We start from the raw sequence: 57,671 nt of genomic DNA, 5'->3' as shown, positions 1-57,671 counted from the left end.
ATAACGACAGTTGAATCAGTTGGGTCTTTTTCCAGTAAAACCGATAAATCAGCCCCATCCAATATTTGTTGATTTTGTTTTTTAGCACCAGTCCAACTTAGTATTGTGGGATAAAAATCCACGCCATTTACCATGACATCGGTTTCAACATTTCCCGCGATATTTGGTCCTGTTATGATTAGCGGAACTCGAACGCCACCTTCTTTTGCATTTATTTTCCCTTTATCTAGCGGATAGTTATCGGTAATAATTTCTTTAGTGTGTCTTTCCATACCACCGTTATCTGAGGTAAAAATAACATAAGTGTTGTCGATTAGTTTGTGACCTGGCCATCTTGGATCATCAGTTTCTTCAAGATACTTAATAAGCAAACCCGTGTAATAATCTATCATTTCTACCATGGCTGCATAATAGGCATTCTTTTGGCCAGCTTCGTCCCAAACGTCTCCTTTTTTAGGATATTCTACGCCTAATTTTTGATAATATTTACGCAGTAAATCTTCACTTCTGGTTTGTATCGGAGTATGCACTAATCGAGACGAATAGAATAGAAAGAACGGGGTGTCTTTGTACTGGTTCATGAAATCAAGCCCGTCTTGGGTGATGTCATCAAACGGAAAGCCTTCTTCGTCTAAATAGAAGGGAGTGGAAGGATCGGACGTCGAAAACTCTTTGGTACGATCTTTCATTTTTCTGTGCGCGCCAAAACCATGTTTTGAGAAATCAAATCCTTGCGCCGTGGGTAAAGGTATATCTGTTCCAGCAATACCTACGTGCCACTTTCCTGTGTGGCCAGTTTTATAGCCATTCATTTGTAACGATTCTGCAATCGTCATTTCATCAGAAGCCAAAGCGCCTGCTTGCCACGGGCTAACCAAAAGCGAGCTTTTGTTGTAAGGCATTGGAGGGTGCCCGCCTCTAACGGCAGTTCGTTCTAAACGAACGGGATGTTTACCCGATAAAATAGCGCCACGTGAAGGTGAGCAAGTGGTTGCTGGCGAGTACGCCTGCCAAAAGAGCACCCCCTTCGAGGCCAATTTGTCGATATTTGGCGTTTCAAATGGAGAAGGTTCGTCAATATCGTAGCGCTTTACGTCTTGCCAACCTAAATCATCAGTTAGAATTAACAGTACATTGGGTTTTTCTGGTCTCTCACTTGCCATAGCATATGACAAATTAAGACAACAAAGAACGGAGAACCAAATTATTTTAGACATAGTATTTACCTAATATAACCTTAGAATAATATTTGTTAACTAGCGCAAAGTTTTTTTGATGCATCCGTGCACCTTAATAAAATGTAATTTACAACGATTTATACTTATCGCTGGTCACTAAAAAGTTGTTTTCATCAATTAATACGAACACATAAGCATCGCGATCTTTAGGGACATACCCAGTTACTGTCATATCGTCTGAATTAATTGTTACCGGTAACTTTTCATAGGTTATTACCAGCTTGCCGCGTGATTCTCGCTTATTACTGCCTTTGGTTTTAGCAATTTCTGCCAGTAAATAAGCTTCTTTTACGGCGGTTTTACCGTCCACTAAGCTTATTTGAGCTTCTCGTTTAGCCTTATTAAATTTATTCGACGACACTTCAGGGACTAAAGTTCTGGCTGCCATGTTGTCTTTATTCTCAGGGTTTAAACGAGGATAAATAGCATTATTTTCTGCTAGAAGTTGTTCTAAATTAGCCGATAACGTTTTTACGACACCTGCGTACTCAGGTTCTGCGGCTAAATCATTGGTTTCTTCTAGATCATAACGTTTATCGTCTTCATACAAGCGATATAGCGAGTAGCTGTTGTCAACGTAATGTTTATAAAGTTTAAAGTCACCTTCACGAATCGCGCCACGCATAGAAGGATCTTCGTTATGGGGAAAATGCCAAAACAAGTTTTTTCTCACCTCGCCATTATCATAGGACGCTTTTTGATTTTCATTTTGAAGCACTGTCGATAAATTTAAGCCGCTGAGTTTATCTTTATACTGCTCAGGAATTGTTGAATCCGTTAACGCTAAGATGGTGGGATAATAATCTAGCTGATTTACCATACCGTGGTGAGTAACGTTGGATTTAACGCCAGGTCCAGCCACTAACATTGGCACTCTAATTCCGCCCTCTTCCGTGTGCTTCTTACCTTTATCTAGTGGGAAATTGTCGGTAATTATTTCTGTACCTTTGCGCTCTGCGCCACCATTGTCTGAAGAAAAGAAAATGTAAGTTGTGTCGATTAACTTTTTACCAGGATTACGGGGGTCATCGGTTTGCTCGAGTAACGACACCAAGCGACCTAAACTCCAATCAACCGTTGTTACCATTGCGCCATAATAAGGATTGGTTTGGCCTGGCGTAGTAATGGGATCTGTTGATTGTGGAAATGGGATGCCTAGTTTGTCGGTGTAATGTTCTAATAAAGCTTTGTTTTTAGTAATAATAGGAACATGTACCATCCAATGTGCTAAATAAAGAAAAAATGGTTCGTCTTTGTTTTTTTGTACAAAACCTAGCGCATTCTCAGTTACTAAATCCAGAGGATAGGAAATACCATTTGGATTCTTTTCACTATAGGGTGGATACTTTTCTTTGCTTAAAGGAAATTCTTTATTGTCGAAGTCTTTATGACGTTGTTTTGATCCTTTATGTGCGCCGCGTTTATCGAATGAAAAATCGAAACCATAAGCTTTAGGATAATTACTCGCGTAATTGCCTAAATGCCACTTACCAACATGCCCCGTTTTATAGCCGTTTGCTTTTAATGCTTCTGCTAACGTGAGGGTTTCAGGAGAAAGATGATCATTAAAATAAGGTGCGATTAATTGATTATGGTTATTCAGTGCCGCTGGAATTTGCGCCCCAAGAACATGGGTAAAATTAGTTTTAGCTGGATGTTGTCCAGATAACAAACCACCTCTCGAAGGAGCACATGTGGGCGCAGGAGAATAAGCTTGGGTAAAATTCATACCTCGTTTAGCAAGTGCCAACATATTCGGCGTTTCCCAAGGCGTTGGTTTATCAATATCGTTTAATTGAGTGTCTTGCCAACCTAAATCGTCAACATAAAAGATAATAATATTGGGTTTTTCAAGCTTTCCAATGGCGGTATTAGCTTGAGCGCTTTGGCTCAACAGTACAATGGCAATAAGCCCTAAAAGTTTGTACATAAAATATCCTTGATAAAATAACTTGCGGTTAAAAATTAATTTGGACGCTTTATTATAAACGCACCGAGTTAATTAACTTTCAGCTGCCTGCAGGTCTAATTGAGAATCGACCTATCCAAACGACCTCGTATAAACATCACCATCACTAACAAGGTCACCTAAACACTCATTTATTGCTTAATATACTTTCTTGATACAAGTGCTATCTGATACTTCATTGACTAACCGATTCGCATTTACATCAAATTGTTATGCAGTCCCATTGCTATCTTTATAATAATTCAACAAGATCCGCTGCTGACTCAGGTTTGGTTTATAGGATAGCTGTGGTATAAAAGGTTGCGTTTTGTCACTGCACTGGGTAATAAATAGGTCATATTGAATAACACTATCCGTGAATTCACCTACCCCACAATTTTCTGATGTAAACGAATGACTCCCATCAGTCCCTATCCAAATCAAATCAAATCAAATCAACCACATTATATACAACACAACGTTTCATATTCGAATTGTTATTCTATATCGAAAATAATGTAAATCACAAGTAAAATATTATTTTATATTTAAAACAATGGCGTGAGGATAAGTGTTTTTTGAGCACATCAACATGAATAGGGACTCCTTTCGATGCCATACCAATTCACACTAATGCCAGTAAAATAATATTGACGACAATGACTACTTAAAGTCGTTTCACAACCAGTCTGTACTCGCCAACATTTATTGGTTAGAAATACCGCAATCTTGAACGAGAGCGGCACCCAATCAGTAAATAACAGCTCAACAACAAAAACGACGTTTGCGCTAGTGGCAACTCACTATGCTTTAGTAATTGAGGCTTGCTCCTTTTCTCGGTGGGTTTGTTTCATTTTCCCACCATTGATTTGGTCCATCTGTTTTAATATCTTCCCAGGTTTCCAATAGCTTTGCTTTCATTGTGTTTAATTTTTCTGGCATTTTAGACGCAAGATTGTTCTTCTCTTGCCAATCTTTTTGCACGTTAAACAGCATGAATTCAGTGAGGGTATCGTTACCCACTATTTTCCAATCGCCAATTCGCATAGCCACTCGGTCTTCTGCTGGAGAAACGTGAGTTCGCCAAAATAAAGGTGTGCTGCGCTTAAGTACTTTGCCTTCTAGCGCGGGTAAAAAGTTAACGCCATCAATTTTGCGATCGCGAGGTGCTTCAATACCACCTACGGCTAAAACAGTACTGAAAATATCTGAGCCAATTATAGGCGTGTCATTCACCGAACCGGCTTCGATATGCCCTGGCCAACGCACAACAAATGGCACTCGAATCCCCCCCTCAAAATCATTTCGTTTGAGCCCTCTTAGACCGCCACTATTGCCGCCCACACCGACCACAGGACCATTATCTGACAAAAACATTAATAACGTATTGTCGCTAAGACCTTGCTCGTCGAGCACGTCCATTATTTTCCCCAATGCAAAATCCATTTGAGTAATGTTGCCAAAATACTTTTTATTTAGCGCACTTTCATTTGGGTACAGTTCTGAAAATTTAATATCTGTGGCAATGGGCTTATGTGGTTCATGAAACCAAACTGACATAATAAACGGCTTGCTTGCATCCCGTCCTTGCTCAATCCAGCTAATGGCTTCGTCAGCAACTAATGGCGCAGAATATCCTTTTAATTCACCTACAGGTTGATGGTTACGAATAAAGTTAGTTGGATTCTTATGACTTGGTTCTGCATTATTTTGAGTCGCAAACCAGTAGTCGAATCCATGTTCGTCAGGATGAGGATATCCTTCTTTGTGAAATTGTTGTTTGGATAACAAGTGCCATTTACCAAAGTGTCCCGTGGTATAACCGGCTTGCTTAAATAAGCTAGGATAGGTAATTTCACTGGAGCGTAGATGAGCTTCATGGGAGCCAGATAGGTGGCGCCAGACGCCATTACGATAAGGAGTTCTGCCGGTTAAAATTGATGAGCGTGCAGGCGAGCAAACACCTGCCGATGAGTATCCTTGTGTGAATTTAACACCTTGCGCTGCTAATTTATCTAAGTTTGGCGTTTTTATCGTTTTGTGGCCGTAAGTCGCTGAGTCTCCCCAGCCCATATCATCAGCCATCACCACAATAATATTCGGTTTTGATGCTACAGAGGCATTGGTGCTAGCTAGAGTTATAAAAGGAAATACCGACAAGATAACCGCGACTAAATATTTTGTTCTCATATTCATTCCTTAAGCCCCTATGCTGTTTCAATTTACTAAATATTAGACAAAATAAAACCCATGTTTTATATTTGGAATAGCATTCTATATTGAAAACAGGCTATACTACAACAAAAATGCATCTTCTTATTAACAATTATTTAAATTGCTAGTCGCAAGGAACAATATGTCTCGGTCACCGATATATTTGAAAATTAATCACATTTTTGTGACTGTCATTTTCGGACTAAATTTAATTTATAGTGTTAATTCTCAAGCATCCGCTAAAACCAATGTATTGTTTATTTTAACCGATGACCAATCCTACAATACCGTGCACGCTCTAGGTAACAAACGAATTGCCACACCCAATATTGATAGCTTGGCGCAACAAGGGACTGCTTTTACTCACGTATTCAATCAAGGCAGTTGGTCTGGTGCAGTTTGCGCTCCTAGTCGTCGGATGATAAATACAGGACGACATTTGTATCAAACCGGTCGAGGTCCCGAGAAATTACCCGCAGAAACGCAAAATGAAATTAAACTCATGGGAGAAACCTTTAAAGATCACGGCTATCAATCGTTTATGACGGGTAAGTGGCATCTGTCTAAAGAAGACTGGCAAACTAGTTTTGCACAAGGTAAAGCGATTTTTATGGGCGGTATGGCTAGGCTTAAACACGGCGGTCAATTTAATGCGAACTTTGTAGACTATCATCCTACAGCAGCAGCGAACGCCAAATTTTCAACATATAAAGCCGACAAACACATAAGTGAAGTAATCGCAGATGCCGCTGTTGAATTTTTAGCCGAAAAACATGACAAACCTTTTATGATGTATGTCGGATTTTTAGCCCCACATGACCCTCGCCAAGCACCACAATCGTATGTGGGCAAATATCCTGCAGATAGTATCGCGTTGGCTGATAATTTTTTAACCACTCACCCATTTAATCAAGGCGATTTTTACATAAGAGATGAAATATTAGCTAATAATCCTCGGAATCCCAGCGTTATTAAGCAATTTATCGGTGATTATTATGCAATGATTGAGCATACCGATGCACAAATTGGTCGAATTCTAGCTGCCTTAAAAGCTTCCGGCCAATCAAACAATACTTTAATTGTATTTACCTCTGATCATGGATTAGCAGTGGGCAGCCATGGCTTATTGGGGAAACAGAATCAGTATGATCATAGTGTCCGCGCTCCATTCATCGTCAAGGGCCCAAATATACCTAAAGGTAAATCTATGCCTGGCATGTTTTACCTTAATAGTGTTTTTCCTAGCGTAGTCGAATTAGTCGGTTTAGATATTCCGAAAAGTGTTCAAGCAGCAAGTATAGCGCCACTTATTCGTGGTGAAAAAACCCAGCTTTATCAAAGTATTTATGGTAGTTACCGGCATTTTCAACGGATGTTAAGAACCCAAGACTACAAACTAATTTACTATCCTGTATTAAGGAAGACGCAACTGTTTGACTTAATCAATGATCCCTACGAGACGGAAAACTTAGCCGATTTAGCAGAACACCAATCACGCATAAAACAAATGATGCTTGAGTTAGAGAAATGGAAAAAAATCGTAAATGATCCATTAGACAATAACGATCCCATTGCCAGCTTTGGTCGTTTGGTAAACACGGAAGACTCAGATAAGCGACCTGATGACTGGCCTAAGATTTAAGCGGAATTTTTCTATGCAAATAAACAAAAATTCTCCCCCCAATAAACATGATGTAGCAACAAGATTATTTTCGGTGGTAAATGCATCTTATAGAAAATATGATTACAACGAATTAGGTAAACGAACTATGAAAAGTATGAATATTGCTCGAATTGATTTGTTCAAAAACAACATTTTGAGTACAAAGACCTATCAACAAGGTTTAAACAAATTAAAAAAAACGGCAGCGACAGGTGTCTCTAAAACCCTATGCGCGTTGCTTGTTACATCTAGTTTTGTATTCATCCCAGCACATGCACATTCAAATGAAAGCAAGCCAAACATCATATTTATAATGAGCGATGATCAGGGTTACGGTGATGTCTCTGCATTTAATCCAAATAGTAAAATTGCGACACCAGCAATTGACCGTTTGGCGGAAGAAGGCATGATGTTTACCGACGCGCATAGTGCCTCTGCGGTCTGCACACCTACCAGATATGGAGTACTAACAGGCCGCTATCCGTGGCGAACTCGTCTGCAAAAAGGCGTATTAAGTGGCGAAACTAGCGTGTTACCCGATGGAACCATTAGCGTTGGTGATGAGCCTTTAATCGATGAAAAAACACTAACAGTCGCGCAATTTTTGAAAAGCCAAGGCTACGATACAGCGATGACCGGTAAATGGCATCTCGGCTTCAAGTATTTATTACCAAAAGGTACTGAGATAGACAAAAGTCGAGGTAAATTTTACGATGCTGTTCCTATAGGTACTAAAATCATCGGTGGTCCAATTGAAAGAGGATTTGATAAATACTGGGGATTCCATCATGCTCGCCAGATGGGCACATGGATTGAACAAGACCAAGTAACTTACAACTTAGAAAATACCGATGAAATGTTAAATCGTATCACCGAAAAAGCGGTAGATTATGTATCCGATCCAGCAAGGAAAAATACTCCCTTCTTCCTTTATGTGCCATTTAGTGCGCCCCATAGCCCTGTAGTGCCCAGTAAAAATTGGATTGGTAAAAGCGGAATTAACAAATATGCTGATTTTGTGATGGAAACCAATAATTCGGTTGAACGTATATTGCAGGCCTTAGACAAGGCTAAACTCACCGACAACACTATTGTGATTTTCACGACAGATAATGGTACATCACCAAGTGCTAAATTCGAGCAATTAATCGCTGCTGGTCATCACCCAACGGCAGACTTGCGCGGCGTCAAAGCCGACATTTGGGAAGGTGGCCATCGAGTGCCTTATATTGTTCGTTGGCCTGGTCACGTAAAAGCGGGCTCTACATATAGTAAACCTGTAGTTCATAATAGTTTGTTTGCTACCAGCGCAGACATATTAAAAGTGACCTTGCCAAATGATGTTGCAGTTGACAGCTTTTCTATATTGCCTGCATTAAAAGGCTCCGAAGAAGAAACCCACCCTGTGGCTATTCACGCCTCTGTATCAGGTCACTTTGCTGTGCGTGTAGGTGATTGGAAGTTAGCTGCCTGCAAAGGCTCCTGTGGCTGGAGTGAAGGCGGCGATAACAACACTGAAATGCAGTTGTATAATATGAAAACAGACCGTGCAGAAACAACGAATTTATACAAGCAAAAACCTGAAATAGTGGCACAGCTTAAAAAACAGTTAGAGCAAGCAGTCAATAATGGTTACAGCGTTGAAGGGAAAACAGGCCGTAACGACGTGCCTGTGAATATATACAAAAGCAGCAAAGTAAAAAATAAAAATAAAAGGAAAGATCATTAAAGAAATAAGGTAGATTTTGATTAATTTTGGCTAAAACACGGCGTTTAAAAAGCCGTGTCAACGCAATTAAGTAATTATCCTGTTCCTCACCCAAGTGACAATTAAAGTGGCGTTAAAGTGCCTTTAACATGAATAACCAATTGGTCACACAGAAGCATTGTGAATGCACATGATTCGCCTCTGTGTGACATTTAACATAGTAACAAAGCCTTTCCACTTAGGCGTTTATACTTGCATAGGCGGATTTGATTTTAGTTAACTTTTAAAGTGCCTTTTGTTCGGCTCTAACTGCATTGTTAAAACCATTTACTTCACAAATATACTGAGAGTATTTGGACAAGTTACTGAGCGGAGCTCCCTCGCCTTTTTCCTCACCACTGGAGCCTGCCTCTGAGAATAAGATCTTGCCATCAAACTTCTCATTCAACAAAACTGAGCTTCTTTGCATTATGTTTAAACTAAATGAATCAAGGCATAACATCACTGCCGGAGCTTTTGTTTAATCCCATTGAGGAGCGTCTTTAGTAGTTCCTAAGCACGACTTATAGTTTTGAGCAACAAAGCAGGTGGTAAGAGAAAACAGTTTGCAGAGGGAAAATGACCAGTAAAATATTAAGCTTAAGGACGATTAACAATCAATGTGTTTGTCAAAATAGATAATTGGCGAACACTCGAAATTTCTGATGAATATGTCAGCCAGCGTAAAGGCCTAGTGAGGTTTAAAATAGTTGAAGAGATCTAAACCTTGGCAAGTGTTTTGCCGTCTAAGGAGAAATAAGCATATCGCAATCATAAAGGTGACGCACTTTTATTAGCGTGCGTCACCTTCATTAAGCGCGAACCAAATTACACTTACAATGATTCGTATCTTTCACTACGAACCATGAAGTTATTTTCATCAATCAATATGAAAACATAAGCATCATTTTGTTCTGGAACCATCCCTGTAACCGTCAAGTCCTGATGATTAATTGTTACTGGTATCTTTTTATAAGTAACAACGAGTTTTCCACGCTTTTCACGTTTATCGCTGCCTTTAGTTTTTGCTATCTCTGCTAGCAAATATGCTTCTTTAAGCTTAGTTTTTCCTTCCATTAATTTGATTTGAGCAACACGAGCTTTTTTATCAAACGTATTCGATGCTACTTTAGGCACTAACAGTCTAGTGGGTCCATTAGCCGCATTGTCAGGGTTTAACTTTGGTAAGATCGCATTATTTTCTACTAATAATTGCTCCAAATTTTTCGATAGTTTGTCCACCACACCGGCATATTCAGGCAATTTAGCTAGATCATTTTTCTCTTCAATATCAAAGCGTTTACCGTCTTTATATAATCGATACAACGAATAGCTATTATCTATATAGTGCTTAGTGAGCTTGAAGTCACCTTCACGAATAGCACTTTGCATAGAGTCATCGCTGTTATGTGGGAAATGCCAAAACAGATTTTGTCGCACTTCGCCATTAGCATAAGTCGCTTTTTTATTTTCGTCTTCAAGTACCGGCGACAAGTTTACTCCACTGAGCTTGTCTTCGTAAGATTTAGGTATTGTTGAGTTGGTTAATGCTAAAATTGTAGGGTAATAATCTAGTTGGTTTACAAACCCGTGATGGGTAACGTTTTTATTAACCGTTGGGCCAGTCACTACCATTGGCACTCTTATCCCACCTTCTTCAGTATGTTTTTTACCCAAATCTAGGGGGAAGTTGTCGGTTATTATTTCTGGGCCAGATCTCTCAGCACCGCCGTTGTCCGACGACAAGAAAATATAAGTAGTTTCTATTAATTTTTTACCAGGGTTACGTGGATCATCGGTTTGCTCAAGTAGCGACACCAAACGACCTAAACTCCAGTCAACGGTTGTCACCATTGCACCATAATACGGATTAGTTTGACCTGCTGTTGTTACCGGATCTGGAGTAGTTGGAAATGGTATCCCCAGTTTGTCAGTGTAGTACTCAAGCAAAGCTTTATTCTTGGTAACAATTGGTGTGTGCACCATCCAATGCGCTAAATAAAGAAAAAACGGCTCATCTTTATTTTCTTGGACAAAGTTCAATGCGTTTTCTGTCACTAAATCCAGTGGGTAAGAAATACCGTCAGGATGCTTTTCGCTGTAAGGAGGATATTTCTCTTCGCTAAGCGGAAATTGTGCATTATCAAAATCTTTATGACGCTGTTTACTGTTGGAGTGCACGCCTCTTTTGTCAAATGAAAAATCAAAGCCCGCTGTTGTAGGTGCATTACTCGCATAATGCCCTAAGTGCCACTTGCCTACATGGCCTGTTTTATAACCGTTTGCTTTTAACGCATCCGCCAATGTTAAAACATCATCCGCAAGGTGATCGTTAAAATAAGGTTCGATCAGTTGACTGCGTCTATTTTGAGGTGTTGGAATTCCTGCACCTGAAACGTGAGTAAGGTTGGTTTTTGCAGGATGCTGACCGGATAACAAACCTCCTCTAGACGGTGCACAAGTTGGTGCCGAAGAATAGGCTTGCGTAAAATTCATACCTTTTTTCGCTAGCGCCAACATATTGGGTGTCTCCCAAGGCGTTGGTTCATCGATATCATTGAGCTGGCTATCTTGCCAACCCAAATCATCCACGTAAAAAACAATAATATTGGGTTTTATCAGCTCAGATTTCTCATCAATAGCCGTTTCCACTGAAGAACACGACGATAAACTCATCAGCATTGAAAAACCAAAAGAAGCAAGAATGATTTTTTTCATTATGAAGCCTTATTCTACAATTGGAGTTAAATGAATAGCTCGAAGGTTAATGCCACCACCAATAACCTTACCTTTAGGTGTAACAGTAATTGATTGTTTACCTTGTTGAAGCGTTACTACGCCCACTTCGTCCGTGCGGTAGCGATATAATGTTTTGCCTTTTCCTTGACGTTTAGAGTTTTTACGCTCACCAGTATCAAGTGCTTGCATCATCAAAATTTCACCGTTAAATGAAAATACCCATTCACTAAAATCAACTACGTCATCGGCTGAATACTCAACCTCTATAAAGTAATCGCCCGGCTCAGCCACATCAACTTTCCACTCACCTTTGCCATTATCTGTCCAATTCAATAAGTTGTTTGCATAATTCCAATCACCAAACTTCTGCATCCAGCGAATTTCTTTTTTCACACAACCTTCACAGTTAGCAAAAACCGAATTAATAGTGGTTTTGATGCTTGGATCGATACCAATAGTGGTATCGACTTCAGGTTCACCGTCTAATTCAACAACAATAACAGGAACGAGAGAATCCGGTTTATCCATTGCTAATGTGAAGCTTGTCCAACCATTATCCTGCTTAGAATAGGTTACCTCACCTTCATCGCTACCGAATAAGCCTGCCATAAATCCAAGTTCTTCAGCATTTAATAAGCGAGCCGAAGTAATTTGGTTTTTTAATCCAGCTAAGTGGATTTGATCATTTTCAGGCCAGTCAAAAACATGCAAATATAGCTTGTTGCCTTTAACTGTAATATCTCCCCAAGCTTGTGCTCTGCCCCACGGAGAACCTTTAGCGCCATAAATCGTTTCACCACTATGCTCCAACCATTTTCCTGCTCTACGTAGGCCTTTAGCTGCCATTTCTGGTACTTCGCCATTACCTTTAGGCCCAATATTCAACATGTAATTACCACCACGGGCGACTGTTGAAATTAAGCGGTGTAAAATTTCTGTACCCGACTTCCAGTTTTTGTCGTACCAAGCATCCCCCCAACTGTTGTTAGTTGTATCAATGGTTTCCCAAAGACCAGGGTGATTTACCTGAGACAAACTGTGATCACCTAGCGTAGAAAAGTCGCCTACACCATTACCTATGCGGCTGTTTATCATTGCCTTGGGTTGCAAACTGCGCGTTAAATCAACTAGTTTTTGCGATTGCTCCTTCGTCATATCGCCAGGGGTGTCGAACCAAACTGTGCGAATGGGACCGTATTCAGTCAATAATTCAGTTACTTGAGGAATGACTTTACGCTCAAAATACTCTGTGAAATCGCCTTCTTGCTTTTCCGATGACCAAGGAATACTCGCGCTACCTTGTTCGTACCAATCCTGCATTTGCGAATAATAAAAGCCCAAACCTATACCTGCTTCTGCACAAGCGTCAGCCAATTCTTTTAAAGGATCGCGTTTATACGGACTTGCATCTTCAATATCATAAGTGCTGCTTTTAGAGTGATACATTGCAAAGCCTTCATGGTGCTTAGCGGTAATCACAATGTTTTTCATGCCAGCATCAACTGCAAGCTGGACAATCGCTTTTGCGTCGAACTCAGTGGGATTAAATTGTTTTGCTAATTCTTTATATTCTTCTTTAGGAATATCAGCAACTCGGCCCGACATAAGCCATTCAGAAATTCCATAGTAGGTTTTTCCTTTCCACTCACCCGCTGGAATTGAAAATAATCCCCAGTGAATAAACATAGAATATTTGTCTTGTGCGAACCATTCACCGCGCTCAGCATTGGCATGTTTAGCCTTGTCGATTGCACTGTCGCCCCACAATTCATCCATGGATTGATTAGCTTCAACGTTGTTGTCTTGTGCATAAACTGAGACCGACATCACGCTAGAAAGAAGTAATGCGCTGGCGATTGAAACTGCGAGCTTTTGTCTAATTAATTTCATTGCGATTCCTATAATTTATATATTTGTTACTTGCTGTTTCTTAGGTTCCTAAACTATTTTTACCTGAACTAAAAGTTATGAGTTTAGTTTTGTCCTACTGGTTCGAAACAACCGATTTAATTGCGAATAATTTACTGTCTTAGTGCCGAGAATGTCGACGGATTAGGCGATACTGGCAATGTTTCATTCCACGCTATTGCCAGGCCTTTTAATTTTTTAACGATTTCCGGATATTGATTTGCAACATTCATCGTTTCAGCGCGATCTCTCATAACATTGTATAATTCGACGCGGCTTTCATGTTGAAAATAGAATAACTTCCAAGGACCTTCACGCACCGCTAGCATTGGTTTTTTGCCTGATTTTTTGCCATATTGCCACTGCCAGTACAAAGGTTTTTTACGGGTCAAGGTAGCACCTTTTAGAAGTGGCAGAATGCTCTGTCCATCGGGTTGGTAACCTCGAGGTAATTTTGCACCGGCAACTTCTGCAAAAGTGGGCAATAAGTCAACAGCAGTTACGACAGTTTCAGTATCGACTCGCCCTGCGGGCACGTTAGCGGGCCAGCGTACTAAGAATGGTACGCGTAAACCGCCTTCATAAGTGTCGCGCTTTTGTCCGCGCAAACCTGCGGTTTTACCAACACTGAAATAGGTGCCTAAGGGATCAATACCTTCTACTTTTCCGTCGGGATCTATATGGTGAAAGTGCTTACTCTTCGACCCAGTAACTTCTGGGCCATTATCACTAGAAAATACTATTAATGTATTTTCTGCTAAATCTAATTCGTCTAACAAGTTCAGTATTTTTCCAATCCGCTGGTCAGCGCCATCAACGACAGCTGCATAAACTTGATCTTGCTCGTTCAAATGGGTGTATTTTGCCATTGAATCATGTGGCGGATAATGAGGCGTATGTGTTTCATGGATCCATAAATTAATAAAGAAAGGTACGTCTTTATTGCGCTTAATGAAATCCGTCGCATCATCATATAATTTAAAAGTATCGGTTTGTGGGCCTGGACCATTAAATACGGCTGCTTCGTCGTATCCATACTCAGTAGGTAGTGGTGCATCTTTAATATTACGATTGGTCAAATGCCACTTACCGAAGTGCGCAGTTTTATAGCCCGCCTGTTGCAGAACTCTAGGCATAGTGACTACGCTTTTATCAAGCCAATCAGGCATCGCAAAATTATCGTGGTGTTCGAAGGTAGCAAAGTGACGATGTACGCTGTTTCTTGCAGGATATTGACCGGTTAAAACCGCGGCTCGACTAGGAGAACAGACAGGATTAGACACACTAAATTGATAAAACTCAGAACCTTCATTGGCTAATCGATCGATATTTGGTGTACGAATGTCTGGATGCCCATGTTTGCTGATATCCCCCCAACCTAGATCATCTGCGAAAATAAAAATAATATTTGGTTTTTCGGCCTGAGTCGCCGATTCCATGCTATTAGCAGCAAAAGATGCTGATGCGATACAGGTCCCAACAACCGCAACTAAGAGTTTTATTTTATTAAATATCACTAATTATTCCCCTACACCACTTTAGCTAGATGAGTTGTTAAAATAAGGCCATTGATTTCAACAATGGCCTTATTTATTCAGATACCGCTATTTACTACTTATTTTTATTCTTTTTCTTCGATTGCGCTGCAAACTCTTCTGAGCTTAGGAACCCATCTTCATCAATGTCTAATCGCGCAAAACGCTTAGGTCCATTTTTAGGTTTCTTGATATTCGCCGAGTACTCTTCTACTGACAATTTACCGTCAGAATTAGCATCGATCTTACTAAACCTACTTTTCTTAGCGTGTGACTCTGTAGAAATAGCAAATAATAGTGCCGTTACAAGTACGCTTGATAACGCTGTTCTTAAAACATTTTTCATGGTGACATCCTCTTTAATTAACTTTTTAGTGGAACCTTCAAATTGGTGACAATTCACCTGTCACCATATAACTTCTTAAGTACATCTAAACTGCCAAGCTCAATGTAGATTCAAAGGTCAAATATGCGAATATATAAATTCTTATATTTCACTTTCGACTTCTCTTGCAACAACTTCTTGCATTAAAGCTAGAAAAGTTTTGATAACATTAGATTAACACAATAAAATCTCGCATGTAAAAACTTATTTTATATATAAATACAATAAAGATATTGAAGTTTTAGGTAGAACGCTCAGATTCAACCAGTATTTATTAGGAATAACGTATTTTTATCCTATTCATAAATTGATAATCTGGGGAGATTTGTAGCTGTTGAATCTTTGTTAAAAACAACTAAAGATGCTATCTTTTTGTTCATCAATAAAATTTACATTTAAATATAAATTTAAATGTAAACATGCAGGACTCTCTTAATATGATTTTTAAATGCAAGAATAGGAAAGTACATGGGCGGTTTGTAGTGAAGGTACTACTCATGCTCGCTGTCGCATTAACCACAGCATGCTCACAGAGTAACAGTACAATCGAGAAAAAGCCTGTTGCTAAGCAATTACCCAATATTGTTATTTTATATGCAGATGATCTGGGCGCCGGCGATTTGGGCAGTTTTAGTTCAAGATCTAAAATACCCACACCTAATTTAGATAAATTAGCTTCGCAGGGGCTAAGTTTTACTGATGCTCATTCCTCATCAGGTATATGTTCTCCTTCTCGATATGCATTGCTTACAGGACAATACCATTGGCGTAAATTCCACGATATTGTAAAGGCATTTGGAGATTCAGTTTTTGAAGCGGAACAACTTACTCTGCCAGAAATGCTGCAACAAAAAGGATATACAACAGCCGCAATAGGAAAATGGCATCTAGGTTGGGATTGGGACTCTATAAGAAAACAAGATGCGCCGTCGGGCGCAGTGGGACCTAACGACTTTGATTGGAATAAAGCTATCGAGAATGGGCCAACAGCTCATGGTTTCGACTATTATTTTGGTGACAACGTTATTAACTTTCCGCCTTATGTTTGGATCGAAAATGATCGCGTAACACAAATACCCGACACTATGGTGGATGGTACGCTATGGAAAAATAAAGAAGGCACAATGCGTTATCGAGAAGGTCCGATGGTGACAGGGTGGAATCCTTACGAGAACATCCCCACGACGACCCAAAAAGGCATCGATTTTATTACTCAAAAATCTAAACAGGAACAACCCTTCTTTTTATACTTTGCATACCCTTCTCCCCATGCGCCGATCATTCCTAATGACGAATTTGATAATACTTCAAAGGCGGGACCTTACGGTGATCTAATAGTAGAAACAGATGACTCAATTGGTAAACTTCTCGCTGCAATTGACCAGGCTGGTATTGCGGACAACACCATCATCATTTTTAGCTCCGACAACGGACCTGAAAATTATGCTTACCTTAGAGACCAAAAGTTTGATCACTGGTCCTCCTACCCTTTTCGCGGTCTCAAACGAGATACTTATGAAGGCGGACATAGAGTACCTATGATTGTGCGCTGGCCAAACCATGTGCAGGCAAACAGTCAAACCGATGAGTTAGTGTCGCAAATTGATTTAATGGCAACCATTGCTGAAATAATCGAATTTAAATTACCAAATGATGCTGCACACGACTCTTTCAACCTATTGGAACTTTGGACGGGTGAATCTTCAAACAGCCCTCGCCGTGCTATGGTTCACAACACAACTGCTGGTAAATTTGCTATTCGTAGCGATGATTGGACTTTAATTGATGCTCCTTCGGGCAATCAAAATGGTAATTTGACAAGGTTCAATTATGCAGATTGGCAAAACAGACATGGTTATCAAACTGATGACAACCAAAAGGGTCAATTATTCGATATGAAAAATGACCGTGAGCAACGTTTCAACTTGATTGAAAAACACCCAGAAAAAGCCCGTCAGATGCGACAGCTTTTAGAACAAATAAAAAGCCAAGGCTGGTCTGCCCCGCGCCTGAATAAATAAACCAGTGACTCCACTATCTCACAACACTTTACTCTTAGGTGCTTGTGAGATAGTCATTATAAGCGAATTTAAGGTTCAAAGTGATCGGTACGAAAAGGTTGAGCAGGCAGACCCGCAGCGTTAATCAAATTAACCTGAGGAAAGCCTGAAAATGCGTAACGAACATAAAGCGGGTTTTGGAGACTTGGGCTGCTCAGAAGCACGGTATTTTGACGGATTTTAGCATCATCCTTTACCCACTTTTGGCTATCGTCTGCCAACCAAAATTCAGCCGGAGCCTTTGAATTTACGGTGCGCAACCCTTCTACGTGTTCGAAAAACAATCTAACATTTGAGCCAGAAATCACAGCCTTTGCCAAAACTGGTCCTTGTGCCTCAACGGTTTGATGCAAGGTGTTTCGCGCCGCTGCATTTGCTAAACGCTGGCCTATGGGTAATTTGTCCAGTGGATGAATATTCGTGGGATGCCCAAGATCAATTGTATTAATAACCGCCACATTTTTCATACTTTGCGCCGCTAATTGGGCTTCTCGCATCCACGCCCATGAGTGTGCATTTGGATGTCTAGCCTCTTTAGTGGGGCTAGTGTTCAGCAAAGCATTAAATCGAGGCAACATGACCAGCATAAAATGCATGTCGCTATTATCCCATTGTTGACGATAGCGTTTTATCCAAGCTTGTAAGGCGTCTTTATATTTCAACATACCAGAATTGTTTTTATACCAAGGGTCTTTTACCAAACCGTGCATGCTTTGAGTGTTTCGTTCACCTTGATACCAGACGAGACCTCGTACCGTATAGGGCACAAGAGGATTCATCATTGCATTAAACAATATGTTGGGTTGACGACGTAAATAAACATCATTTATTCGTGTCCAAGGTAATGGTCCCGATAATATTCGGTTAATTTTCGCGATGCGGTCTGCATCGGCATCAAACTCCTGCATAATCGTGTTGAAATATGCTAATTCCTTGGTTAGATCACGAGGCATCCAAGCTTCTATAGATGAACTGCCCCATGCACTTAAAATAATGCCTACCGGAACATCTGCACGCTGCTGCAAATAATAAGCAAAAGAAAATGCGACAGCACTATCAGGTAAGCTTGTTTGCCAGTTAGCCTGCATACTTTTCTGTTCAGTTAAGGCGACGTTGTGAGCAACGGTCAAACTACGAATGTGCTTCGCCTATTTGGAGAGAACTTGTATATCCTTAACCCTCCCAATGGCCATATCCATATTAGATTGGCCTGCACAAATCCATACCTCACCTACCAAAATATCAGCAAGCACTATTTTCTGGTTATTACTCGACAAAATCGTCATATTCTCAGGCGAGTAGCTGCCTTTAAGGGGGGCAAGTTGTAGGCTCCAGCTCCCCTGTTCGTTGGTAATAGTGGTTTGGATTTGATTTGCAAAAGATACCGTTATTTGACTACCGGCTGTTTCTTGCCCCCAGATTGTTACAGGTAAATCGCGCTGTAATACCATATGAGGTTGGAAAATTGACCCAACTTGCAAGCTTTCTTGAAACGCTTGTTGAGCGAAAGTGCATGTATATGGAAAGCAGAATGTAAGAAAGGTTAACCTTTGAATAAGCTTGTTAAACACCATGGTTTCCTAGCCCTCAACATCGCTTAAATTCAAAGATTACAATTACCGTTAAATTGCTCCAATTCATGGTGAACTGAAGCAATTTAACGTCTCAACTATAGAATTTCGATATAGGCGTAGAAAGCAGGTACGTGACTTTCGAGATCGTCTTTGCCATCAGCAAACCAGCCTTCAATAGCTTTAGGACCTTTTTCTAAAGGTAGTGTGAACTGAGCACCTGCAGCTCCTTTATCCAATTCGGTCTCATAAACTACACCATCTAATTTCAAAAATGCTTTTTTCCGATTTACCGGCTGTTGAGCAGGTTTGTCATGAAAGTACAAAGAGATTTGATAAGTACCTGTATTATCTACCTCAACGTGCCAAGGTAAACTTTTGAATTTTTCAACTTGGGTAATCCAACCTTCTTTCTTTTCTTTTAAGAACAAGGTTTTAAAGCCAGGATACCATGCAATAACGTTAGTAGACTCAGCTTCCATCCAATCGTTGGCATTAAGCCTTACCGGGTTTTCGATTGGGTTACCAACAATGGGTCTTACTCTTGGGCCTACATCTTTTGATACATCTTGCCACCAATCCCGTAAAGCTTGACGAAGCTCTTCAGCTTTTTGCGGGTTATCATTAATTAAATTCACTTGCTGAGACGGATCAGATGCTAAGTCATATAACTCTTCAGTGTTTTTATCTAGCTCTGAAACAAAACGCCAATTACCATCCATGACCACAGACGGACGTCCGATTCTAGGTTGATCAACCCGTTGGTTGGTTACTACTATTTTACGTGATTCAAGTGCTCCATCATCTACTAGCACGGGAACCAGACTTACACCGTCAATGTCAGATGCTTCTGAGGCATCAATACCGGCCAGCTCCATAAGGGTTGGCATCAAGTCGAAATGCGCGGCTAGCGTATCAACTTTTCGAGCTTCATCAATTCCGCCATTGGGATAATGAATGTAAAATGGGACTTTGTGACCGCCTTCATAAACCTCAGACTTATAACCGCGTAAACCACCATTGAATACCCATTCTTGACCAACTTGCTGACTAATTTCATCGGTTAGAGCATGGATGGTTTTATTATTCTTGCCGATACGAGCTGGCGTGAACGAACTTCCGTTGTCGGTCATAAAAATAAAAATAGTATTGTCTGTAATGTTTAGCTCATCTAATAGGTTTCTAATTTTACCTACGCCGGTATCGATAACCGAAATCATTGCGTAGAAACGAGCTATTTCTTCCGGTAAACCTAAGTCTCTGTAAACTTGAATATCTTTGTCTTTGGCTCTGTAAGGAGAGTGCGGTGCATTGGTCGCTATGTAAGCAAAGAAAGGCTTGTCTGACTGGCTGCTTTGACGAATAAACTGTTCTGCTTCGTCAAACCAAATATCAGTGGCATAACCATCGAATTTTTCAACTTTACCATTGCGTAAATAGAAATCATCGAATTGGGTATTGCCCCAATAATCTCCCGATTGGCCTACGCCGCCTCCACCGTGGATTAAGCTTGTTTGAAAGCCTTGGTCTTGTGGTCTAAAAGGATAGCTATCACCTAAATGCCACTTGCCAAACAACGCGGTATCATAACCGTTATCAGCCAGTATCTCTGCAATCGTTACATGTTCTGATGCTAAAAATGAACGTCCCATCACGGTATGCCAAACACCAGCTCTCATCGAGTGTTTGCCAGTCAGCAATGCGGAGCGAGTTGGGGAACAGGTTGGGTCAACATGAAAGTTTTCAAAACTAACAGACTGATTAGCCAAAGTTTGAATATTCGGGGTTTGTATCACTGGGTTGTGATTAAGACTCAAATCGCCAAAACCTTGATCATCTGTCATCATCAGCACAATGTTGGGTGCTTTTGATTGTTGCTCAGCAGCAGTCTGATCATTGCTTGATTCTGACATCGGAGTTTTGTCAGCGCCACATGCTTGTAACCCAACACCGATTGCCAGAAAAAACAGACCTTTTGTAAAATATCGAATGTTCATTAAAGAGACTCACTTTTAAAAAGGTTAGGAACACTTCGTTGTGTTCCTAACAAAACTATATTTAGAATTTGTAGGTTGCAGTTAATGAATAAGAGCGCCCTGCAGCATACACACTTAAGAATGTTGATTCAGCACCGACATAATCCCTTCTCACATCATCAGTTAGATTTGACGCGTTAAATGCGAAAGATAAATTAGCAGTAGGACGTACATTAAAATTGAAACTTAAATCTTCAGTTGTTCCAGTAAAACGTGCCGTTGCGGTCTGTGAACCAGCGCCAGCAAGAGTTCGGAAAAATTCTGAACGAGTGACATAAGACAATCGAGCGGTAAACAAGCTTGTTTCGTAAAATGCCATAAAGTTATAGTTATTCTTCGATGAACCTGGGAAACCAAAACCGGCGTCTCCCACATCTTTATCAAAAGAACTATCAACGTAAGTGTAATTAGCCGATACGCCAAACCCTTCTAGTTCGGGTAGTAGCTCCTCTAAAGGCAAATAAAAGCCAAGTTCCAGACCTTTGACTTCACCATCTGAGAAGTTAATAGGTATAGTGGAGTTAAATAAAGCATCGCCTTGACCCGGTATGGTTTGTCCAAGAACCACTTGATCAATGATGAAATCTCTAACGTCTTTATAAAATATACTGGCTATAAATGCGCCTTTTTTACCGGTATATTTTTCCAATGTAATATCATAATTCCACGCAGTCATAGGATCGAGATCTGGGTTTCCCGCTACCGCATTACCAGGCACCGTTGGATCTTCTGGTACTGTAATCGCCATTATTGGCGCAATTTCTTCGTAATCAGGTCTTGAAAGGGTTTTTGACACACCGAAGCGCAAGGCCAAATCACTTTGCAAAGAAAAGTTAAGGTTTAAACTAGGTAATACTTCCCAATAGTCACCACCTGTAGTTATTGGTACTAAACTAACATTACCGTCTGTATCAACCACTCTTGCTTCCGCACTAGCGGTATTTTCAGTGAAAACAGCACGAACCCCAAAGTTACCGTTAACCGGAACATCCGCCAATTCTGAATCGAGGTTAATTTGTGTGTATAAAGCTGTTATTGTTTCTTCGCTGTCATGTGACGCAGCGGGGTCGATACCAAGCTCATTTACGCCAGTTGTTAATACACGACCGTCAATTGCCGCCACAGCTGAGAAATCCGAAATCTGATAAGTTCTTGGTGCAATCATTGCTGAGGTAAGTAATTCATCAGATAATATTTGCCCCGTTACCCCTGCGTCAGCAATCTCTGCAGCCGGATTGGGTGACAATGCAGAAGGAACAAACTGCACAGCTGCGGTGCGAATAGACAAAATAGAAGTCTTATCATAGTTAACCCCAAATTCCACTGCTGAAAAATGCTCAGTATCGAGATCATAACTGAAATCTAGACTAACGCCATGATTGTCAGCATCAAGTTCGATTTCTCGCACAATACTAAAAATGTAAGTCGCAGCATCTGGGCTTAATAATTCAGAACCAAACCCAATATTAGGTAAACCACTTCTCATATCAAATGAAACTAAAGATTCATCAGCACCGATTTGAAATATGGGAAACCTAAGGTCTTGTTTATAATCAACAGATGACATAAACACATCGAAAGAAGAAGTTAGCTTACCCGTCACCCACTCTAGGTTTAGCCCAGTAACTAAATTCTCAGTGACATTGTTAAACGTCTGATCTTGCATTCTGTAGTTAATAGCACCTGCAAGTTGTGCTTGGCCAAAATCTGCAGATTGCAGCACATTATTTTCGTCAATCTCTATTCCTGACTCATCAAATACAGTGTTGGCCCACATTCCGCCGAACAAAAACTGCCCGTTGTGTCTTTGCGATTTGTTATCAAATTCCGCATATGTGAGATCCCAAACAACCTCTATATTGTCAGATGGCAGCCATTGAATGCCAGTCGAAATTGCAGTTCTATCAGCAGCACTTCTGTTTGGCACGTAAGTTACGGCATTAGGAACGGAAACCCCAGTTATAAGCTCATCTTCACCGGCTACGTTATCATTGTTGACTCTAATATTACTGGTAACGTAGTTCAGATTGACTTGATCTCTAGAAGTATTACTTTCACCTGTAACAAGGGAAATAAAAGCGCCTAAGTCACTCTGTTCATTTCTCCAAGCACCAAATAGATTTACTTTATTGCCAGTCTCACCGGCTAAATCATTATAATCACCAGAGACTGAAACAAGTCCAAAGGTATCTTTGGCATTTAATTGTTTCATATCTAAGGGTCTTAATGTCAGCAGGTTGACCTGTCCAGCTAAGCCACTCTCAGGCCGCGCAGCAGTCTGGCCCTTAGCTACCCTGACGCCACTTAAGATGTTGGATGGAAATACATTAAAATTCATTTTACGCAAGCCACGGGCTTCATTACCTGACGATAAAATTCGGCGACCGTTGATCGTCGAGTTAACAAATTCAGGACCTAACCCGCGGATAGAAACTCTATCTCCATCAGTTCCCGCATCATCGCGCTCTATTTGAATACCCGGCATACGCTGCAACGCGCCAGCAATACTGTCATCAGAAAACTGACCAATATCTTCTGCGGTAATTGCTTCGACTACGGTATTAGAAACCCGTTTTATTTGTTGTGCAGCTTCAAGGCTCGAACGAACACCTACGACGCTAATAACTTCAGTATCGTCATTCTGCTCATCTACTGGGGCTGTTTGCGCAATGGCCACATTGGCACAAGGTAACAGTAATAAAGAAGCGGCAATATTGTACAAACGATTTCGGAAAACCGAGGTTATTTTATTTGTCGCGAAGGTTTTTGAATGTGTGTGAGTGTTCATTTTATGTGCCTATGTTTGCAAATGCGTAAATATAAAAGGTATTTTTTACTAAGAAAAAAACCTTTTACCAACAAAACTTAAAAAATAATCACACAAATAATTAACATACTCAAGAAATTTTTACATATACAATTAGATTTCATATGTAAGAATGATGTACAATTAAGCAAATGTTATAAGCTTTTCGCCAAACTCGTGAAATACAAGGCGCTTAGCGGCATATAGATAAAGGTATAAGTAAAATTGCAGAGACAAACATTTTGCTGCCAATAAATACCTATATTCAAAAAGTCACCTAAAGATTTTGACGAGCTAAACATTATGTCTGGATTAAATTTGTTAACAAATGATTGACATTAGTATCAGTCGCGATTAGTATTTTACCAATAAACTATTATTTCATATTTAAAACAAGAGGAAGTTATGAGCGAAATCAACTTATCTGCTAATACTATAATATCGTTAAAAACCCACGATATTCGTTTCCCGACCTCTGAATCATTAGACGGTTCTGATGCGATTAATAAAGATCCAGATTATTCTGCTGCTTACTTAACAATCAGCACTGACAAAGGTAATAAAGGACACGGATTAATTTTCACAATCGGCCGTGGAAACGACATTTGCTGTAAAGCTATAGAAGCTCTAGAGCATTTGGTAGTTGGTAAAGACTTTAATAAAATCATTCAAAATATTGGTGAGTTTTATGACACTCTACGTTCTGACAGTCAGTTGCGCTGGTTAGGCCCCGAAAAAGGCGTTATTCATATGGCCATTGGTGGGGTAATGAATGCGATTTGGGATATGTGGGCAAAACATGCCAACAAACCTTTGTGGCGTTTATTGGCTGACATGAGCCCAGAAGAGTTTATTAATTGTATCGATTTCAGATATCTTTCAGACGCTCTGACTCGAGATGAAGCCCTGGATATAGTGCGTGCAAATGCAGACTCAAAAGCTGAACGAATTCAGTATTTAGAAGAAAATGGTTATCCTTCTTATACCACTTCAGCTGGATGGCTTGGCTACAGTGACGAAAAATTAAAAAGACTATGTCAAGAAGCTTTGGACCAAGGTTTTAAACACATAAAACTAAAAGTTGGACAAGATTTAAATAGCGATATTAGACGCTGTCAAATCGCCCGTGATGTAATAGGCGAAGACGTTAAGTTAATGATTGACGCTAACCAAATATGGGAAGTTGATCAAGCCATTGACTGGGTAAATGAATTAGCCCATGTATCCCCTTGGTTTATTGAAGAGCCTACTAGTCCAGACGATGTTTTTGGTCACAAGAAAATCAAAGAAAATATCGGTCATGTTCAAGTAGCTACAGGTGAACATTGCCACAATCGAATTATGTTCAAACAATTTATAGCAAATGACGCTATTGATATAGTGCAAATTGACTCCTGTCGCTTAGCAAGTGTTAATGAGATTCTGGCAGTTTATTTATTAGCAGCGAAATATGGCAAGCCAGTGTGTCCACACGCAGGTGGTGTTGGCTTATGTGAATATGTTCAACATTTATCTATGATTGATTATGTACATATTTCTGCAGATTTAACTGATAGAGTTGTGGAATTTGTTGATCATTTACATGAGCACTTTATTGATCCATGTGTGATTAAAAATGGAGCCTATGTTGCACCAACTGCACCAGGATATAGTATCGAAATGTTTCAGCAAAGCATTGATGACTACACCTACCCTACAGGCGCACAGTGGCAGAAACGTTTAAACAAAAAGACCATTAAACAGGCTTCGTAATGAACGACTATTTTGATCCTACTTTGCCTGATGTCTCAACTTTGAAAGCACGTGCAAAGACTCGAATACCCAAATTTGCTTTTGATTATCTTGAAGGCGGTTGCCACGAAGAATTTGGCTTACAACGCAACCGTAGCGATATTCAAGCTGTGCAATTGCGCAGCCGATTGTTGCAAAAATTTGATAAATCAGACATGTCGGTTGAGCTTTTTGGCCACAAATACGATGCACCATTTGGTATTGCGCCCATTGGTTTGCAAGGGTTAATGTGGCCCAAAGCGCCAGAAATTCTGGCCAAGGCTGCGGCTGACTTAAATGTACCTTACATATTAAGTACAGTATCCTCAGCTAGCCTAGAAAGCATCGCTGAAATTTCCGAAGGCAAAGCATGGTACCAACTTTATAATCCCACGGATAAGAAAATTCGTGAGGATTTATTAAGTAGAATCAAACAAGCTGGTTACAAAGTGTTAGTGGTAACAGTGGATGTGCCGACCTTTGGTTATAGACCACGGGATATGAAAAATGGTTTAGCCATGCCGCCCAAAATGACCTTGTCCAATATTGTGCAAATGTTATCTTGCCCAAGTTGGTTAATGGCAACTGCTTTGGCCGGCAAACCAGAGATGCAAACGCTTAAACCTTATATGCCCAAAAATATGCCAACCGACCAATTGGCGGCATTTATGAACAAAACAGTAATGGGCAGAGTCGATATCGAAGGGCTTAAACCGATTCGAGATTTTTGGCAAGGTCCGCTAGTGATTAAAGGTTTAATTAATCAAGATGATGTAGCAGCTGCCATCGAGCTTGGCGCAGATGCTGTAGTGATGTCTAATCACGGTGCTCGTCAACTAGATGTGGGTGAATCTCCCGTAACTCCGTTACAAAAAGCAGCGGCGAAATATGCTAAAAACATCAAAATATTTATGGACAGCGGTTTGCGTTCAGGTACCAATATAGCGTCTGCTTTAGCATGTGGAGCTGATTTTACCTTTTTAGGACGGCCTTTTGTGTATGGTGTTGGCGCCATTGGTAACAAGGGCGGAGTACACACCATCAACTGTCTTAAAATTCAACTTGAACAAGTGATGAATCAACTGGGCTGCGCTAATGTCGCAGATCTTTCGAAGTTTTTAGTGAAGGACTAAGCGGATGAGTACAATGCACAATTCCCCTGTTATACCCAAAAGACAAATTGGCAACACTGATCTCGAGGTAGATACATTAGGTTTCGGCTGTGCTCCTATGGGCAATCTGTATCAGCCAATTAGTGATGATGACTCTAAAGCGGTATTAACTGCCGCTTGGCAGGCAGGCTTCCGTCACTATGACACTGCACCTCATTATGGCCAAGGTCTGAGTGAAAGACGCACAGGTGATCTTTTACGTCCCTTGCAAGGCAAAGACTACGTACTTTCTACTAAAGTTGGGCGTTTGCTCAAGCCAGCAGGCTACGCTAAAGAACGACATGGCTTTATGTCTCCCATGCCTTTCGATATTCAATATGATTACAGCTATGACGGCATAATGCGGTCATTTGAAGACAGCCTACAGCGTTTGGGTTTAGACAGAATTGATATTCTGTATATGCATGATATTGGTCGTGACACCCATGGTGATGAAAACGACAAACATTTTCCGATCGCAATGCAAGGTGGCTATAAAGCCATGGATCAGTTACGCAGCGAAGGGCTGGTAAAAGCAATAGGCTTGGGTGTGAATGAATACCAGGTCTGCGAACAAGCAATGGATCACGGTGACTGGGATTGTTTTTTACTTGCTGGGCGTTACAGTCTACTTGAACAGCAGTCGTTGCAGACATTTTTGCCTAAATGTCAGGCACGAAACACCTCAATTATTATTGGTGGCCCTTACAACTCAGGAATTTTAGCGACTGGAGTTAAAGGTAACAGGACTGCATATTATAATTACGCCCCTGCCCCAGCAGAAATAGTTGAACGGGTCAGCAAAATAGAAGAATTGTGCGAACAATACAATGTAACCTTGGCTGCTGCGGCTCTGCAGTTTCCACTGGCACATCCAAGTGTCGTCTCTGTCATTCCAGGGCTTGGCAACATCAACAGAATAGATAAGACAATAAGTTTATTCAAACAAACCATACCCAGCGAGTTTTGGCAGAGCTTGAAGGCGAACGGTTTGTTAGATAAGCAAGCTCCTGTGCCTACAAATCAAACAACGGATGTTGCTTCTCATGCGAATTGATAGCCATCAACACTTTTGGCAGCGTGAGCTGGGGCATTACAACTGGTTGACTGAAGATTTGGGTGCTATTTATCGAGATTTCTTACCTGAAGATCTGCGTCCACATCTGAAAAAATCAGGTATTGATAAGACAGTGTTGATACAAGCTGCACCAGATATGGACGAAACGAAATACATGTTATCTCTGGCCCACAGTACCGATTTTATAGCAGGCGTTGTTGGCTGGGTTGATATGCAACATGTAGATGCGCCATACCATATCGCCAGACTATCGAAAGATCCCTATTTTAAAGGGATAAGACCTATGATCCAAGATATTGTCGATGATGATTGGATGCTCAAACCCGAACTCAATCCGGCCTTTGTTGCGCTGATGAAACTAAACTTGAGTTTTGATGCGTTAGTCAAACCAAGACACTTAAAGCAATTATTAACCTTGGTCGATCGTTATCCCAATTTAAAAATCGCCATTGATCATGCCGCGAAGCCGAATATTGCCGAAGCACAATTTTCACAATGGGCAGCGGACATTAAAGAATTAGCGAAAAGACCAAATGTATATTGCAAATTATCTGGTTTAGTGACCGAAGCGGGAAACAACCCAAATTTTGATATTTTGGTTCCATACATGCGCCACCTATTCGAGTGTTTTGGTGCTTCACGATTGATGTGGGGTAGTGATTGGCCGGTGCTGAATCTAGCCACAGACTATACCGAATGGGTAGCTTTAACAGAAGCCTTTTTGGCCACGCTGACGAACGAACAGCAAGTACAAATTTGGTCAAAAACGGCCAGTAAATTTTATCGTTTGCAATATCTAGATTAGGTACTGCTGACACTATTGAGATGGTAAAGGGCAAAACTATGAACAAGAATTTATCCGGTAAAACAGCATTGGTGACTGGCGGTGGAAGCGGCATAGGTAGAAGTGTGTGTCTACGATTAGCTGCCGCTGGCGCGCATATATTTGTACTCGACTTAGACGAACAAGCAGCCCAAGAAACCGTCAACCTAATCGAAACGGAAAATGGTTTTGCAAGTGCACACAAATGCAACGTTGCTGATCATGCCGACGTACAACAAGTGATTAGCGATATCCTAGATAAGCAATCTATCGATATTTTGATCAACAACGCAGGCATTGCTCATGTAGGCAATCTTGAAAACACCAGTGAAGCAGACTTAGACAGACTATATCAAGTTAACGTTAAAGGTGTTTACAACGCTATGTCGGCTACGGTTCCCGCTATGAAAGCCAGAAAATATGGCGTGATCATCAATTTAGCATCGGTAGCATCGTCCGTTGGGATCGCAGATAGATTTGCGTATTCGATGACGAAAGGCGCGGTTTTAACGATGACGTATTCCGTAGCTAAGGATTACATTAATGATGGAATCCGTTGTAACTGTATAGCCCCAGGACGAGTACACACACCATTTGTGGATAATTTCTTAGATAAAAACTATCCCGATAATCGCGATGAAATGTTCGAAAAACTATCTAAGAGCCAACCTATTGGACGTATGGGTAATGCAGAAGAAATTGCAGGTTTGATTAATTATTTATGCTCTGATGAAGCGGCGTTTATCACCGGCTCTAATTTCCCCATCGATGGTGGTTTCGTAACCTTAAATAATTAAACAGAAATTGTGCGAAGAAAGAATTTAAACAAGTTAAATATGAATTGGAGTAACAAATGAAATTAGTACGCTTCGGCAAAAATGGGCATGAAAAGCCAGGAATTGTAGACTCAAACGATCAAATTCGAAGCCTTGAAGGCATAGTAGAAGACATTGATGGACACTCTCTCAGCGCTGCAAGTTTAGATAAACTAAGAGATCTAGACCTTAGCACCCTACCCTTAGCCCCTGAAAACGTTCGTATCGGCCCCTGTGTAGGCAAAGTTGGCAAGTTTATATGTATTGGTCTCAACTATAGTGACCATGCTGCTGAATCAGGCATGGCATTGCCGGTAGAACCTGAAGTATTTACAAAAGCCACCAGCGCTATTTGTGGTCCTGATGATAACATCATCAAACCTAAAAATAGCACCAAGCTGGATTGGGAAGTAGAATTAGCGTTAGTCATTGGCAAAGAGGCAAGCTACGTTACTGAAGAAGAAGCACCATCGCATATAGCTGGCTACTGTGTATGTAATGACGTATCTGAGCGAAGCTTCCAACTAGAACGTGGAAACCAATGGGACAAAGGAAAAGGCTGTGACACTTTCGGTCCAATAGGCCCTTGGTTGGTAACCAGTGATGAAGTTGGAAACCCCAACGAGTTAGATATGTGGCTAGAAGTAAATGGCCATCGCTACCAAAACGGCAACAGCCGTACCATGGTATTTAAACCTGCATTTATTGTAAGTTATTTAAGTCAATTTATGAGTTTACAACCTGGCGATATCATTTCTACTGGCACACCACCGGGCGTTGGTTTAGGCCAAAAACCACCGGTATATTTAAACGCTGGTGATAAAATCTCGCTAGGCATTGAACGTCTTGGTACACAAGAGCAGCTTGTAGTTGATTACAAGCAGCCTTAAACCTACCTAATAAACTTATCATTAGCCAACGACTTATATTCGTCTACACAGTGAGATTTAAGTCGTTGGATTCATCTTCTATCCGCAATCACCAACGCTGTTTTTTAGAATTGTATCTAACCTTCTCGGTTTCACTGCTCCTTCACTTAACTAGCAAACAAATCTATTGCCGAATACCTTGCCCTGTAGTCAGTAAACTAAAAAGTAGTGCCTGAGACACTGCTCTATGCAGTATAAATTTAAACAAGCTAGACAAATGCGCTGCAAGACCAAAAAACAAAGCCAGAACGAGGTATGAAAAGATGAAGGTTAAAACGTGGAATAGCGGTAAAAAGCCAGCAGTTTCTAGCAATATTGAAGAGGTAATTTTATAACGTTTTACATCGAAAACGGAAAAGTTAGAGCCTGAGTAGAAGGTTCTATAAAAGTAGAATGTTTAAAAGCGTCTAATTTCGAGTATTTTCAATATCAGTAGAAGTGGTTTGAGAGCTTGCGGGAGTGCTAACAACGGCTAAAACAACTAGGAAAAGTACAGTGGCAAAAACACCCGTTAAACCAAACCCTTTTGACGAACGATTCATTTTATTTCTCTTATTATTATTTTAAAATAGTAATTGTTGTCGGTAAGTTTATGCAAGTCCATTTGGTAAAAATATCATCTCTGATAACTATACCTAGATTAGACTTTAGTCTAAACCCGTTTTTCCCAATTGACAAGGGATTATTTAATTAAATCAACGATCTAACGTACAACTATAATTCATTAAAAAAGCGCCTAAAAAATTAGGCGCTTTTAGATTTTTTAGATTCGCAATTGTAGTAAATCGCTTTCTTTGTGGTTAGCCAGCAAAGACTCGTGCATTTCTAAACATTCTCATCCAAGGGCCATCTTCTTGCCACTCGTCTGCTTGCCACGAATTTGCCACGGCTCTAAACACTCGCTCAGGATGCGGCATCATAATAGTGGCACGACCATCACTGGAGGTGAGTCCTGAAATCCCGTCCGGAGAACCATTCGGGTTGGCTGGATACTGTTCTGTGACATTTCCCCAATTATCCACATATTTCAACGCAACATGTTGATTATTTTGAACTTGTCGAAGATGACCAGTATGTTTAAATTCTGCTCTTCCCTCGCCATGTGAAACAGCTATGGGTAAACGTGAACCCTGCATGCCAGCAAAGAATATTGATTTACTCTCTTGAACTTCCAACATCGACACTCGCGCTTCAAATCGTTCCGATTGGTTCGTTACAAAATGCGGCCATAAATCAGCACCAGGAATCAGAGATTTCAAATTTGAAAGCATTTGACAACCATTACATACGCCTAAGCTAAACGAATCTTGCCGATGGAAGAACTGTTCAAATTGATCGCGGGCATAGTTATTAAACAAAATGGACTTAGCCCATCCTTCCCCTGCTCCCAGCACATCACCATATGAGAAACCACCACAGGCAACCAAACCAGCAAACTGATCTAACGCGACGTTCTGACTAATAACATCACTCATATGCACATCAATTGCGTTAAAACCTGCGCGATTGAATGCAGCGGCCATTTCGTTTTGAGAGTTAACACCTTGCTCACGTAAAATAGCGATTTTAGGTTTAATACCTTTCGAAATATAAGGTGCAGCAACATCTTCATTGATGTCGTAGCTTAGCTCACAATGTAAACCTGGATCCTGCGCATTCCCTTTGGCTTGCCACTCTTGGTCCACACATTCAGGATTATCTCTTAAGCGTTGCATCTTGTCTGTGGTTTCTGCCCAAATCAGACGATAGTAGCCGCGCTCTTGTGATATGACTTTTTGTTGTTTATGACTAATTTCAATTCTGTCTGAATTGTTTAGACTTCCAACTACATGGGTGACTTCAGTAAGATTATGTTGACTTAGCACTTGGTTGACTTTATCTAAGTTGGATTTCGTCACCTGAACCACTGCGCCTAATTCTTCGTTAAACAATACTGACTGCGCATCCCCCTTGAAACTATCTAATTGAACGTCAATGCCTGTATGTCCAGCAAAAGCCATTTCAACCAAAGTAGTGAACAAACCACCATCAGATCTATCGTGATATGCCAACAATAACTCTTGATGCACCAAAGTTTGCATTGCTTCAAAGAAAGATTTTAGTAATTTAGGCTTAGTGACATCAGGAGCTTGATTACCTAACTGACTGTATACCTGAGCCAAACAAGAACCACCGATACGATTGCGTCCTTCGCCCAAATCTAAACATAATAAAAGTGTATCACCCTTATCGGTTCTTAGCTGCGGAGTTAGCGTATTACGGATATCTCGGACCGCACCAAAGGCGGTGATAATTAATGACAATGGTGAGGTTACCGCCTTGTCTTGTTGCCCATCTGGCTGCTCTTCTTGCCATTGGGATTTCATTGACATTGAATCTTTTCCAACCGGAATAGTTAAGCCCAGTTCAGGACATAGCTCTTCACCAACGGCCTTCACAGCTTCATATAAACCTGCATCTTCACCCGGGTGTCCGGCTGCTGCCATCCAATTGGCAGATAGTTTGATGCGATTCAATGAGCCAATATCTGCTGCAGCAATGTTAGTTAAAGATTCACCAACTGCCATTCGTGCTGACGCTCCGTGATTCAATAGTGCAATAGGTGTGCGTTCACCAACCGACATTGCTTCACCTTGATAGCTATCAAATGAAGACGCTGTCACTGCAACGTCAGCCACCGGAATTTGCCAAGGGCCGACCATTTGATCACGACTCACTAATCCCGTGACGCTGCGGTCACCAATAGTGATTAAGAAGGTTTTTTCGGCCACAGTAGGCAAACGTAAAAGACGTTCCGCCGCTTCATTTATGTCTACAGATTCGGCTTTAAAGTCATCCCCTGCGGCTTTTTTAGAGGTCACATCACGATGCATTTTCGGTGGTTTACCCAACAAAACATCTAGTGGTAAATCAATTGGCAAGTCATTGAAGTGGTCATCATGCAATGCCAAATGAGGCTCTTGTGTGGCCTCGCCAACAACCGCAAAAGGAGCTCTTTCACGACGACAAATAGATTCAAATAATGGCAGCTTGTCAGGGGCCACGGATAATACGTAGCGTTCCTGTGATTCGTTACACCAAATTTCATGGGGAGCCATACCTGGTTCGTCATTGGGCACATTTCTGAGTTCAAATTTACCACCGCGACCACCGTCATTCACCAATTCAGGGAAGGCATTTGATAAACCACCAGCGCCAACATCATGAATAAACTGAATAGGATTATTGTCACCTAACTGCCAACAACGATCGATAACTTCCTGACAACGTCGCTCCATTTCTGGGTTACCCCGTTGCACAGATGCAAAATCCAAATCCTCATTAGATTCACCAGATGTCATGGAAGAGGCAGCGCCTCCCCCTAGTCCAATGTTCATGGCCGGTCCACCTAGCGCAATTAACTTTGCTCCAACGGTGATTTCGCCTTTTTGAGTATGCGATTGACGAATATTTCCTAATCCACCAGCCAACATAATTGGTTTATGATAACCACGTACTTCCACACCATTGAAACTATTTACCTGCTGTTCATAAGTACGGAAATAACCAAGAATATTCGGGCGACCAAATTCGTTATTAAACGCAGCACCACCTAAAGGTCCTTGCTGCATAATTTCCAATGCATCAACAATTCGCTCAGGTTTACCATAAGCTGTTTCCCAAGGCAGCGCATATCCAGGAATATTTAGGTTTGAGACACTGAACCCCACTAACCCAGCTTTCGGCTTAGAACCTCTTCCAGTGGCACCTTCATCACGAATCTCACCGCCAGAACCTGTAGCTGCGCCTGAAAAAGGAGAAATAGCGGTTGGGTGGTTATGGGTTTCCACTTTCATCAAAATATCAATATTTTCATGATGATATTCGTACTCATGGGATTCTGGGTCAGGGAAAAAGCGACCAGCTTTCCATCCTTCCATTACCGCTGCGTTATCACTGTATGCTGAATGCACAAAATCAGGATTCAACTCAAAGGTATTTTTAATCATTTTGAACAGCGATTTAGACTGTTTAGCGCCATCAATCGTCCAATCGGCATTGAAAATTTTATGTCGACAGTGCTCAGAGTTGGCTTGGGCAAACATGTAAAGTTCAATGTCGTTTGGATTACGACCTAGACGCTGGAAATTTTCAACTAAGTAGTCAATCTCGTCATCGGCAAGGGCAAGACCCATTTCAACATTGGCTGCGCTTAAGGCTTCTCGGCCACCTGCAATTACATCCACGCTGCTATAAGGTTTCGGCGAATCTTCTACAAATAACATTTCAACTTGGTCAAAATCAGACATTACCGCTTCTGTCATACGGTCATGTAATATTTGTTGCAATTCTGCGTGTTGTTCTGCGCTTAACTCAGCAGAAAATTTTAAATAGTATGCGCAGCCTCGCTCTATTCGTTTAACTTCTTTGAGTCCACAATTGTGTGCAATATCAGTCGCTTTAGAAGACCATGGAGAAATAGTCCCAGGTCTTGGCACCACTAATATTAGCTCTCCTTCTGGATCATGAGCTGGAATAGCTGGACCATAGGTGAGTAATTGAGTTAAAACTTGAGTCTGCTCTGAGGTTATGTCCGACTCAATTTGTGCAAAATGCACAAACTCAGCATAAATTTCAGCAATGGGAAGTTGAGCAGAAGTAAAACGTTGAAGTAATTTTTCAACACGAAAATCAGATAGCGCAGGGGCACCACGAAGGACTAGCATAGGCTATTACCAAAGTTACTGGAACTTGACCATTTAGTCTGCCAAAGTTCACGATTTCAGGAAGTTTTGAGGCGCGAATTATAGTGTAAAATCAATCTATTGATAAGCATCAATCGGTCTGATTTGAAAGTTTTTAGTGTTCAATTGCATTATTCCCCTAGATGAATTCAAACAATTTCGTCACAATGAGGGAATTAACCTGTTTTAAAAGGGAATCTGTGAAGAAAACAGTTTTACGGTTTTTACTACTGAACTTAGTGCTCGTGCTCAGTGCATGCGAAAAACCGCAACAATCCAGTACATTGGCACGCATCTTAGATCAAGGTGTACTCAAAGTTGGAACCAATTATGGTTTAACGACGTATTTCAATGGCCCAGTTGGACCAGAGGGATTTGAATATGAACTAGCCAGCGGCTTCGCTAGCTATCTAGGCGTGCGGCTGGAAGTTTTCCCTTACTACACTCTAAACGAACTATTTCCGCAACTTGCTAATCATCACCTAGATTTAATTGCTGCAGGGATTAGCGTAACCAATGAACGAGCAGAATTATTCCGCTTTGGTCCTGCGTATCAAAATATTAGCCAAAAAGTGGTGTTCAAACAAGGTAATGAACGGCCTAGGAGTGCCACAGATCTAACCGAAGAAATGTTAGTCATTGCCGGTAGCAGCCATGCAGAAACATTACGGGAATTTAAACCTTTTCATCCACAGCTGAGCTGGCAAGAAACAGATGACAAAGACGCAGAAGAACTAATGGAAATGGTGTTAAACGATGAACTTGCCTACACCATAGTAGATTCTAATATATTAGCAGTGCTACGCAGAAGACACCCTGAACTCAGTATTGGATTCACCATTAGCAAAGAACAAGGGGTGGCATGGGCCTTAGATAAGAGCCAAGATGATTCTTTATTAGCGGCCCTTATCGAATACTTTGGCCTAATTCAATCAAATGGCACCCTTGCCGCGTTAGAAGATAAGTACTTTGGTCATGTAAGACAATTTAACTATGTTGATACCCGCGAATTTATTCGCTCAGCAAGAACTAATTTACCCAACTTTAGACAATGGTTTGAGCAACATGCGCAAAATTTAGATTGGCGTCTATTAGCAGCGATGAGCTATCAGGAAAGTCACTGGAATCCGAAAGCAAAATCCCCAACCGGTGTCCGCGGGATGATGATGTTAACCTTAGCAACAGCAGAAGATTTAGGAATTGAGTCTCGATTAGACCCGGAACAAAGCATTCGTGGCGGAGCAGAATACTTTGCCAATTTATTAAGTCGAATTCCTGCACGCATTCAAGAGCCTGATCGAATTTGGTTTGCCTTGGCGTCTTACAATATAGGACTAGGCCATTTAGAAGATGCGCGGGTACTGACCCAAAGACAAGGTGGCAACCCCGATATGTGGATAGACGTTAAAAAACGTTTACCGCAATTACGTCAGAAAAAATACTACAAAACCACCCGTTATGGATATGCACGAGGGGATGAAGCTGTTACTTATGTTGACAACATACGGCGGTACTATGATACATTAATGTGGCTAGACGGGCAGGATGCCGAAACCCTCGATGAAGCTGAAGACGCAGCTCAAGCTCAAGAAAACTAAACCATCCAAAATTTACGCTGTTTATTGACTTGTCATATAGCAGTCATATTTGCATGCCAAGCTAATAACAACTAAATGATTCATTTGTTTCAATTTAAATATTTATGAAACTAATGGGGAATTTAACTGTCTATAGTAATTAACGCGTTTTATTTAAACAAAATAGGAGAATAATCCTCACAGGAGTTACCATGAGAAAAAGAAATACACTAAACAGAAAAATGAAACCTGGCAATAGTAGCCGAAGAAGACTAATGTTGAAAAAAGTACACCAGAAAGTATTAGTTAGGCGTCAAAATTTTCAACAATTTGATTTACAAGAAACCTTTGCTGAAGCGAGCTAAAATAAGCTTCAGCTAGAAAGCGCCAAGGGCAATTTTGTTTTTCATATTGTCTGTGCTTTCAAACTGCCTTTAAGTTCAAACATCCTCTTTGCTTACCACAATACCTACAGCGTAAAATACCAAATCACCTGTATCATTTGAAAACAATGCTTCTAAGCAAAATTTTAAAATTTGTGGTTCGTCAGTTTGTCCCATTTTGAATTTTAGCTAATTGCTTTTGGGCTTTTTTCTGCTCTCGACGCATCTTAAAAAAGTCTGATATTTTAGTTGCACACTGAGCAGCTAGAACATCTCCTTGTACTTCGATTTGATGGTTCAATCTTTCATCGTTGAGTAAGTTCATCAAACTACCAGCAAACCCCGTTTTATAATCTTTTGCGCCAAATACTAAACGTTTTATTCGAGAATGAACAAGCAACCCTGCACACATGGGACAAGGCTCTAACGTAACATAGAGAGTACAATCCACCATGCGATAGTTATTTAGGACTTTCCCTCCTTCTCGAATGGCTATCATTTCTGCGTGAGCGGATGGATCATGTAAATTGATCGACTGGTTCCAGCCTTGGGAAACCAACTTATTATCCTTGATCAACACTGCACCAACCGGTACTTCGCCAATTTTCCACGCATTATCTGCCAACGATAGAGCATAGTTCATCCAATACTCATCTTGCATGTGAATTTCATCTGGGGGATTTAGGATTGTCATTCTAATAATACTAAAAACATTGGTTAATTTGCTCAAAAAGTTGGTTATTTAACTAATTAACATATCAAGTGAAGTCCACGAGAAAACGTAAACCATTGATATTAATAGAAAATAAAAGTTGGTTAAAAATATGCAAAACAAGTTTATAACGGCAAAACATACTAATACGATTACACTACGTCAGTCAAAGGAGACGATGCTATGAATTTAACCGCCATCGCAATTATTGCAATCATATGCTGGACCATTATTAAATTAACCGGTAAAGATAAAAAAGAAGTCAAACAGGTGACCCAACCTCAGCAAGAAAACGACGAATTAAAACAACAGCTCACCGTGATGCAAGAACGAATAGCCGTACTTGAAGCCATTGTTACTGATGAAAAGTATGTGCTTAAACGTGAGTTTGATAACTTAGCACGCAATAAAGCGGCGTAACCCCCATAAAAAGGCGATAGTAATATCGCCTTTATTGTACCCTACAGACTCGTTACGATTCCCAGTTTAAAATCAACGAGAATAAAATAGCTTGCTGGTTACCGCCCGACCAGGACGCAAATTATTGGAATATCAAAGCAAAATGCTCTGCTGTTGGTTTAAACGGGACAGTTAAGTCTACAATTTCTAATTCCCTTCACAATATCAATAAGTTCCTTAGCTGAGACCTAAACATAGTCGGATATTATGCTCCTATCGTATTCAATCATTCATTAAAAATATCAGTTATTAATGCCATGCTCAGATTTTTTACTGTTTGCGGCTTGAGTAACCCGATATTTCATTTGATTGGACCGCGCCGAGCGTTCGCCATTGTGATTGAACAAGCTCCAGGGCTTGCAGAAAATTTACCGCTAGGATATTGTTGTCACTAACAACATAAATTAGAGACTTTCCGATGGACTCAAAGCTTAAGCGCGCAGAAGCGCTTTATGAAGCAGTTAACCAGTTAATCCGTGTACATCAGTTCCGTGATCGTGAAAGCATATGCTGTCATAACGTGTCGGTCGCTCAGTGCTACGCCCTCGAAACGCTTGTAAAACGTGGTCCTTTAAGGCTTAAAGCGTTAGCTGAAGATATGTGCCTTGATAAAAGTACTGCAAGTCGCGTAGTTGATTCACTGCTGCGTAAAGGTTATGCACTCAAGACCTTAGATCCCCTTGATCAGCGCGCAGTTCAGCTTTCGTTGAGCCCTGATGGCCATGCGCTTTATTCCACCATACATAAAAGTCTGATTGCAGAAGAAGCATCCATGATATCTGACATCTCTGATGAAGTGGTCGATGCAGCTATTGTACTGTTGGAAAAGCTTACCGTAGCAGCGCGGGCCCGACTCGGCACTTAAACTATTTTTTTAACTACATTGTTGTTAGTAACAACATTTTTCAGAGGTTTATCTATGAATTACAATAACGAAAACTTGCCTATCGCCGTTATTGGCGCCGGTCCTATCGGTTTAAGTTCAGCAGTTAACTTGCTCGACGCAGGGCTTACACCCATTATTTTTGAATCAGGTGATTGTGCCGGTTCCAACCTAGCAAGTTGGGGTCATGTGCGTATGTTTTCGCCTTGGTCATACAACATGGATCCCAAAGCGGTTTCTCTACTTAAGAAACAGGGCTGGGACGAACCGGAGCTGAGCGCATTTCCAACCGGAAGCGAACTGCTTGAACGCTATGTGTTGCCTTTAGCGTCCCACGAGAAGGTTGCCCCTCACCTACATTTGAATACCCGTGTTGTTAACGTCAGCCGCCAATATCACGATATTTTACGCAATGAAATGCGGGAGCGCGCGCCATTCGTGGTGCGTGTTTCAAACCCCGAAGGTGATCGCGATATCCTTGTCCAGGCCGTAATCGATGCCTCTGGCACCTATCAGACACCCAACTGGCTTGGCGCTCATGGTATTCCAGCTATTGGTGAGCTTACGGCTTCGCAATCAATTACTTACGGTGTGCCTGATATTCTCGGTTCTTGCAATAAACAGTACGCAGGCAAGTCCGTACTCGTCATCGGTGGCGGCCATTCGGCATTTAACGCAATACAGGATTTAGTCAAACTCTCTGATCAAACTGATGGCATGCGGGTTCTATGGGGAATACGCGGCTCCTCCGTCGATAACATTGTGCGCTCACCAAAAAATGATGAGCTGCAAGAACGTAGAAGCCTCGAAGTTCATATCCAAAAATTACTGGATGAAGGAAAAATCGAGGTGTTTACTAATATAGCAATAGAAAAAATCAACTGTGAAAATGACAAACTGATCGTAAAAAGCCATTCATCTCAACTACCGCCAGTAGATAAAATCATTGCAGCTACTGGGTTTCGCCCTAACCTTCAGTTGCTATCTGAATTGCGTACCTCCATTGATCCTGCTACGCAAAGTCCGGTTAATCTCGGTCCACTTATTGATCCTAATCTTCATAGTTGTGGTTCAGTTCCTGAGCATGGCGCCGCTGAACTTTCTCACCCAGAAACCGGTCTTTATGTTGTTGGTATTAAAAGCTACGGCCGTGCACCAACATTTCTGCTAAAAACGGGCTATAAACAGGTTAAGTCAGTCACGTCTAAATTAGCGAATCAGGTAATCGATGATGATCCTGTTGCGAATCGCTCCTTTTCTTGTGATGACGTTGCCCTCAATCGAAGTTGCTCAGCATAAAAGTCTCGCCCTCTAATCCTAGCTTTGTTAATAGGCTTAGGCTGAATTGGGGGCATTTTTCTTTTGTTGAATATGGTGAGAGAAATGACCTACTTTATTCGAAGTCATCCGCTATTCATTGTCGTGCTCGCTCAGCTATGTGGAACTTCGCTTTGGTTCTCGGTTAATGGGGTGGGCTTGGCTCTCATTCATGATGTTGGGCTAACAGAGAAAGATCTTGGATGGTTAACTCTCACTGTTCAGGCTGGTTTCATTACTGGTACCCTATTTATTGCCACCACAGGTCTGGCTGATCGATTACGCGCCAGCCGCATTTTCGCCCTTTCCTGTTTAGCTGGTGCGTTAGCAAATGCCAGCTTTGTGTTGGTGGCAGCCCATCCACCATTTGATCTGCTATTACGTTTTTTTACCGGTCTGTGCTTAGCCGGTATCTACCCTCTTGGTATGAAGCTAGTGATTGGATGGACACCTAAATATGTCGGGGCCGCTCTAGCATGGCTAGTAGGAATGTTAACACTAGGCACTGCTCTACCTCATCTATTGCGTGGCGCGACTTTCGGGTTACCTTGGGAATGGACACTTCTGGGCGCTTCTGGGTTGGCTTTGCTAGGTGGCGTGGCTATCTTTGCTCTAGGTGATGGCCCACACCTACCGTCTTCAAGTAATAAAGTACGACTACGAGATGGGCTAGCAGCCTTAACTGAAAGGCGTTTCCGCGCAGTGGCAATCGGCTACTTTGGCCACAGCTGGGAGCTTTATGCAATGTGGACCCTTATTCCATTTATGGTGTCCCGTGAAATGGGACGTCTCGACACTCAGAGTTTATCGAACCCATTGATATCGTTTTCCATCATCGCGCTAGGTCTGGTGGGCTGTGTGGGTGGTGGAGCACTGAGCAGACGTATAGGAAGTCTGTCTGTGGCGCGCTTGGCTCTTGGGTCCTCCGGACTTATCTGTATGATTTATCCATTGGTTGCCTTTTTGCCGCCAAAAGTGATGTTAGTTTTACTCTGTATTTGGGGCCTGACAGTTATTGCGGATTCGCCTCAGCTATCGGCTCTGGCTGCTCAAACAGCTCCAAGAGAACGTATCGGTTCAACCTTGGCCATGTTAAATGCTATAGGCTTTGCTTTGACCATTCCATCAATTGCGTTGACCACAGCACTGTGGCAATGTCAAGGGGTTTGGGTAGTATGGTGGTTACTTCCGGGGCCAATTTTAGGGCTTTGGGCGATGCGCAGGCTAGATCGGCAAGGATAATGTGCAATACCTCCTACAAGTGTGCGCCTGCTTGTAGCCTATTCTCTTGTCTGGGCGTATTGGCCTGCTACCTCTACTAAGGTTACACCTGCCTAACCAAGCTCAATAATTAGGTTTGTTCTGCTACACAACCCAAAAGCCCAGCGCGAACGCTGGGCTTTGAGATTTATTTTGATATGGCTAAATATTGCCAGATGTAGTTTGTTGGAAGCTATTATTCCCACTCAATGGTAGCAGGTGGTTTACCAGAGATGTCATAAACCACGCGAGAAATGCCATCAATTTCATTAATGATGCGATTAGATACTTTACCTAAAAAGTCATAAGGTAAATGTGCCCAGTGAGCGGTCATAAAATCAATGGTTTCTACTGCACGTAGGGAAACCACCCAATCATACTTTCTCGCATCGCCCATCACACCAACTGAGCGCACAGGTAGAAATACAGTAAAAGCTTGACTCACTTTGTGGTACAAATCAGCATTATGTAATTCTTCGATGAAGATTGCATCGGCTCGACGCAGTAAATCACAGTATTCTTTTTTCACCTCTCCTAATACGCGAACCCCTAAACCAGGTCCCGGGAAAGGGTGACGATAAAGCATGTCGTAAGGTAAGCCTAATTCTAAACCAATTTTGCGTACCTCATCTTTAAACAGTTCGCGCAATGGTTCAACTAGTCCCATTTCCATATCATCGGGTAACCCCCCCACATTGTGATGTGATTTGATAACGTGGGCTTTACCGGTTGCTGAACCTGCTGACTCGATGACGTCTGGATAAATAGTGCCTTGCGCAAGCCACTTGGCATTTTTTAACTTTCTCGATTCTTCATCAAACACACCAACAAATTCACGACCGATTATTTTGCGTTTAGCTTCTGGGTCTTCTTCCCCTTCAAGGGCGGCTAAAAAGCGTGGTTCAGCGTCAATTTTTATAATGTTGAGACCAAAATGATCACCGAACATTTCCATGACCTGTTCACCTTCATTGAGTCGCAGCAAGCCATTGTCAACAAATACACAGGTGAGGTTTTTACCAATTGCTTGATGTAGCAACATTGCGGTTACTGAGGAATCAACGCCGCCAGATAATCCTAGAATAACTTGATCGTCACCGACTTTTCGCTTAATTCGCTCAACTGCATCTTCAATAATACTCGCTGCCGTCCACAATTTCTGACACCCACAAATATCCATCACAAAATGAGACAAGATGCGCATTCCTTGACGGGTATGAGTGACTTCTGGATGAAATTGAACACCATAAAATTGGCGAGACACGTCAAACATTGCGGCATGAGGACAACTTGCAGTTTGTGCACCAGTAACAAAGCCTTCCGGTATTTCTAAAACTTTGTCGCCATGACTCATCCACACATCTAACAAGCCATTTCCGTTGCTACCAATATGGTCTTCAATGTTTGCTAACAATGGAATATTTTCGATCACTTCAACTTGTGCGTAACCAAACTCGCGCTTATCAGAACCTAAAACTTTTCCGCCCAACTGGGCCGCCATAGTTTGCATACCGTAACAAATACCAAATACTGGAACCCCAGCATTAAATACGTATTCAGGCGCTCGTGGTGAATTAGCTTCAGTTACTGATTCGGGACCGCCAGAAAGAATAATCCCATTTGGATTAAACTGTTTAATTTGCTCTTCACTTACATCCCATGCCCAAAGCTCACAATAAACGCCAATTTCTCGTACGCGACGGGCTATAAGTTGGGTATATTGAGAACCAAAATCAAGAATTAAAATACGTTGATCATGAATATTAGTGGTCATGGAAAATCTCGTGTTAATAGTATAAAAGCAGGTATTGGCATCAACGCCAATACCTAAGATTGAACAACTAGCTACATTAGCCTAAACGGTAATTAGGCGCTTCTTTGGTGATGCTGACATCATGTACATGGGATTCTCCCATACCTGCTGCCGTCACTTTTACAAATTGTGGTTTGGTACGTAAAATATCAATCGTAGCGCTTCCGGTTAGTCCCATTGCTGAGCGTAACCCACCCATTTGTTGATGGATAATGTTAGAAATTGGACCTTTGTAAGCAACCCGGCCTTCAATCCCTTCAGGCACCATTTTTTCTTCTGATTTAGTATCTTGGAAATAACGATCTGAAGAGCCATGGCTTTGATTCATAGCGCCAAGTGACCCCATACCACGATAAGACTTATAATAACGACCTTGATATAACTCAACTTCACCTGGTGCTTCTTCGGTTCCGGCCAGCATACTACCGACCATGACACAACTTGCACCTGCCACTAAGGCTTTGGCAATATCGCCGGAGAAACGAATACCACCGTCAGCGATCACAGGAATATCTCGACCTTCAAGGGCCTCTACTGCATCTGCTACTGCGGTTATTTGCGGTACTCCACAACCTGTCACAATACGAGTTGTACAAATTGAACCTGGGCCGATCCCAACTTTCACGGCATCAACACCGGCATCAGCAAGGGCTAAAGCCCCCTCAGCTGTGGCAACATTACCTGCAATAATTTGAATATCAGGAAATGCCTTACGGGTTGCAGCTACGCGGTCTAAAACGCCTTGAGAATGACCATGGGAGGTGTCTATTAATAAAACATCTACTCCAGCTTCAACTAAGGCTTGAATACGTTCTTCTGTTCCAGGACCGACACCGACAGCTGCGCCAACACGCAAACGACCTAATTCATCTTTACAAGCATTAGGTTTATTTTCGGCTTTCTGGAAATCTTTAACCGTTATCATGCCTTTGAGTTTGAACGCATCATCGACCACTAGAATTTTTTCAACGCGGTGTTCATGCATCAGTTCTAGCACTTCGTCAGAGGCTGCGCCTTCGGGCACGGTAACCAATCGTTCTTTGGGCGTCATCACGCTAGACACAGGTTGATCCAGTTTATTTTCAAAACGCAAATCACGGCCAGTTACAATTCCGATTAGATTATTATCATCATCAACGACAGGAAAACCTGAGAAACCATGATATTTACTAAGGGCATTGATCTCGCCCAAGGTGGCTTGAGAACTTACGGTTACGGGATCCGATACCACTCCACTTTCGTATTTTTTAACAGCACGAACGTGATTAGCTTGTTCTTCAATAGCCATATTTTTATGGATGAATCCCATTCCGCCTTCTTGTGCAAGGGCAATAGCTAACCGTGCCTCAGAAACAGTATCCATGGCGGCAGAGATTAATGGGATATTCAATGATACACTGCGGGTTAATCTGGTGCGCAGATCGGCAGTGTGAGGTAACACAGTGGAGTGCCCAGGAACTAAGAGTACATCATCAAAAGTCAGGGCTTCTTTAGCAATCCTCAACATGCAATTACACCTATATTTAGCGGGTTTTAATTGCGGCGTGATTGTAGCGGTTTTGCGTTATCAGGTAAACTGAATTTGTAGTAAAATTTCAAAAGTTTTTGGTGTTAATCAATTTACCGTATACATTTATTTGCATTATTCTCCATTTTGCTAAAAATATTGCCTTTTAACGTTCCTTTGAAGGCCAACATTTTTGGAGGAATTAGGGGGAAACAGTTCAATATTCAAGGAATTTATGCCAAACCAATCTAACTCTTCAAAAAATATATTTACTGTTAGCCAATTAAATCGACTCGCCCGTTCGGTGTTGGAGTCAGAAATTGGTCAAATTTGGTTATCTGCAGAGATTTCTAATTTTGTCGCGGCTGCTTCTGGGCATTGGTATTTTACCCTCAAGGATGCCCGCGCCCAAGTTAAAGCGGCCATGTTTCGTGGTGCAAACTCTCGTATAAAAGTGCGTCCCAAAGAAGGTGACAAGATATTAGTTCGTGCGTCAGTGGGTCTTTACGAAGCCCGTGGTGATTATCAAATTGTTGTCGATTTCATGGAACCAGAAGGTGAGGGTCAATTAAAACAGCAATTTGAAATGTTAAAAATCAAACTCGCTGAAGAGGGGCTATTCGCCACATCACACAAAAAATCACTGCCTGAGACAATTCAGCGAGTGGGCGTAATTACATCAGCAACCGGTGCCGCATTGCACGACATTTTAACGGTATTAAAACGCAGAAACCCACTCATTTCTGTCATTGTGTACCCATCTCAAGTACAAGGCGAATTAGCTCCTATGCAGCTTTGCCAAGCAATAGATAAAGCGGTACATCGAAATGAAGTAGACGTTCTTATTATTGGTCGAGGCGGCGGTTCTCTTGAGGATTTATGGTGCTTTAACGATGAAAGCCTAGCTAGAAAGATATTTTCCTGTGTCATTCCAACCATCAGCGCTGTTGGCCATGAAGTTGACGTCACCATTGCTGATTTTGTGGCAGATGTGCGCGCCCCTACTCCTTCTGCAGCTGCTGAGTTAGTCAGTTCAGATATTTTAGAAGTGCTACAAAGCTTACAAAATTTAAAGTCGCGATTACACCGCAGCATGATCGGTCAAACTCAATTTCATAAACACAGATCGCAAATTTCTAGCCAACAATTAAAGACGCTCCACCCGGAAAATCGAATCAAACAACAAAGCCAACATTTGGATCAAATGCAGATGTTGTTAGAGCATAGATTTAAGCGCAAATTCCAAGACAGTGCGAATAAAGTGCAACGGATAACACAGCGACTACATAATCGCTCGCCAATCAATAGGCTAGAAAGATTAATGGAAAATAATAAAATTCTGATTAATCAACTGAATAAATCGACAACAAACTTTATAGTCAGTAAACAACTTCAGCTTGCCAAGGCCTCTGAATTACTGGATAGCGTAAGCCCGCTTTCGACCCTGTCCCGTGGCTATAGCATTACCTACAAAGGCAGTGAAATCATTAAAAACAGTAGTCAGTTAAAACAAGATGATGAGATAACCACCCGATTTCATGATGGCTCGGTCAATAGCTTAGTAACGGGGAAATAAAGTGTAACAGCTGGCAGTTTGTAGCAACTGCCAGTGTCCACTAGGTTAGCTCTAGTTAGGGCTTTTTATGATGGGTCATTAAACGCTTGCGTTTACGCTGTTGTGATAACGTAAGCTTGTTGGTCTTGCCTTCGAATGGGTTAGCCCCTTCTTTAAACTCGACTCGTATTGGCGTTCCCATAGTTTGTAATGACTTACGATAGTAGTTCATCATATAACGCTTATAAGCTGAAGGTAAGTCTTCTACTTGGTTTCCATGAATAATGATGACCGGCGGATTATATCCTCCAGCATGAGCATATTTCATTTTAACTCTTCGACCACGTACCATCGGCGGTTGATGGTCTTCTTGAGCCATTTCCATGATTCGAGTGAGCATGGAGGTGTTGATTCGTTTAGTAGCAGAAGCATACGCTTCTTGCACAGATTCAAACAAATGCCCTACTCCGGTTCCATGCAATGCCGAGATAAAGTGAATTCTAGCGAAATCAACAAAACCTAAGCGACGGTCTAGCTCTCGTTTAATATCTTCTTTGATATCTTTTGATAAACCGTCCCATTTATTAACAGCTATGACCAAAGAGCGTCCGGCATTAAGAACAAAACCGAGTAAACTCAAATCTTGATCCGCTATACCTTCTCTAGCGTCAATGCATAACAAAACAACATTCGCTTCTTCAATGGCTTGTAAGGTTTTAATGATGGAGAATTTTTCTACGGCATCAGATACTTTTTTACGTTTACGAACACCGGCCGTATCAATCAATACGTATTCACGTCCGTCTCGTTCCATTGGAATAAAGATACTGTCTCGGGTAGTGCCTGGCATATCGAACACAACAACGCGTTCTTCACCTAAAATACGGTTGGTTAAGGTCGACTTCCCAACATTGGGTTTGCCCACAATCGCCAACTTAATCGGCAAGCTCTGTAAACGTAGCAACTCTGCTTCAGCATTTTCACCGTCATCGTTACGCACAACTTCGGGTATGTGCATATCTGGATAAAGCTTTTCAATTGGCTTTAATGACTTTTCTAACAGTTGTGTCACCCCACGACCGTGAGCAGCAGCAACCTGTGAAATTTCGCCTAAGCCTAGCGAGTAAAACTCTGCGGTTTCACTGTCACCGTCGATACCATCCACTTTATTAGCAACCACATAAACGGTTTTTTCTTGTTTGCGCAAATGATTAGCTATACCGATATCAGCAGGGGTTAAACCCGCTCTAGCATCCACTAAAAATAGCACCACATGGGCTTCATCAATGGCTAACAACGATTGTTCTGCCATCTCTGCATCGATTCCCTGTTCGTCCCCGCTGATACCGCCGGTATCTACCACAATAAACTGTAAGCCTTCATATTTGGCTTGACCATATTTACGGTCACGAGTTAACCCGGGATAATCGGCAACCAATGCATCTCGACTATTTGTAAGCCGATTAAAAAGAGTAGATTTTCCTACATTAGGACGACCCACGAGAGCGATGACAGGTAACATATTATCTTTCCAATAAAATAGTTACGGCTCAAGTATCTAAATTAGATAGTTGAGCCGTGATTAGTTCGTACTTAGGCTATGAAGTTCACTTTCTATCTAGCAAGGTAATCCATGCGAGTTAATATCAGTGAACTTACACAATCGATGATTCCAAATCAACAAAAGTTGATTAGATTACAGGTACAGCTATAGCGATTAATTCACCATCTCTAGTCTGAGTGTATATCTTATCGCCAAACGCAACTGGCGCTACATAAATCCCTTCATCTTCATCGTCGCCACCTACATCCATACGTGACACAATTGTTCCATCGGTTTTATCTAACCAATGCAAGAATCCATACTTATCACCCACGACCAAATAATTACCAATAGACTCAGGAGAGGTTAAGTTACGTTTTTTAAGTCCACCTTGACTCCACAACTCAACGCCGTTACGACGGTCAATGCTATATATGTTGCTATTCTTATCAGTAACAAACAAGCTATTGCCATCAATCCCCAAACGTCTGTAAGAGTTATATTCACGCTTCCAAATAATTCGACCACTGCGTAATTCAACAGCAGCTAAGGTCCCATCAAATGAAATGACATAGACATTAGGGCCGACTACTAGAGGTTGACTATCAATATCAACTATACGTTCCAGTTCAGTTGCACCAGAGGGCGCAGAAATGGTTTGTTCCCAAGCAGTTTGGCCGCTGCCTAGAATATTGACGACTAATTTGCCTGTAGCGGTACCCACTAGCGCACCACCGTTAACGGCTACAGGAGCAGAGATTCCCCGTAAACTAAGTGCGGGAACGTCAGACTCGAACATCCATAATTGTTCGCCGGTGTTCGCATCCAATGCAAACAAGGTGCCTGAACCTGTATTTACCAATACGACATTTTCATCCACTGCCGGAGAAGCAATAATTTCCCCGCGTACTTTAGTAACCCATTTGGTTTCGCCGGTATTGGCATCTAAAGCGAACACTTCGCCATTCTCAGAACCCAAATATACAGTTTCATATATAACGGTTAAGCCGCCAGAAATTTTCGCTGTAATACCATCAGACCACAAATTAGTAATAAAACTGTACCAATTTTCATTAGGATATTCGGCGAAATCACGTTTCCAGACTTGCTTACCTGATTCGAGTTCATAAGCTGCGACTATACCTTGACGACTGGCCGCAAACACTTTGTCGTAAGCAACAGCAGGACGTAATCTTGAATAGAATTTATCAATTCCACCGGTTAAATCGTGTGACCATAACTGAGTAGCAGTAAACTTCGACTCTATTGGTTTTAGGGTGCGGATTTCAATTTCTTCGTCGTCCATAAACCAGCCAGAAATAGTTGAACAACCTGCTAGTGTCATTACACTTATAAATGTAACCACCTTAATCCAACTTAAACCCATACTGATATTACCCATTGATAACAACCGCTAAGTTGTCCAACTTCATTTTCACTAGCTGATTATTAGCGTTAGCGTCTAACGATGCACTATATGCTTCTTTAGCAGCGTCAAATTTAGATTGATTAACGTAAATATCACCCTTAATCTCATCTACTTGCGCAACGAATGCAGGTTGAGTAACTAAATCTAAACTAGCCATGGCTTGGTCAAATTGACTTAGCGAATTTTGTACTCTTGCCAAACGCAAATTAGCGACGCTTTTAATTGCTTCATCATCGGCGTTATTTGCCACATATTTCAGATGACTCGCGGCTTTTTCTAAATCGCCCTCTTCAACTGACAATTTAGCCAATTGTAATGCTGTTAGTATAGAGTAGCCGCCTTTGTTACCTGCAACAAATGCTTCCGCTTTTTGCGTGTTTTCAGATGTCAAAGTGGCACTTAACTGCTCATACGAACGCGAAGCTGCTTCTTTTTCAGCAATTTGCGTATCGTTGTAATATCTCCAGCCGTACAAACCACCTACACCTAAAATAACGCCAACTGCAATTGCCAAGCCATTCTCACGCCAAAAACGTTTAATCGCTTCTACTTGTTGTTCTTCTGTTGCAAATTCTTCCATTTGATTTTCCTCGTACAACCGATAATATGTTATTGTACTTTATCTTATATTTTAAAATATTGAGCTAAAACTGTGCCCAGTTCATCACTGGAAATGGTTACCTGCGGAATGTCTTCACGGAGGTATTTAACCACAACTTTATTTTCATTCATTTCGTTTTCACCAATCACAATAACGATTGGTGCACCGCTTTTATCTGCGCGTTTCATCTGCTTTTTTAAGTTTCCGCCGCCACAATGCAACTGAACTCGAAGCTGTGGAGAAGAATCTCTCAATTGCTCAGACAATTTCATGGCGTAAAGTTCCGTAGAATCTCCAAGGGCAGTCACATAAATATCAACGGGGTCAGGTACATCTGAAGTTAATCCTAAAGTTTGTAACATCAGAACGAGTCGTTCAATCCCCATTGCAAAGCCTACAGCTGTGCTAGGTTTACCACCCAATTGTTCTACCAAACCATCGTATCGGCCGCCAGCACACACTGTGCCTTGCGAGCCAAGACTTTCAGTTACCCACTCAAAAACCGTACGATTATAATAATCTAAACCACGAACCAAGCGTGGATTAATCCGGTATTGAATGCCCATATCAGTTAATTTCGAACACAAAGATTCAAAATGGGTTTTGGATTCATCATCCAAATAATCTAACAAGGTTGGCGCATCTTTAATAGCTGCCTGCACATCTGGATTTTTACTGTCCAAAACTCGCAGTGGATTGGATTCCAACCGGCGTAAACTATCTTCATCCAGTTGTGATTTTCGTGCGCTTAAATATTCGACCAAGGCATCGCGATAGTTCGCTCGTGCTTGGTTCGAACCTAACGAATTTATTTCCAGGGTTACATGCTCACTGATGCCGAACACTTTCCATAAACGCGCGCTGAGCATAATCACTTCAACATCGATATCGGGTCCATCTAGACCGAAGGTCTCTACACCAAATTGATGAAATTGCCGATAACGTCCTTTTTGTGGACGTTCATGGCGAAACATGGGACCCATGTACCAAATACGTTGTTGTTGATTATAAATAAGACCGTGTTGATTGCCTGCACGAACACAACTTGCAGTATTTTCAGGTCGAAGGGTTAAGCTATCACCATTGCGATCTTCAAAGGTGTACATCTCTTTTTCAACGATATCAGTCACTTCACCGATAGAGCGTTTAAATAAGTCAGTACTCTCTACAATAGGGGTGCGCAATTCTTGGTAGCCATAAGAGCCAACCACACTGCGGATCTTATCCTCTACCCATTGCCAAACACCTGAATCAGCGGGTAAGCAATCATTCATCCCGCGAACTGCTTGAATTTGTTTTGTCACTAAATACGTACTCTGAAATTCGTTTCTGTATTGGCTCTCAATTTGCCAATACCCTAATAAAAAAGCCCCGTATTATAGGGGCTTTGATAGTGGTGTTACAAGTGCTAAAAAATTTTATCCCACCTGCTTTACATCAATCTTTCGCTTCACGTCCAGTTGTGATGCTTTGGCTCTAATGCGTTTTTCGAGTTGATCAACTAAATCATCGTTCGACAAACGCTCTTTTTGACGCTTCCCATCTAAATAAAAACCACTCATATTGCGAGCACCGGTAAGTCCTAGGTCTGAAACTTCCGCTTCACCTGGCCCATTCACCACGCAGCCAATAATAGAGACGTCCATAGGCGTTAAAATATCTTCAACCCGTTGTTCTAGCGCATTTACCGTAGCAATCACATCGAATTCTTGACGAGAGCAGCTTGGACAAGCAATAAAGTTTATCCCTCTAGAACGTATCCGTAGCGACTTCAATATATCGAAACCAACTTTTATTTCTTCAATGGGATCAGCTGCCAGTGAAATCCGAATTGTGTCACCAATACCTTCTGCTAATAACATTCCCAAACCAACAGAACTCTTCACCGCACCTGAGCGGAAACCGCCAGCTTCAGTGATACCCAAATGCAAAGGTTGGTCAATTTTTTTAGCTAGTTCACGATAAGCACCAACCGCCAAAAATACATCAGATGCTTTAACACTGACTTTAAATTGGTCAAAATTCAACTTGTCTAAAATATCCACATGACGCATGGCTGATTCGACCAAAGCTTCAGGCGTAGGTTCGCCGTATTTTTCTTGTAGTTCTTTTTCCAAAGAACCACCGTTCACACCAATTCGAATTGGAATATTGTTATCTTTAGCGCAATCAACAACAGAACGTACACGATCCATACTACCGATATTCCCGGGATTGATTCGCAAACAATCAACGCCATATTCAGCTACTTTCAAAGCAATTCGGTAGTCAAAATGGATGTCGGCAATAAGTGGCACTTTCACTTGCTGACGAATGAGTTTAAATGCCTCAGCAGCATCCATTGTTGGGACAGATACCCTCACAATTTCACCACCCACAGCAACGATACGATTAATTTGTGCCACAGTGGCATCAACATCAGTAGTGTGAGTATTTGTCATTGATTGCACAGCAATGGGAGCGCCATCACCAATAGGAACATTTCCAACATTAATACGGGTTGATTTACGACGTTTAATAGGAGATTCAGAAAACATATAAGTACCTTTAACTATGAAGCAAATGGCAGTGAAAATTTAGCTGACTTCCCAGCTTCAAATCGAGACATGTCTACCCGCACGCCGTCATAACTAATCTGCACCACATCTGGAGCCCCTAACGTTACTTCGAAAGGAGCAACACCTGAAACCGTCATAACTCGGCCTTGTTTTTTCACTCCATAGGCGATTGCTTCGCCCGTTGCATCAACAAGGTTCATCCAACAATTGTCTGAAAATTCAAACACCAACTCAATGTTATCAATTGCATTTTGCTGCTGTTCAAAAGTGCTTGGGATCTCAGGCTGTTCAGCATTTAGCGCATTGATAGACTCGTCGACACCAGACTCATTTTGTTCAGGAAGATTGGCACTATCCTGCGCGATTTGCGCGCTAATGATTAAATCATCTGCTGTAGGCTGTTCCGAAATAGCATTATCTTCAGAATCTGTTTGCATATTTAAACTCGCTGTTGAGTCGCTCGCATTTTGCGTTTCGAGCGCTTCAATAACTTGGCTTGTATCTGAGCCAGTGCTGTCAGAAGAGTCTTGCTGTAACCACCAGATGACAACTAATGCTAAAAGTGCCACTACTATGCCGTAAGTTATTAACATTAATCGGTCATCACTGGCTTGTTTAGCCACTCGCTTTGAAAAGCTTTGTAATTTTGCGGGCTCTTTTTCCACTTCAGTTTGAGAAGCAAATGCTTCAAGAATGATATCTTCTTTTACATTAACTTGTTTGGCATATAACTTTAGATACCCTTTGGTGAATGTCATTGAGATTTTAGGATCGTATTCATCCGACTCTATCGCTTCAATAATATTCACTTTGAGATGTAATTTATTAGCAATATCCGCTGATTTTAGCCCAGCTTTTTCTCGCGCCTCTTTTAAAATCGCACCAGGTCCTTTGACGTTTACTGGTTGTTCTAGTTGTTCTTCTGTCATTTCTGTTCTACCGCTTGGGGATCAATCACTATCAACTTTTTTCCTACATGTATAGACGAGGCATCTGCAAGATCATTCCAATCTATCAGGCTCTGTATTTTGACATTATACTTCAACGAAATGCGATATAAATTTTCGCCTTTCTGTACAACATGATATTGCTGCACTGTCTCTTTTTTAGCTTGTGATGCTATTTCTTGTGCTGACTCTAAATCCTTGCCTTGTTGAAGGTTTTCTTGAGCTTGCATATCGTCAACTGGATAATCATCAGCAGTCGATTGTTTATTTAGCTTTTGTTGCTCTTTAGTTTTGCTTGATTGGTTTGTTTGCGCATTTACCACCGGAGTTACGGTTTTATTCACCAGCGCTTCGCTTTGTTTGTCATTATTTGGCTGCAGATTCTGGGGTTGACCATTGTCAGCATTAAGCGGATCTGAAACAGGCGTTTGCGGTACTTGATTTTCTATCTTGTTGGTATTTGGTTTGAGCTTTTTAGAGACTTTTTGAGTGCTTACTAAATTAGCTAGATTTTGTCTATTTTGAATATATTTTAATGTATTAGGATGAGACGGGTACATACCGATTAACATGTCTCCATAGCCTTTTGCTACATCATTATTATTTAAAGCTTGCTCAATGATAATTGACATCCACAAGGTGTCAGGCGTAACTCTGGAGTTTTTCTCCAAACGTCGCAAATTTAGTTTTGCCTCTTCCCACTGTTGCTGTTGCATTTGCAACTCAACGAGTAATTTTAAGGCTTTGGCTCTGGACGGCTGATGATTCAACGAGCTTTGTAGATAAGTCAAAGCGTCCTCTATCTGTCCCTGACTTTGGCTGCATAAGGCTAAATTTTCATAGGTTTCTGCGGTCGAAATATAATTTGCGCTATTAACGGCTTTAAGGAAATACTCTTTTGCTTCAACGTATTGGCCATTTTCACATAAAAAAGCACCATAAGAATTAGCAATGTCGGGGTTTTTCGGATCGAAAGCCAAGGCTTTTTGGTAGGCTTCATCAGCGAGCGCTATTTCATCTACTTGCTGATAGTAATAGGCCATACTAAAGTGCGCATCAGCAAGGCGGGGAGCAAATTTTAGGGCCTTATCTAAATTAAATTTAGCCTGACTAAAATTGCCATTTTTTAAATAAGTTAAGCCCAATGAAATTCTATTTTTAGCCGCTGCTATGGGATCGAAGTCATCACTCGCTTTAAAACCTTCAGGTAAAGGCTCGCTCACACAAGCGGAGAGAAATATCATTGCGATAATCAAAAAACTACGCATATAACTCACTTACGTTAGGGATTATTTAGATTGACCTATGCTAACTGCTTGTTGGGTACTAATCCAATTAGTTGGCAATTTTTACTGAAATTTGTTCGCCTTTCTGCTGTTTTTTCAGCATACGTTTAGTGCGATCCACCACGTCACCAACTAATTGCCCACACGCAGCATCAATATCATCACCGCGCGTTCTTCGCACCACTACTGTTATGCCGTAATCCATAAGCACTTTAGCAAAGCGATCAATTCGAGAATTACTTGAACACGTATAGGGTGATCCAGGATAAGGATTGAAAGGTATCAGGTTAATTTTACAAGGTGTCTCTTTAAGCACTTTAGCTAAAAGGTGCGCCTGATCAGTACTGTCGTTAATGCCGTTTAACATTACATACTCTACAGTTACTTTCCCCTGATTCGCATTAGACTTAGCCAAGTAGCGTCTAACACCAGCTAAAAACTCTTCAATCGGGTATTTTTTGTTAACCGGTACTATTTCATCTCGCAAATCATTGGTCGGAGCGTGCAAAGAAATTGCCAGCGCCACATCAATCATATCGCCAAGTTTATCCAGCGCTGGCACTACACCGGAGGTACTTAATGTCACTCTGCGTTTGGACAAACCAAAACCAAGATCATCCAGCATGATTTCCATCGCTGGCACCACATGTTTCAAATTCAACAATGGTTCGCCCATGCCCATCATAACAACATTGGTAATAGGTCGTTTCGCGGTGTCTTTTGATAAACCAATAGTGATTGCTACTCGCCATACCTGTCCAATAATCTCAGATACAGTCAAATTACGGTTGAAACCTTGTTGCGCGGTAGAGCAAAACGTACATTCTAATGCGCAGCCTACTTGCGAAGATACGCATAGGGTTGCGCGATCGCCATCTGGTATCCAAACAGTTTCGACTTCTTGCCCACCATCTAATTTCAACGCAAACTTGATAGTCCCATCAGTCGCATTTTGTTGATAAGCAATTTCTGGTGCACGAATTTCACAACGCTCAATTAATTTAGCGCGCAATGACTTATTGAAGTTAGTCATTTTTTCGAAGTCTGTTTCACCTTGCTGATAAATCCATTTCATCATTTGATCGGCACGAAATGGTTTTTCGCCCATAGACGCAAAGAACTCTCGCATCCCTTGGCGATTAAAATCTAACAAATTGGTTTTAGCCACTTGATGGACTACAGACATAAAACAAACAACCTCAATTAAAACTAAACGAATTGTACAATTTATAAGCTAACTTTACTACGACAAAAGGGGAGCAAAGCTCCCCTTTTGAATAAAGCTATTTGCTTATCGTGTGCGTGGGCAGATTTCTTCGTCAGAGAAGAAGTAAGCAATCTCACGAGCAGCAGATTCTGTAGCATCAGAACCGTGTACTGCGTTTTCATCAATAGAAGCAGCGTAATCAGCACGAAGAGTACCGGCTAATGCTTCTGCAGGGTTAGTAGCCCCCATGATTTCACGATGACGTAAAACAGCGTTCTCGCCTTCTAAAACCTGAACCATAACTGGGCCAGATGTCATGAAAGAAACTAGAGCACCAAAGAAAGGACGCTCACTGTGTTCTGCGTAAAATCCTTCTGCTTGTTCTTTGCTTAAATGCAACATTTTAGAAGCAACGATGCGCAAACCCGCTGACTCGAAACGATTATAGATCGCACCGATAACATTTTTTGCTACGGCGTCTGGTTTGATGATTGAAAAAGTACGTTCTAAGGCCATTGACAGGTCTCCGATTACATAAAAAAGTATTAGATAAAATTTCCGCGCGGATTATATGCAACTTTGCCCTCAATGACTAATTTATCTGACAAATTGGCTAAATATTTTTATTTAAGCTGTAACAAAAGATCAACAGTGCTGAAAGAAACACCAATAATCCCACTCGAATTTGCCATTAAAAGTCAGCTAAACGATTAATCGTCACAATTACTTCATACAAATGTAGCAAATATTTAATTTCCAACTCTTAATGTAACCGGCTGATTTCAATCACATATCGATAACGGAACAATAATGAAAGATCAGCTAAAAAAATTAAAATTAGGTCTAGTTGCCCTAGCAGTGGTAACTGCATTAGGTGGATGTACTCTTGATGGTGACGATGGTCAAGATGGCGCAACAGGTGCACAAGGTATCGCAGGGACAGATGGCACTGACGGTACAAATGGAGTTGATGGTCAGAGTTTACCTCGCGAGTTAGCGATTGAAGTGGTTGGCAGATTCTCTGCAGGTGGCGTCGAGATATACGGTAAAAGTGCCGCCGAAATTGTCCAGTTCCATGCAACATCACAATCTGCATTTGCGATTAATGCCGCTCTAAACCAAGTAGAGGTTATTTCCTTAAGCAATATACCAACGGCTGCAGTTGGCAATCCAATAATAGATACTAGCTTGACTTCACAAGCGTTCACTTTCCCAAGTAGTGTTAGCGTAAAAGATGCAGACGGTATTGATCAAACCGTGGCACTAGGTGTGGCTAATTCAATTGCTATAAACGGCGATTTGCTGGCCCTTGCTGTAGAGGGAGAAACGAAAACAGATAATGGCGCAGTATTGTTCTATTCATTAGATGCCTTAGGTCAAGGAACCTTCTTAAAAGCAGTTCTAACCGGTGCTCTACCCGACATGGTAACGTTCAGTGAAGATGGCAGTTTGGCCCTGATTGCCAATGAAGGTGAGCCTGATAGCGATTACGAT

General features: G+C 41.4%; 43 protein-coding genes (2 of these 43 only partly in view). 17 read left to right on the top strand and 26 right to left on the bottom strand.

Annotated elements, in window-relative coordinates:
• The 3 genes from Q4567_RS00970 to Q4567_RS00960 form a co-directional block, all read right to left on the bottom strand.
• Positions 1–1,217 carry the 5' portion of a sulfatase gene (locus Q4567_RS00970; protein WP_216048190.1) on the bottom strand. 625 nt of this gene lie to the left of the window's left edge, so the window shows 1,217 of its 1,842 coding nt (coding positions 1–1,217); it begins with the start codon at positions 1,215–1,217; its stop codon lies beyond the left edge, outside the window.
• A gap of 88 nt (positions 1,218–1,305) precedes the next feature.
• The gene (locus tag Q4567_RS00965; protein ID WP_216048189.1) at positions 1,306–3,168 is read right to left on the bottom strand and encodes a sulfatase; all 1,863 of its coding nucleotides are present in this window, start codon (positions 3,166–3,168) and stop codon (positions 1,306–1,308) included.
• Positions 3,169–3,996: 828 nt separating this feature from the next.
• Positions 3,997–5,376, bottom strand: coding sequence for a sulfatase (locus Q4567_RS00960; RefSeq protein WP_216048188.1), 1,380 nt, complete (start codon positions 5,374–5,376; stop codon positions 3,997–3,999).
• 166 nt (positions 5,377–5,542) lie between these two features.
• On the opposite strand from Q4567_RS00960, the gene Q4567_RS00955 reads away from it, so the two are divergent.
• Both Q4567_RS00955 and Q4567_RS00950 read left to right on the top strand, forming a co-directional pair.
• Positions 5,543–7,042, top strand: coding sequence for a sulfatase-like hydrolase/transferase (locus tag Q4567_RS00955; RefSeq protein ID WP_303499000.1), 1,500 nt, complete (start codon positions 5,543–5,545; stop codon positions 7,040–7,042).
• 13 nt (positions 7,043–7,055) lie between these two features.
• Positions 7,056–8,792, top strand: coding sequence for an arylsulfatase (locus Q4567_RS00950; RefSeq protein WP_303498999.1), 1,737 nt, complete (start codon positions 7,056–7,058; stop codon positions 8,790–8,792).
• A gap of 262 nt (positions 8,793–9,054) precedes the next feature.
• Here Q4567_RS00950 and Q4567_RS00945 read toward each other — a convergent pair whose 3' ends face one another.
• From Q4567_RS00945 to Q4567_RS00925, 5 genes are all read right to left on the bottom strand, one after another.
• Positions 9,055–9,240, bottom strand: a complete 186-nt coding sequence (locus Q4567_RS00945) for a hypothetical protein (protein ID WP_216048185.1) — start codon at positions 9,238–9,240, stop codon at positions 9,055–9,057.
• A 404-nt stretch (positions 9,241–9,644) separates the two neighbouring features.
• The gene (locus tag Q4567_RS00940) at positions 9,645–11,528 is read right to left on the bottom strand and encodes a sulfatase (protein ID WP_303498998.1); all 1,884 of its coding nucleotides are present in this window, start codon (positions 11,526–11,528) and stop codon (positions 9,645–9,647) included.
• 9 nt (positions 11,529–11,537) lie between these two features.
• Positions 11,538–13,439 carry an alpha-L-fucosidase gene (locus Q4567_RS00935; protein WP_303498997.1) on the bottom strand — a complete coding sequence of 634 codons (1,902 nt, stop codon included), beginning with the start codon at positions 13,437–13,439 and terminating at the stop codon, positions 11,538–11,540.
• A gap of 131 nt (positions 13,440–13,570) precedes the next feature.
• Positions 13,571–14,974 carry a sulfatase-like hydrolase/transferase gene (locus Q4567_RS00930; RefSeq protein ID WP_216048182.1) on the bottom strand — a complete coding sequence of 468 codons (1,404 nt, stop codon included), beginning with the start codon at positions 14,972–14,974 and terminating at the stop codon, positions 13,571–13,573.
• A gap of 94 nt (positions 14,975–15,068) precedes the next feature.
• Positions 15,069–15,395, bottom strand: coding sequence for a hypothetical protein (locus Q4567_RS00925; RefSeq protein ID WP_303498995.1), 327 nt, complete (start codon positions 15,393–15,395; stop codon positions 15,069–15,071).
• A 464-nt stretch (positions 15,396–15,859) separates the two neighbouring features.
• Here Q4567_RS00925 and Q4567_RS00920 point away from each other — a divergent pair, with 464 nt between their 5' ends.
• On the top strand, positions 15,860–17,398 hold the full coding sequence (locus Q4567_RS00920) for an arylsulfatase (protein WP_216048181.1): 1,539 nt from the start codon (positions 15,860–15,862) through the stop codon (positions 17,396–17,398).
• 68 nt (positions 17,399–17,466) lie between these two features.
• Here Q4567_RS00920 and Q4567_RS00915 read toward each other — a convergent pair whose 3' ends face one another.
• The 4 genes from Q4567_RS00915 to Q4567_RS00900 form a co-directional block, all read right to left on the bottom strand.
• On the bottom strand, positions 17,467–18,567 hold the full coding sequence (locus Q4567_RS00915) for a sialate O-acetylesterase (protein WP_303498993.1): 1,101 nt from the start codon (positions 18,565–18,567) through the stop codon (positions 17,467–17,469).
• 18 nt (positions 18,568–18,585) lie between these two features.
• Complete coding sequence (locus Q4567_RS00910) at positions 18,586–19,008, bottom strand: hypothetical protein (RefSeq protein WP_216048179.1); 423 nt, start codon at positions 19,006–19,008, stop codon at positions 18,586–18,588.
• A gap of 98 nt (positions 19,009–19,106) precedes the next feature.
• Entirely contained in the window at positions 19,107–21,005 is a 1,899-nt protein-coding gene (locus Q4567_RS00905) for an arylsulfatase (protein ID WP_216048178.1), read from the bottom strand.
• Between the two features lie 61 nt (positions 21,006–21,066).
• A complete protein-coding gene (locus Q4567_RS00900; protein WP_303498992.1) occupies positions 21,067–23,832 on the bottom strand; it encodes a TonB-dependent receptor in 2,766 nt (921 codons plus the stop codon).
• 423 nt (positions 23,833–24,255) lie between these two features.
• Between Q4567_RS00900 and Q4567_RS00895 the strand changes: the two genes are divergently transcribed.
• The 6 genes from Q4567_RS00895 to Q4567_RS00870 are packed head-to-tail and all read left to right on the top strand — an operon-like array spanning position 24,256 to position 30,377.
• On the top strand, positions 24,256–25,602 hold the full coding sequence (locus Q4567_RS00895; protein ID WP_303498991.1) for an L-fuconate dehydratase: 1,347 nt from the start codon (positions 24,256–24,258) through the stop codon (positions 25,600–25,602).
• Positions 25,602–26,753, top strand: a complete 1,152-nt coding sequence (locus tag Q4567_RS00890) for an alpha-hydroxy acid oxidase (RefSeq protein ID WP_216048175.1) — start codon at positions 25,602–25,604, stop codon at positions 26,751–26,753. The genes Q4567_RS00895 and Q4567_RS00890 overlap by 1 nt, the downstream gene beginning before the upstream one ends.
• 4 nt (positions 26,754–26,757) lie before the next feature.
• Entirely contained in the window at positions 26,758–27,828 is a 1,071-nt protein-coding gene (locus Q4567_RS00885) for an aldo/keto reductase (RefSeq protein ID WP_252729080.1), read from the top strand.
• Positions 27,818–28,654, top strand: a complete 837-nt coding sequence (locus Q4567_RS00880) for an amidohydrolase (RefSeq protein WP_216048174.1) — start codon at positions 27,818–27,820, stop codon at positions 28,652–28,654. Before Q4567_RS00885 ends, Q4567_RS00880 begins: the two co-directional genes overlap by 11 nt.
• A gap of 38 nt (positions 28,655–28,692) precedes the next feature.
• Positions 28,693–29,469, top strand: coding sequence for an SDR family NAD(P)-dependent oxidoreductase (locus Q4567_RS00875; protein WP_216048173.1), 777 nt, complete (start codon positions 28,693–28,695; stop codon positions 29,467–29,469).
• Positions 29,470–29,525: 56 nt separating this feature from the next.
• Positions 29,526–30,377 (top strand): fumarylacetoacetate hydrolase family protein, encoded by an 852-nt coding sequence (locus tag Q4567_RS00870; protein WP_216048172.1) that lies wholly within the window; start codon positions 29,526–29,528, stop codon positions 30,375–30,377.
• A 446-nt stretch (positions 30,378–30,823) separates the two neighbouring features.
• On the opposite strand, the gene Q4567_RS00865 is transcribed toward Q4567_RS00870, so the two are convergent.
• Together Q4567_RS00865 and purL are read right to left on the bottom strand one after the other, a co-directional pair.
• Positions 30,824–30,958, bottom strand: coding sequence for a hypothetical protein (locus Q4567_RS00865; protein ID WP_289847881.1), 135 nt, complete (start codon positions 30,956–30,958; stop codon positions 30,824–30,826).
• Between the two features lie 258 nt (positions 30,959–31,216).
• Positions 31,217–35,122, bottom strand: coding sequence for a phosphoribosylformylglycinamidine synthase (gene purL / locus Q4567_RS00860; protein WP_216048171.1), 3,906 nt, complete (start codon positions 35,120–35,122; stop codon positions 31,217–31,219).
• A gap of 218 nt (positions 35,123–35,340) precedes the next feature.
• Between purL and mltF the strand changes: the two genes are divergently transcribed.
• Both mltF and Q4567_RS00850 read left to right on the top strand, forming a co-directional pair.
• Entirely contained in the window at positions 35,341–36,738 is a 1,398-nt protein-coding gene (gene mltF / locus Q4567_RS00855; RefSeq protein WP_342804756.1) for a membrane-bound lytic murein transglycosylase MltF, read from the top strand.
• 191 nt (positions 36,739–36,929) lie between these two features.
• A complete protein-coding gene (locus Q4567_RS00850) occupies positions 36,930–37,082 on the top strand; it encodes a hypothetical protein (RefSeq protein ID WP_216048169.1) in 153 nt (50 codons plus the stop codon).
• Positions 37,083–37,263: 181 nt separating this feature from the next.
• Here the strand turns inward: Q4567_RS00850 and tadA are convergent, their stop codons facing one another.
• On the bottom strand, positions 37,264–37,794 hold the full coding sequence (gene tadA, locus Q4567_RS00845; protein WP_216048168.1) for a tRNA adenosine(34) deaminase TadA: 531 nt from the start codon (positions 37,792–37,794) through the stop codon (positions 37,264–37,266).
• Positions 37,795–37,995: 201 nt separating this feature from the next.
• Between tadA and Q4567_RS00840 the strand changes: the two genes are divergently transcribed.
• The 4 genes from Q4567_RS00840 (at position 37,996) to Q4567_RS00825 (ending at position 41,713) form a co-directional block, all read left to right on the top strand.
• Positions 37,996–38,232 (top strand): hypothetical protein, encoded by a 237-nt coding sequence (locus Q4567_RS00840; protein WP_216048167.1) that lies wholly within the window; start codon positions 37,996–37,998, stop codon positions 38,230–38,232.
• Positions 38,233–38,689: 457 nt separating this feature from the next.
• The gene (locus Q4567_RS00835) at positions 38,690–39,136 is read left to right on the top strand and encodes a MarR family winged helix-turn-helix transcriptional regulator (RefSeq protein WP_216048166.1); all 447 of its coding nucleotides are present in this window, start codon (positions 38,690–38,692) and stop codon (positions 39,134–39,136) included.
• 54 nt (positions 39,137–39,190) lie between these two features.
• Positions 39,191–40,453: an NAD(P)-binding domain-containing protein gene (locus Q4567_RS00830; protein WP_303498985.1), complete on the top strand. Its 1,263-nt coding sequence runs from the start codon at positions 39,191–39,193 to the stop codon at positions 40,451–40,453.
• A gap of 84 nt (positions 40,454–40,537) precedes the next feature.
• Entirely contained in the window at positions 40,538–41,713 is a 1,176-nt protein-coding gene (locus Q4567_RS00825; protein ID WP_303498984.1) for an MFS transporter, read from the top strand.
• A gap of 214 nt (positions 41,714–41,927) precedes the next feature.
• Here Q4567_RS00825 and guaA read toward each other — a convergent pair whose 3' ends face one another.
• A complete protein-coding gene (guaA, locus tag Q4567_RS00820) occupies positions 41,928–43,505 on the bottom strand; it encodes a glutamine-hydrolyzing GMP synthase (RefSeq protein ID WP_216048163.1) in 1,578 nt (525 codons plus the stop codon).
• A 76-nt stretch (positions 43,506–43,581) separates the two neighbouring features.
• Positions 43,582–45,051, bottom strand: a complete 1,470-nt coding sequence (gene guaB / locus Q4567_RS00815) for an IMP dehydrogenase (protein ID WP_216048162.1) — start codon at positions 45,049–45,051, stop codon at positions 43,582–43,584.
• Positions 45,052–45,286: 235 nt separating this feature from the next.
• On the opposite strand from guaB, the gene xseA reads away from it, so the two are divergent.
• Positions 45,287–46,627 (top strand): exodeoxyribonuclease VII large subunit, encoded by a 1,341-nt coding sequence (gene xseA / locus Q4567_RS00810; RefSeq protein ID WP_303498982.1) that lies wholly within the window; start codon positions 45,287–45,289, stop codon positions 46,625–46,627.
• Positions 46,628–46,682: 55 nt separating this feature from the next.
• Here xseA and der read toward each other — a convergent pair whose 3' ends face one another.
• From der to ndk, 9 genes are all read right to left on the bottom strand, one after another.
• Complete coding sequence (gene der / locus Q4567_RS00805; RefSeq protein WP_216048160.1) at positions 46,683–48,128, bottom strand: ribosome biogenesis GTPase Der; 1,446 nt, start codon at positions 48,126–48,128, stop codon at positions 46,683–46,685.
• Between the two features lie 169 nt (positions 48,129–48,297).
• On the bottom strand, positions 48,298–49,536 hold the full coding sequence (gene bamB, locus Q4567_RS00800; RefSeq protein WP_216048572.1) for an outer membrane protein assembly factor BamB: 1,239 nt from the start codon (positions 49,534–49,536) through the stop codon (positions 48,298–48,300).
• Positions 49,537–49,543: 7 nt separating this feature from the next.
• Complete coding sequence (locus Q4567_RS00795; RefSeq protein ID WP_216048159.1) at positions 49,544–50,158, bottom strand: tetratricopeptide repeat protein; 615 nt, start codon at positions 50,156–50,158, stop codon at positions 49,544–49,546.
• Positions 50,159–50,202: 44 nt separating this feature from the next.
• Complete coding sequence (gene hisS / locus Q4567_RS00790) at positions 50,203–51,483, bottom strand: histidine--tRNA ligase (protein WP_216048158.1); 1,281 nt, start codon at positions 51,481–51,483, stop codon at positions 50,203–50,205.
• A gap of 114 nt (positions 51,484–51,597) precedes the next feature.
• The gene (gene ispG, locus Q4567_RS00785) at positions 51,598–52,716 is read right to left on the bottom strand and encodes a flavodoxin-dependent (E)-4-hydroxy-3-methylbut-2-enyl-diphosphate synthase (protein WP_216048157.1); all 1,119 of its coding nucleotides are present in this window, start codon (positions 52,714–52,716) and stop codon (positions 51,598–51,600) included.
• A 14-nt stretch (positions 52,717–52,730) separates the two neighbouring features.
• The gene (locus Q4567_RS00780) at positions 52,731–53,666 is read right to left on the bottom strand and encodes a RodZ domain-containing protein (RefSeq protein ID WP_303498979.1); all 936 of its coding nucleotides are present in this window, start codon (positions 53,664–53,666) and stop codon (positions 52,731–52,733) included.
• The gene (gene pilW, locus Q4567_RS00775; protein ID WP_216048155.1) at positions 53,663–54,952 is read right to left on the bottom strand and encodes a type IV pilus biogenesis/stability protein PilW; all 1,290 of its coding nucleotides are present in this window, start codon (positions 54,950–54,952) and stop codon (positions 53,663–53,665) included. Before pilW ends, Q4567_RS00780 begins: the two co-directional genes overlap by 4 nt.
• A 67-nt stretch (positions 54,953–55,019) precedes the next feature.
• Positions 55,020–56,156, bottom strand: a complete 1,137-nt coding sequence (locus Q4567_RS00770; protein WP_216048154.1) for a bifunctional tRNA (adenosine(37)-C2)-methyltransferase TrmG/ribosomal RNA large subunit methyltransferase RlmN — start codon at positions 56,154–56,156, stop codon at positions 55,020–55,022.
• Between the two features lie 105 nt (positions 56,157–56,261).
• Positions 56,262–56,693: a nucleoside-diphosphate kinase gene (gene ndk, locus Q4567_RS00765; RefSeq protein WP_216048153.1), complete on the bottom strand. Its 432-nt coding sequence runs from the start codon at positions 56,691–56,693 to the stop codon at positions 56,262–56,264.
• Between the two features lie 294 nt (positions 56,694–56,987).
• Here ndk and Q4567_RS00760 point away from each other — a divergent pair, with 294 nt between their 5' ends.
• Positions 56,988–57,671 carry the 5' end (the start) of a choice-of-anchor I family protein gene (locus tag Q4567_RS00760; protein WP_216048152.1) on the top strand. Its footprint extends 1,206 nt past the window's final position, so the window shows 684 of its 1,890 coding nt (coding positions 1–684); it begins with the start codon at positions 56,988–56,990; the stop codon falls past the right edge of the window.

The sequence above is a fragment of the Aliiglaciecola sp. 2_MG-2023 genome (genome assembly GCF_030548145.1).
GTDB lineage: Bacteria > Pseudomonadota > Gammaproteobacteria > Enterobacterales > Alteromonadaceae > Aliiglaciecola > Aliiglaciecola lipolytica_A.
This window is presented reverse-complemented; position numbering and strand designations above follow the sequence as displayed.

What these genes read in the sequence shown, in the direction of transcription:
- Q4567_RS00935 (WP_303498997.1), bottom strand. Translation starts at nt 13,439, where the DNA reads ATGAAATTAATTAGACAAAAGCTCGCAGTTTCAATCGCCAGCGCATTA.
- Q4567_RS00840 (WP_216048167.1), top strand. Translation starts at nt 37,996, where the DNA reads ATGAATTTAACCGCCATCGCAATTATTGCAATCATATGCTGGACCATT.
- Q4567_RS00895 (WP_303498991.1), top strand. Translation starts at nt 24,256, where the DNA reads ATGAGCGAAATCAACTTATCTGCTAATACTATAATATCGTTAAAAACC.
- Q4567_RS00885 (WP_252729080.1), top strand. Translation starts at nt 26,758, where the DNA reads ATGAGTACAATGCACAATTCCCCTGTTATACCCAAAAGACAAATTGGC.
- Q4567_RS00835 (WP_216048166.1), top strand. Translation starts at nt 38,690, where the DNA reads ATGGACTCAAAGCTTAAGCGCGCAGAAGCGCTTTATGAAGCAGTTAAC.
- tadA (WP_216048168.1), bottom strand. Translation starts at nt 37,794, where the DNA reads ATGACAATCCTAAATCCCCCAGATGAAATTCACATGCAAGATGAGTAT.
- Q4567_RS00795 (WP_216048159.1), bottom strand. Translation starts at nt 50,158, where the DNA reads ATGGAAGAATTTGCAACAGAAGAACAACAAGTAGAAGCGATTAAACGT.
- ispG (WP_216048157.1), bottom strand. Translation starts at nt 52,716, where the DNA reads ATGTTTTCTGAATCTCCTATTAAACGTCGTAAATCAACCCGTATTAAT.
- Q4567_RS00965 (WP_216048189.1), bottom strand. Translation starts at nt 3,168, where the DNA reads ATGTACAAACTTTTAGGGCTTATTGCCATTGTACTGTTGAGCCAAAGC.
- Q4567_RS00905 (WP_216048178.1), bottom strand. Translation starts at nt 21,005, where the DNA reads ATGAACATTCGATATTTTACAAAAGGTCTGTTTTTTCTGGCAATCGGT.
- guaB (WP_216048162.1), bottom strand. Translation starts at nt 45,051, where the DNA reads ATGTTGAGGATTGCTAAAGAAGCCCTGACTTTTGATGATGTACTCTTA.
- Q4567_RS00870 (WP_216048172.1), top strand. Translation starts at nt 29,526, where the DNA reads ATGAAATTAGTACGCTTCGGCAAAAATGGGCATGAAAAGCCAGGAATT.
- Q4567_RS00770 (WP_216048154.1), bottom strand. Translation starts at nt 56,156, where the DNA reads ATGTCTGTAGTCCATCAAGTGGCTAAAACCAATTTGTTAGATTTTAAT.
- pilW (WP_216048155.1), bottom strand. Translation starts at nt 54,952, where the DNA reads ATGCGTAGTTTTTTGATTATCGCAATGATATTTCTCTCCGCTTGTGTG.
- Q4567_RS00825 (WP_303498984.1), top strand. Translation starts at nt 40,538, where the DNA reads ATGACCTACTTTATTCGAAGTCATCCGCTATTCATTGTCGTGCTCGCT.
- Q4567_RS00880 (WP_216048174.1), top strand. Translation starts at nt 27,818, where the DNA reads ATGCGAATTGATAGCCATCAACACTTTTGGCAGCGTGAGCTGGGGCAT.
- Q4567_RS00780 (WP_303498979.1), bottom strand. Translation starts at nt 53,666, where the DNA reads ATGACAGAAGAACAACTAGAACAACCAGTAAACGTCAAAGGACCTGGT.
- xseA (WP_303498982.1), top strand. Translation starts at nt 45,287, where the DNA reads ATGCCAAACCAATCTAACTCTTCAAAAAATATATTTACTGTTAGCCAA.
- der (WP_216048160.1), bottom strand. Translation starts at nt 48,128, where the DNA reads ATGTTACCTGTCATCGCTCTCGTGGGTCGTCCTAATGTAGGAAAATCT.
- Q4567_RS00830 (WP_303498985.1), top strand. Translation starts at nt 39,191, where the DNA reads ATGAATTACAATAACGAAAACTTGCCTATCGCCGTTATTGGCGCCGGT.
- Q4567_RS00875 (WP_216048173.1), top strand. Translation starts at nt 28,693, where the DNA reads ATGAACAAGAATTTATCCGGTAAAACAGCATTGGTGACTGGCGGTGGA.
- Q4567_RS00955 (WP_303499000.1), top strand. Translation starts at nt 5,543, where the DNA reads ATGTCTCGGTCACCGATATATTTGAAAATTAATCACATTTTTGTGACT.
- bamB (WP_216048572.1), bottom strand. Translation starts at nt 49,536, where the DNA reads ATGGGTTTAAGTTGGATTAAGGTGGTTACATTTATAAGTGTAATGACA.
- ndk (WP_216048153.1), bottom strand. Translation starts at nt 56,693, where the DNA reads ATGGCCTTAGAACGTACTTTTTCAATCATCAAACCAGACGCCGTAGCA.
- Q4567_RS00890 (WP_216048175.1), top strand. Translation starts at nt 25,602, where the DNA reads ATGAACGACTATTTTGATCCTACTTTGCCTGATGTCTCAACTTTGAAA.
- guaA (WP_216048163.1), bottom strand. Translation starts at nt 43,505, where the DNA reads ATGACCACTAATATTCATGATCAACGTATTTTAATTCTTGATTTTGGT.
- Q4567_RS00950 (WP_303498999.1), top strand. Translation starts at nt 7,056, where the DNA reads ATGCAAATAAACAAAAATTCTCCCCCCAATAAACATGATGTAGCAACA.
- Q4567_RS00960 (WP_216048188.1), bottom strand. Translation starts at nt 5,376, where the DNA reads ATGAGAACAAAATATTTAGTCGCGGTTATCTTGTCGGTATTTCCTTTT.
- Q4567_RS00940 (WP_303498998.1), bottom strand. Translation starts at nt 11,528, where the DNA reads ATGAAAAAAATCATTCTTGCTTCTTTTGGTTTTTCAATGCTGATGAGT.
- Q4567_RS00850 (WP_216048169.1), top strand. Translation starts at nt 36,930, where the DNA reads ATGAGAAAAAGAAATACACTAAACAGAAAAATGAAACCTGGCAATAGT.
- purL (WP_216048171.1), bottom strand. Translation starts at nt 35,122, where the DNA reads ATGCTAGTCCTTCGTGGTGCCCCTGCGCTATCTGATTTTCGTGTTGAA.
- Q4567_RS00900 (WP_303498992.1), bottom strand. Translation starts at nt 23,832, where the DNA reads ATGAACACTCACACACATTCAAAAACCTTCGCGACAAATAAAATAACC.
- Q4567_RS00865 (WP_289847881.1), bottom strand. Translation starts at nt 30,958, where the DNA reads ATGAATCGTTCGTCAAAAGGGTTTGGTTTAACGGGTGTTTTTGCCACT.
- Q4567_RS00945 (WP_216048185.1), bottom strand. Translation starts at nt 9,240, where the DNA reads ATGCAAAGAAGCTCAGTTTTGTTGAATGAGAAGTTTGATGGCAAGATC.